This is a genomic window from Paenibacillus sp. FSL R7-0340 (assembly GCF_038002205.1).
GTDB classification, from domain to species: domain Bacteria; phylum Bacillota; class Bacilli; order Paenibacillales; family Paenibacillaceae; genus Paenibacillus; species Paenibacillus polymyxa_B.
This window is the reverse complement of the sequence record NZ_JBBOBY010000001.1, coordinates 1,366,371-1,424,041: the sequence shown is the minus strand read 5'-3', so window position 1 is coordinate 1,424,041 and position 57,671 is coordinate 1,366,371. Positions and strand designations below refer to the sequence as shown.

The 57,671-nt window shown below is 47.8% G+C and carries 59 protein-coding genes (2 of these 59 cut by a window edge); 18 read left to right on the top strand and 41 right to left on the bottom strand.

Features of this window, described 5'->3' with window-relative positions; all coding sequences use genetic code 11:
* Positions 1-250 carry the 5' portion of an Rrf2 family transcriptional regulator gene (locus tag MKX59_RS06385; RefSeq protein WP_075154691.1) on the bottom strand. The gene continues 149 nt to the left of window position 1, outside the view, so only the first 250 of its 399 coding nucleotides appear in the window; the start codon lies at positions 248-250; the stop codon falls past the left edge of the window.
* A 158-nt stretch (positions 251-408) separates the two neighbouring features.
* Here MKX59_RS06385 and MKX59_RS06380 point away from each other — a divergent pair, with 158 nt between their 5' ends.
* From MKX59_RS06380 to MKX59_RS06360, 5 genes are all read left to right on the top strand, one after another.
* On the top strand, positions 409-2,334 hold the full coding sequence (locus MKX59_RS06380) for a BglG family transcription antiterminator (RefSeq protein WP_340857815.1): 1,926 nt from the start codon (positions 409-411) through the stop codon (positions 2,332-2,334).
* A gap of 122 nt (positions 2,335-2,456) precedes the next feature.
* A complete protein-coding gene (locus MKX59_RS06375; RefSeq protein ID WP_049828407.1) occupies positions 2,457-2,825 on the top strand; it encodes a PTS lactose/cellobiose transporter subunit IIA in 369 nt (122 codons plus the stop codon).
* A gap of 18 nt (positions 2,826-2,843) precedes the next feature.
* Positions 2,844-4,139: a PTS sugar transporter subunit IIC gene (locus MKX59_RS06370; RefSeq protein WP_160789553.1), complete on the top strand. Its 1,296-nt coding sequence runs from the start codon at positions 2,844-2,846 to the stop codon at positions 4,137-4,139.
* A 70-nt stretch (positions 4,140-4,209) separates the two neighbouring features.
* Positions 4,210-5,646, top strand: coding sequence for a glycoside hydrolase family 1 protein (locus MKX59_RS06365; RefSeq protein ID WP_053326021.1), 1,437 nt, complete (start codon positions 4,210-4,212; stop codon positions 5,644-5,646).
* A gap of 29 nt (positions 5,647-5,675) precedes the next feature.
* Positions 5,676-6,002: a PTS sugar transporter subunit IIB gene (locus MKX59_RS06360; protein WP_023990091.1), complete on the top strand. Its 327-nt coding sequence runs from the start codon at positions 5,676-5,678 to the stop codon at positions 6,000-6,002.
* Between the two features lie 66 nt (positions 6,003-6,068).
* On the opposite strand, the gene MKX59_RS06355 is transcribed toward MKX59_RS06360, so the two are convergent.
* From MKX59_RS06355 to MKX59_RS06345, 3 genes are all read right to left on the bottom strand, one after another.
* Positions 6,069-7,001, bottom strand: a complete 933-nt coding sequence (locus tag MKX59_RS06355) for an NAD-dependent epimerase/dehydratase family protein (protein ID WP_023990092.1) — start codon at positions 6,999-7,001, stop codon at positions 6,069-6,071.
* A gap of 131 nt (positions 7,002-7,132) precedes the next feature.
* Positions 7,133-7,759 (bottom strand): DUF1796 family putative cysteine peptidase, encoded by a 627-nt coding sequence (locus tag MKX59_RS06350; protein WP_340857813.1) that lies wholly within the window; start codon positions 7,757-7,759, stop codon positions 7,133-7,135.
* A complete protein-coding gene (locus MKX59_RS06345; RefSeq protein ID WP_023990094.1) occupies positions 7,752-8,399 on the bottom strand; it encodes a DUF1796 family putative cysteine peptidase in 648 nt (215 codons plus the stop codon). Before MKX59_RS06345 ends, MKX59_RS06350 begins: the two co-directional genes overlap by 8 nt.
* 243 nt (positions 8,400-8,642) lie before the next feature.
* Between MKX59_RS06345 and MKX59_RS06340 the strand changes: the two genes are divergently transcribed.
* Entirely contained in the window at positions 8,643-8,990 is a 348-nt protein-coding gene (locus MKX59_RS06340; RefSeq protein WP_023990095.1) for a hypothetical protein, read from the top strand.
* A gap of 25 nt (positions 8,991-9,015) precedes the next feature.
* Positions 9,016-9,411, top strand: a complete 396-nt coding sequence (locus MKX59_RS06335) for a hypothetical protein (protein WP_023990096.1) — start codon at positions 9,016-9,018, stop codon at positions 9,409-9,411.
* Positions 9,412-9,499: 88 nt separating this feature from the next.
* On the opposite strand, the gene MKX59_RS06330 is transcribed toward MKX59_RS06335, so the two are convergent.
* From MKX59_RS06330 to MKX59_RS06315, 4 genes are read right to left on the bottom strand one after another with little or no spacing between them, the layout of a single operon-like run.
* Complete coding sequence (locus MKX59_RS06330; RefSeq protein ID WP_167348638.1) at positions 9,500-9,673, bottom strand: hypothetical protein; 174 nt, start codon at positions 9,671-9,673, stop codon at positions 9,500-9,502.
* A 31-nt stretch (positions 9,674-9,704) separates the two neighbouring features.
* Positions 9,705-10,925 carry a glycosyltransferase family 4 protein gene (locus MKX59_RS06325; RefSeq protein WP_053326023.1) on the bottom strand — a complete coding sequence of 407 codons (1,221 nt, stop codon included), beginning with the start codon at positions 10,923-10,925 and terminating at the stop codon, positions 9,705-9,707.
* A 33-nt stretch (positions 10,926-10,958) separates the two neighbouring features.
* Positions 10,959-12,185: a sialidase family protein gene (locus MKX59_RS06320; protein ID WP_340857812.1), complete on the bottom strand. Its 1,227-nt coding sequence runs from the start codon at positions 12,183-12,185 to the stop codon at positions 10,959-10,961.
* Positions 12,185-13,426: a sialidase family protein gene (locus MKX59_RS06315; protein WP_340857810.1), complete on the bottom strand. Its 1,242-nt coding sequence runs from the start codon at positions 13,424-13,426 to the stop codon at positions 12,185-12,187. Before MKX59_RS06315 ends, MKX59_RS06320 begins: the two co-directional genes overlap by 1 nt.
* A gap of 176 nt (positions 13,427-13,602) precedes the next feature.
* Between MKX59_RS06315 and MKX59_RS06310 the strand changes: the two genes are divergently transcribed.
* Positions 13,603-13,980: a hypothetical protein gene (locus MKX59_RS06310; protein ID WP_028541479.1), complete on the top strand. Its 378-nt coding sequence runs from the start codon at positions 13,603-13,605 to the stop codon at positions 13,978-13,980.
* On the opposite strand, the gene MKX59_RS06305 is transcribed toward MKX59_RS06310, so the two are convergent.
* From MKX59_RS06305 to MKX59_RS06220, 18 genes are all read right to left on the bottom strand, one after another.
* On the bottom strand, positions 13,973-15,175 hold the full coding sequence (locus tag MKX59_RS06305; protein WP_053326025.1) for a glycosyltransferase family A protein: 1,203 nt from the start codon (positions 15,173-15,175) through the stop codon (positions 13,973-13,975). The two genes, MKX59_RS06310 and MKX59_RS06305, sit on opposite strands and share 8 nt — an antisense overlap.
* A gap of 28 nt (positions 15,176-15,203) precedes the next feature.
* Positions 15,204-15,920 carry a glycosyltransferase gene (locus MKX59_RS06300; protein ID WP_028541477.1) on the bottom strand — a complete coding sequence of 239 codons (717 nt, stop codon included), beginning with the start codon at positions 15,918-15,920 and terminating at the stop codon, positions 15,204-15,206.
* Positions 15,917-16,915, bottom strand: coding sequence for an NAD-dependent epimerase/dehydratase family protein (locus MKX59_RS06295; protein WP_103744851.1), 999 nt, complete (start codon positions 16,913-16,915; stop codon positions 15,917-15,919). The genes MKX59_RS06300 and MKX59_RS06295 overlap by 4 nt, the downstream gene beginning before the upstream one ends.
* The gene (locus MKX59_RS06290; protein WP_340857808.1) at positions 16,876-17,730 is read right to left on the bottom strand and encodes a dTDP-4-dehydrorhamnose reductase family protein; all 855 of its coding nucleotides are present in this window, start codon (positions 17,728-17,730) and stop codon (positions 16,876-16,878) included. Before MKX59_RS06290 ends, MKX59_RS06295 begins: the two co-directional genes overlap by 40 nt.
* Complete coding sequence (locus MKX59_RS06285; RefSeq protein ID WP_025722608.1) at positions 17,727-18,713, bottom strand: polysaccharide biosynthesis protein; 987 nt, start codon at positions 18,711-18,713, stop codon at positions 17,727-17,729. The genes MKX59_RS06290 and MKX59_RS06285 overlap by 4 nt, the downstream gene beginning before the upstream one ends.
* Positions 18,706-19,797 carry a non-hydrolyzing UDP-N-acetylglucosamine 2-epimerase gene (wecB, locus tag MKX59_RS06280; RefSeq protein WP_023990106.1) on the bottom strand — a complete coding sequence of 364 codons (1,092 nt, stop codon included), beginning with the start codon at positions 19,795-19,797 and terminating at the stop codon, positions 18,706-18,708. The genes MKX59_RS06285 and wecB overlap by 8 nt, the downstream gene beginning before the upstream one ends.
* Positions 19,798-19,918: 121 nt before the next feature.
* On the bottom strand, positions 19,919-21,580 hold the full coding sequence (locus MKX59_RS06275; RefSeq protein ID WP_023990107.1) for a glycosyltransferase: 1,662 nt from the start codon (positions 21,578-21,580) through the stop codon (positions 19,919-19,921).
* A 60-nt stretch (positions 21,581-21,640) separates the two neighbouring features.
* Positions 21,641-22,774, bottom strand: coding sequence for a CgeB family protein (locus tag MKX59_RS06270; protein ID WP_023990108.1), 1,134 nt, complete (start codon positions 22,772-22,774; stop codon positions 21,641-21,643).
* Positions 22,775-22,807: 33 nt separating this feature from the next.
* The gene (locus MKX59_RS06265; protein ID WP_023990109.1) at positions 22,808-23,899 is read right to left on the bottom strand and encodes a CgeB family protein; all 1,092 of its coding nucleotides are present in this window, start codon (positions 23,897-23,899) and stop codon (positions 22,808-22,810) included.
* 180 nt (positions 23,900-24,079) lie between these two features.
* The gene (locus MKX59_RS06260) at positions 24,080-24,439 is read right to left on the bottom strand and encodes a hypothetical protein (protein ID WP_028541471.1); all 360 of its coding nucleotides are present in this window, start codon (positions 24,437-24,439) and stop codon (positions 24,080-24,082) included.
* Positions 24,387-24,737, bottom strand: a complete 351-nt coding sequence (locus MKX59_RS06255; protein ID WP_013311763.1) for a hypothetical protein — start codon at positions 24,735-24,737, stop codon at positions 24,387-24,389. The genes MKX59_RS06260 and MKX59_RS06255 overlap by 53 nt, the downstream gene beginning before the upstream one ends.
* The gene (locus tag MKX59_RS06250) at positions 24,737-25,069 is read right to left on the bottom strand and encodes a hypothetical protein (RefSeq protein ID WP_023990111.1); all 333 of its coding nucleotides are present in this window, start codon (positions 25,067-25,069) and stop codon (positions 24,737-24,739) included. The genes MKX59_RS06255 and MKX59_RS06250 overlap by 1 nt, the downstream gene beginning before the upstream one ends.
* A 29-nt stretch (positions 25,070-25,098) precedes the next feature.
* Positions 25,099-25,386, bottom strand: a complete 288-nt coding sequence (locus tag MKX59_RS06245) for a hypothetical protein (protein ID WP_013311765.1) — start codon at positions 25,384-25,386, stop codon at positions 25,099-25,101.
* A gap of 119 nt (positions 25,387-25,505) precedes the next feature.
* Complete coding sequence (locus MKX59_RS06240) at positions 25,506-26,966, bottom strand: glycosyltransferase family 2 protein (RefSeq protein ID WP_023990112.1); 1,461 nt, start codon at positions 26,964-26,966, stop codon at positions 25,506-25,508.
* 72 nt (positions 26,967-27,038) lie between these two features.
* The gene (locus tag MKX59_RS06235; RefSeq protein WP_068941805.1) at positions 27,039-27,770 is read right to left on the bottom strand and encodes a sugar phosphate nucleotidyltransferase; all 732 of its coding nucleotides are present in this window, start codon (positions 27,768-27,770) and stop codon (positions 27,039-27,041) included.
* A complete protein-coding gene (locus tag MKX59_RS06230; RefSeq protein ID WP_023990114.1) occupies positions 27,767-28,567 on the bottom strand; it encodes a glycosyltransferase family 2 protein in 801 nt (266 codons plus the stop codon). The genes MKX59_RS06235 and MKX59_RS06230 overlap by 4 nt, the downstream gene beginning before the upstream one ends.
* Entirely contained in the window at positions 28,564-29,499 is a 936-nt protein-coding gene (locus MKX59_RS06225) for a glycosyltransferase family 2 protein (RefSeq protein ID WP_023990115.1), read from the bottom strand. Before MKX59_RS06225 ends, MKX59_RS06230 begins: the two co-directional genes overlap by 4 nt.
* Positions 29,496-30,434 (bottom strand): glycosyltransferase family 2 protein, encoded by a 939-nt coding sequence (locus MKX59_RS06220; protein ID WP_023990116.1) that lies wholly within the window; start codon positions 30,432-30,434, stop codon positions 29,496-29,498. Before MKX59_RS06220 ends, MKX59_RS06225 begins: the two co-directional genes overlap by 4 nt.
* Positions 30,435-30,993: 559 nt before the next feature.
* On the opposite strand from MKX59_RS06220, the gene MKX59_RS06215 reads away from it, so the two are divergent.
* Together MKX59_RS06215 and MKX59_RS06210 are read left to right on the top strand one after the other, a co-directional pair.
* Positions 30,994-32,772, top strand: coding sequence for a M4 family metallopeptidase (locus MKX59_RS06215; protein WP_068941807.1), 1,779 nt, complete (start codon positions 30,994-30,996; stop codon positions 32,770-32,772).
* 467 nt (positions 32,773-33,239) lie between these two features.
* A complete protein-coding gene (locus MKX59_RS06210; RefSeq protein WP_068941809.1) occupies positions 33,240-35,039 on the top strand; it encodes a M4 family metallopeptidase in 1,800 nt (599 codons plus the stop codon).
* Positions 35,040-35,168: 129 nt separating this feature from the next.
* On the opposite strand, the gene MKX59_RS06205 is transcribed toward MKX59_RS06210, so the two are convergent.
* A complete protein-coding gene (locus MKX59_RS06205) occupies positions 35,169-35,954 on the bottom strand; it encodes a WIAG-tail domain (RefSeq protein ID WP_340857805.1) in 786 nt (261 codons plus the stop codon).
* A gap of 113 nt (positions 35,955-36,067) precedes the next feature.
* On the bottom strand, positions 36,068-37,231 hold the full coding sequence (locus MKX59_RS06200) for a glycosyltransferase family 4 protein (protein WP_076159693.1): 1,164 nt from the start codon (positions 37,229-37,231) through the stop codon (positions 36,068-36,070).
* A gap of 205 nt (positions 37,232-37,436) precedes the next feature.
* Here MKX59_RS06200 and MKX59_RS06195 point away from each other — a divergent pair, with 205 nt between their 5' ends.
* Positions 37,437-38,564 carry a YheC/YheD family endospore coat-associated protein gene (locus tag MKX59_RS06195; RefSeq protein ID WP_023990121.1) on the top strand — a complete coding sequence of 376 codons (1,128 nt, stop codon included), beginning with the start codon at positions 37,437-37,439 and terminating at the stop codon, positions 38,562-38,564.
* 88 nt (positions 38,565-38,652) lie between these two features.
* The gene (gene asd, locus MKX59_RS06190) at positions 38,653-39,450 is read left to right on the top strand and encodes an archaetidylserine decarboxylase (RefSeq protein WP_075154707.1); all 798 of its coding nucleotides are present in this window, start codon (positions 38,653-38,655) and stop codon (positions 39,448-39,450) included.
* 185 nt (positions 39,451-39,635) lie between these two features.
* On the opposite strand, the gene MKX59_RS06185 is transcribed toward asd, so the two are convergent.
* Positions 39,636-40,421: an AraC family transcriptional regulator gene (locus tag MKX59_RS06185; protein WP_340857803.1), complete on the bottom strand. Its 786-nt coding sequence runs from the start codon at positions 40,419-40,421 to the stop codon at positions 39,636-39,638.
* Between the two features lie 179 nt (positions 40,422-40,600).
* Between MKX59_RS06185 and MKX59_RS06180 the strand changes: the two genes are divergently transcribed.
* The gene (locus MKX59_RS06180; RefSeq protein ID WP_053326034.1) at positions 40,601-41,899 is read left to right on the top strand and encodes an aminotransferase class I/II-fold pyridoxal phosphate-dependent enzyme; all 1,299 of its coding nucleotides are present in this window, start codon (positions 40,601-40,603) and stop codon (positions 41,897-41,899) included.
* Positions 41,900-41,999: 100 nt separating this feature from the next.
* On the opposite strand, the gene MKX59_RS06175 is transcribed toward MKX59_RS06180, so the two are convergent.
* Positions 42,000-43,277, bottom strand: coding sequence for a sensor histidine kinase (locus tag MKX59_RS06175; RefSeq protein WP_075154708.1), 1,278 nt, complete (start codon positions 43,275-43,277; stop codon positions 42,000-42,002).
* Positions 43,278-43,483: 206 nt separating this feature from the next.
* Between MKX59_RS06175 and MKX59_RS06170 the strand changes: the two genes are divergently transcribed.
* Entirely contained in the window at positions 43,484-43,600 is a 117-nt protein-coding gene (locus MKX59_RS06170; protein ID WP_023990126.1) for a hypothetical protein, read from the top strand.
* A gap of 117 nt (positions 43,601-43,717) precedes the next feature.
* Here MKX59_RS06170 and MKX59_RS06165 read toward each other — a convergent pair whose 3' ends face one another.
* The 5 genes from MKX59_RS06165 to MKX59_RS06145 form a co-directional block, all read right to left on the bottom strand.
* A complete protein-coding gene (locus MKX59_RS06165; RefSeq protein ID WP_028541462.1) occupies positions 43,718-44,941 on the bottom strand; it encodes an ABC transporter permease in 1,224 nt (407 codons plus the stop codon).
* A gap of 2 nt (positions 44,942-44,943) precedes the next feature.
* Positions 44,944-45,690, bottom strand: coding sequence for an ABC transporter ATP-binding protein (locus MKX59_RS06160; RefSeq protein ID WP_013311782.1), 747 nt, complete (start codon positions 45,688-45,690; stop codon positions 44,944-44,946).
* Between the two features lie 18 nt (positions 45,691-45,708).
* Positions 45,709-47,100 carry a DEAD/DEAH box helicase gene (locus tag MKX59_RS06155; RefSeq protein ID WP_209940357.1) on the bottom strand — a complete coding sequence of 464 codons (1,392 nt, stop codon included), beginning with the start codon at positions 47,098-47,100 and terminating at the stop codon, positions 45,709-45,711.
* A gap of 122 nt (positions 47,101-47,222) precedes the next feature.
* Positions 47,223-48,002 (bottom strand): SDR family NAD(P)-dependent oxidoreductase, encoded by a 780-nt coding sequence (locus MKX59_RS06150; RefSeq protein WP_209940358.1) that lies wholly within the window; start codon positions 48,000-48,002, stop codon positions 47,223-47,225.
* Between the two features lie 39 nt (positions 48,003-48,041).
* Positions 48,042-48,500: a chemotaxis protein CheX gene (locus MKX59_RS06145; RefSeq protein ID WP_023990131.1), complete on the bottom strand. Its 459-nt coding sequence runs from the start codon at positions 48,498-48,500 to the stop codon at positions 48,042-48,044.
* A gap of 429 nt (positions 48,501-48,929) precedes the next feature.
* Here MKX59_RS06145 and MKX59_RS06140 point away from each other — a divergent pair, with 429 nt between their 5' ends.
* From MKX59_RS06140 to MKX59_RS06130, 3 genes are all read left to right on the top strand, one after another.
* Positions 48,930-49,832, top strand: a complete 903-nt coding sequence (locus tag MKX59_RS06140) for a LysR family transcriptional regulator (RefSeq protein WP_340857800.1) — start codon at positions 48,930-48,932, stop codon at positions 49,830-49,832.
* Between the two features lie 59 nt (positions 49,833-49,891).
* Positions 49,892-50,701: a histidinol-phosphatase gene (locus MKX59_RS06135; protein ID WP_340857799.1), complete on the top strand. Its 810-nt coding sequence runs from the start codon at positions 49,892-49,894 to the stop codon at positions 50,699-50,701.
* Positions 50,702-50,854: 153 nt separating this feature from the next.
* On the top strand, positions 50,855-51,595 hold the full coding sequence (locus MKX59_RS06130) for a GTP pyrophosphokinase (protein ID WP_023990134.1): 741 nt from the start codon (positions 50,855-50,857) through the stop codon (positions 51,593-51,595).
* Between the two features lie 45 nt (positions 51,596-51,640).
* Here MKX59_RS06130 and MKX59_RS06125 read toward each other — a convergent pair whose 3' ends face one another.
* Positions 51,641-52,039, bottom strand: coding sequence for an alpha/beta fold hydrolase (locus MKX59_RS06125; protein ID WP_235322323.1), 399 nt, complete (start codon positions 52,037-52,039; stop codon positions 51,641-51,643).
* Positions 52,040-52,303: 264 nt separating this feature from the next.
* Here MKX59_RS06125 and MKX59_RS06120 point away from each other — a divergent pair, with 264 nt between their 5' ends.
* Positions 52,304-53,182, top strand: a complete 879-nt coding sequence (locus MKX59_RS06120; protein ID WP_023990136.1) for an NAD-dependent epimerase/dehydratase family protein — start codon at positions 52,304-52,306, stop codon at positions 53,180-53,182.
* 105 nt (positions 53,183-53,287) lie between these two features.
* Here the strand turns inward: MKX59_RS06120 and MKX59_RS06115 are convergent, their stop codons facing one another.
* The 5 genes from MKX59_RS06115 to MKX59_RS06095 all read right to left on the bottom strand — a co-directional run.
* Complete coding sequence (locus MKX59_RS06115; RefSeq protein WP_023990137.1) at positions 53,288-54,739, bottom strand: MFS transporter; 1,452 nt, start codon at positions 54,737-54,739, stop codon at positions 53,288-53,290.
* A 180-nt stretch (positions 54,740-54,919) separates the two neighbouring features.
* Positions 54,920-55,924: an AraC family transcriptional regulator gene (locus MKX59_RS06110; RefSeq protein WP_068941825.1), complete on the bottom strand. Its 1,005-nt coding sequence runs from the start codon at positions 55,922-55,924 to the stop codon at positions 54,920-54,922.
* 181 nt (positions 55,925-56,105) lie between these two features.
* Positions 56,106-56,714 (bottom strand): GNAT family N-acetyltransferase, encoded by a 609-nt coding sequence (locus MKX59_RS06105; RefSeq protein ID WP_068941827.1) that lies wholly within the window; start codon positions 56,712-56,714, stop codon positions 56,106-56,108.
* A 51-nt stretch (positions 56,715-56,765) separates the two neighbouring features.
* Positions 56,766-57,506 (bottom strand): metallophosphoesterase family protein, encoded by a 741-nt coding sequence (locus MKX59_RS06100; protein ID WP_023990140.1) that lies wholly within the window; start codon positions 57,504-57,506, stop codon positions 56,766-56,768.
* Positions 57,507-57,611: 105 nt separating this feature from the next.
* On the bottom strand, positions 57,612-57,671 hold the end of the coding sequence (locus MKX59_RS06095) for a metallophosphoesterase (protein WP_023990141.1). It continues 885 nt past the right edge of the window; 60 of the gene's 945 nt are visible here — the last part of the coding sequence; the start codon falls outside the window, past its right edge; it ends in the stop codon at positions 57,612-57,614.

Below are 57,671 nucleotides of genomic sequence, written 5' to 3'. Positions count from 1 at the left end.
CAATGGCATGGATAATATCCAAAAAAGTAAGATCATCTTTATGACGGGATAGGCGATAGCCTCCATTGGCTCCAGAAACGGATTCGATCATTCCAGCCTTCACAAGCCTCGTCAAAATTTTTGAAAGATAAGTTGGTGAAACATTTTGGGATTCGGCCAATTGCTGAACACCTACCGGCTTAACCGACGAATCAGCAACGAGCATGAGCATGGTGTGCAGCGCATAATTTGTAGCTTTTGTAAATTTCATAACTACACCTCAATCAAAGACTTATTGTGTCTACTATATCTCTGAATCTGCTGGTGTGTCAAGGTCATCTAGGATTTACGCTGTTGTCAACCCTTCTTTTGGTTACGCTCTAACCGTTGTATACTGTTCATCAGAACAGCTAAGAAAGGGGGCTCGTTGTGCGTATTTTTGATATTCTTCGTATATTAGTTGCTGAACAGATGGTCAAAGGAGAACACTTGGCAAATGCATTAAAGGTATCTTCTCGAACGATACGAACGGATTTAAAGGAATTGGGTGCGCTGTTGTCAAAGCATGGAGCAGCAGTTAAACCCCTTAAAGGAACGGGCTACAAGTTAGAGGTTCGGGACGAACAAGCATTTCATCATCTGCTGAAGCAATTAAAGGATTATGAAAATAATGTACCCTATCCATTAGCGAATTCTTCTGAAGCCAGAAATCGTTTTTTAATGAAAAAGCTGTTGCTTACCAATGCATATGTTAAACTTGATGATTTAGCCGAGATCCTGTATGTTAGTCGATCTACTTTACAGAATGACCTCAAAGAACTACGCAAGTTATTGGCAACTTACGGACTTTCCCTGGAGAATAGACCCTATCATGGTATTCGAGTCAAAGGTAATGAGGCCAGGCTGCGTTATTGCATTTCCGACTATATATTTAATAGGATAGATGAAATAGGCAACCAGCAGATGTCCCCCCCTCCTCTGATCTCTAACGAAGAGATGGAATTCATAAGAGAAGTGATTCTGGATCGTATTGAGATCAATGATATTCAGCTGTCGGACATTGCCCTGAACAATCTGGTCATTCATATTGCTATAGCATGTAAGCGTATTCGCGAAGAAAGGTATGTTTCGTATTATCCTCAAGAGATGAAAAAAATCGAAGCGCAAAAAGAGTTTAGGGTGGCGACTGAGATCGTATCCGCCTTGGAACAAAACATGAAGTACTCCTTTCCACTTGTTGAAGTTGCGTACATTGCTGTTCACCTGTTGGGTATAAGGACCGTCGTTAGTGCCCGTATGGATGAAGTGGAGATTAAAAAGATCATTGATAAAGATATCTACGAACTGACTATTGAAATACTGGACCAAATTGATCAGCAGTTGAAAATGAACATTCAAAACGATCAAGAATTGCTGATTGCTTTTTGCCTTCACCTCAAACCGGTGATTAACCGCTATCAATACGGAATGAATTTGCGTAATCCTATGCTGGATGAAATCAAAGCCAATTATCCGCTTGCCTTTGAAGCAGGTATCATTGCTGCGGAGGTCATCAAGCAGCGGCTTCATATACACATCGAGGAAAATGAAATTGGGTATTTAGCCATTCATATCGGAGTCGCGATGGAAAGAAAGAAAATGGAGGACGCGCCCAAAAGATGTATGATCGTATGTGCTTCTGGACTCGGTAGCGCTAAGCTGCTGTATTACAAGCTTCAATCGGTCTTCGGTTCCAGGTTGGATATCGTGGGAACCACTGAATTTTATAAGCTGAAACAAATGCCGTTGGATACACTGGACTTTGTTATTAGCACGATCCCCATTTCAGAACCGCTTTCTATCCCCATGATCCATGTGAATACATTTTTAGGCGGTTCCGATATTACTAAAATTGAGCAAGCCATTTCTGAGACCAGACTTCCTGCTGTGCAGTATGTACGAAAAAAATTGGTCTTTCTTCAGCAGAAGTTTGAGAACAAACTCCAAGTGCTTGAATTTATAGCCGAAAAAATACACGAAGCAGATCTTGTAAAAGGCCCCCTGCTGCAATCTGTAATAGAGCGTGAAGCCGTTTCCCCCACTTCATTTGGCAACTTTGTCGCGATCCCGCATCCGATGGAACCTTTCGCAGATTCTACGTTTTGGGCCATCTGTACATTACAAAAAGCTATCGACTGGGACGGCAAGCCGGTACAATTTATTTGTATGCTCTGCATACAGCGTACTAAATCAGAAGATTTACAGACTATGTATCATATTTTGCTTGATATTTTAAATAATGAACAGCTCGTCCAGCAGCTTATTCGCTGCAAATCGTATACAGAATTCATAGAAGTGTTGCATAAAAATTGTTGAACATGAGGAGTATGAAGAACGATTTATTTCCGTTAAGAAGAGGAAATAATGTGCGTTATGTTGAAAGCGATTCCAAATTATAATAGCTATACGAAGGGAAGATTGAAAGGAGAGAAGATCACGTGAATAATGATGAATCTACAGAGCACGACGTGAACATGGAGGACATGGATGATACAGAGATTGTATTCCAAATTATATTATACGCAGGGAATGCACGCAGCTCGGCCATGGAGGCGATTGAGCTTGCAAAGGCGGGGAAATTCCGTGAAGCCAAAGAAGAATTAGCCTCAGCAAAAAAAGAACTGGTGTCCTCCCACAAAATTCAAACCAGAATCATCCGCAAGGAAGCAGCAGGTGAAAAAACAGAGATGTCCGTCATGATGGTGCATGCTCAAGATCATTTGATGAATGCCATCACCATACGTGATATGGCCTCAGAGTTTGTAGACCTGTATGAACGCATTGATCAATTCGTACCGAAATCGTAGAGGGAGGGACGCTATCCCATGGCATTCAAAGACAAACTGGTCGATGGCCTCACATCGGTAGCAAATGCAATCAATAATTTTAAATATATTATAGCGATCAAATCAGCTTTTATCACATTGATGCCCGTTATTATTGTCGGTGCCTTTGCTGTATTGATTTCTAATATGGTCATGGACCCGGTCAATGGCCTTGCGCATTTTAAGCCGTTCTCATTCCTGGCTGAGTACAAACCGATTTTCTCGGGCATTAACTATGCCAGCTTGAATATCCTTACCATTCTGGCTATTTTCATGATTGGTCTGGAGCTAGGAAAAATTAACGGTGAGAAAAATCTCTTCCCCGGTTTGCTTGCTTTAATCTGTTTTATCTCTGTAACACCAACCACGATAGAGTTGATGGTTAACGGTGACATGCAAAAAGTAACAGACGTCATAGCCCGTCAATTTACGGATACCAAGAGCTTGTTTTTAGGTATTTTCATAAGCATCCTATCCGTTGAGCTATACAGCAAACTGGGCAAGTCCGATAAACTAAAAATTAAAATGCCTGAGAGTGTTCCCAGCAATGTGGCCGTTTCTTTCTCGGCACTCATTCCTACCATTATTACGGTGACTGTCTTCTCAATGTTTGGATTCTTTTTTCATAAGTTTACAGGTCTCTACCTGTACGATGCCGTCTATAATGTGGTGCAAAAACCTCTGGAGACCGTAGTACAGGGACTGCCAGGTATACTGGTGCTGATGCTGGTTGCGCAAATCTTCTGGGTGATCGGTATTCACGGGAACCAAATGGTAAAGCCCATTCGTGAACCCCTGCTACTTGGCGCGATTACCGTCAACATGACTGCTTATGAGCAAGGACTGCCCATTCCGAACATTATTACGATGCCTTTCTGGGACGTATACATGAGTATCGGTGGTTCAGGAATTACGCTGGCCCTCTTGATTTGTATTATGATCGCTTCCAAGCGTGAAGATATGAAGGAAATAACAAAGCTTTCATTGGGTCCGGGTCTGTTTAATATTAATGAGCCTGTCATTTTTGGACTTCCGATTATGCTGAATCCATTGATGGCTATCCCTTTCATTATTACTCCGCTCATCACAGGAACGATTGGTTACTTCTCGACGTTGCTTGGATTTGCAGGTAAAGCCGTCGTCATGGTTCCATGGACTACTCCGCCTATTATTAATGCCTACCTGTCTACAGGTGGAAGCATTGGCGCCGTCGTAACTCAGATCATTTGTATTGTGGTAGCCATTATCATTTATTTCCCATTCGTCAAAATTGCCAACAAGCGAACGGCTGAATAATGCGTTACTATAGAAATACATCAATTAATTGAAAACGCATTCTTTATACAATGAAAAGGAGAAACATGTCATGGCTAAACATACGATACAAATTCCGTCGAATTTCATCATGGGTGCAGCGGCTTCCGCTTGGCAGACAGAGGGCTGGAGCGGTAAAAAAGAAGGTCAGGACTCATTCCTAGACCAATGGTACAAAAATGACCGCTATGTCTGGCACAATGGATATGGACCCGCGGTTGCAACCGACTTTTATAATCGCTATGCCGAAGATATTGCGCTGATGAAGCAGATTGGTTTAACCCATTATCGGACTTCTATTAATTGGTCCCGCTTCTTAACGGATTATGAGAACATAGTGGTGGATGAAACATATGCGGATTATATGGGCCGGGTCATTGATGAGCTGATTGCAAGCGGAGTCGAGCCGATGATTTGTCTAGAACACTATGAGGTACCCGCCTATTTGCTGGACAAATATGAGGGCTGGTCTTCCAAGCATGTGGTGGAGCTGTTTGTAAAATATGCGGAAAAAGTGTTTGAACGGTACGGCGATCGGGTCAAGCACTGGTTTACGTTTAATGAGCCCATAGTTGTACAGACTCGTGTCTATCTGGATGCCCTTCGCTACCCCTATGAACAAAATACGCGGAAGTGGATGCAATGGAACTATAATAAAACGCTGGCTACCGCGAAATGCGTACAGCTTTTCAAAGCAAAAAACTATAGTCAGCACGGGGCTAAAATAGGCGTTATTCTGAATCCCGAAGTCACTTATGCCCGATCAAGCGCCCCTCATGACCAGTATGCGGCACATGTGTATGATTTATTTTACAATCGAGTATTTCTGGACCCGCTTATTAAAGGCGAATACCCGCAAGAATTGTTCGATCTCATGGGCAAGCATGATATTACATTTGAAGCTACAACGGAAGAACTGGCAGTCATTAAGGAAAATACCGTTGACTACGTCGGGATCAATCTCTATTATCCCCATCGGGTAAAAGCACAGAGTAAAGCGTGGAACGAAAACACCCCCTTTCACCCCTCTTACTACTATGAGCATTTTGATCTTCCGGGTAAAAGAATGAACAAGTCACGGGGCTGGGAGATTTATCCGAAAATCATTTACGATATGGGAATGCGTATCAAGAACGAATATCACAATATCGAGTGGTTTGTCGCGGAAAATGGTATGGGCATTGAGAATGAAGCTGCTTTCAAAAATGAGGAACACATTATTCAGGACGACTATCGTATTGACTTTATAACTGAGCATTTATACTACACATTACAAGCTGTAGAAGCGGGCTCCAACTGTACAGGTTATATGCTGTGGGCCTTTACAGACAACGTTTCTCCCATGAATGCTTTTAAAAATCGCTATGGACTGGTGGAAATTAACCTTGACAATGATCGAAGTCGGCATTTGAAGAAATCCGGCTACTGGTATCAAGCCGCGATCAAGGAACGCTCATTTATTGCTGATCTGGATGAAGAGTATAAATAGTTAAAAATGAATTCTGGAGGCGCTCAAATATGAAAAAAATTATTTTGGCATGTGCTGCGGGTATGTCCACATCCATTTTGGTTTCTAAAATGAAAAAAGAAGCAACAGCAAGATCCATAGAGCTGAACATCGAAGCCATCCCCGAAAGCACCATCAAGGAAGAGCTAGAAGCCGTTACAGATTCTGTGATTGCTATTTTGCTCGGACCTCAAGTGCGGATGCGTAAAAAGGCAGTAACCGAAATTGCAGCTCCCTATGGTATCCCTGTAGATGTCATTGACACGTTGGCTTATGGTAGAGGAAACGGTGCAGCTGTCCTAGATCAAGCCTTGAAGCTGGCTGGCGAGAACATCTAATTGCTATTCAAATGAAAAAGAGGCTGAGAGTTACCTCAGTCTCTTTCTTGAGTTGCGCGCTCTTTATCAAGACATACCTTCTTTGCCTGAACCCATACTGCTCACATACGTTTCCTGTAAACCGGCAGAAATGCCGTATAGCGGTTCCCAACGAAGCCAATGTCTGGCGACTGCGTTACTAAGACAGCTATGGTGAATGTCTCCCGCTCGCGCTGGTGAATACACAGGGCGGACAGACGAACCGTGCAGCTTTAGTAAATCGTAGGCCAGTCGATTAATGGACGTCGTTCGTCCTGTACTTACATGTACTGTGCGTTGGTCCGCTGCATGGATAGCCGCCATATTCGCTCGAACTACATCCTTGACGTACACAAAGTCTCGGGTTTGTGTCCCATCGCCGTGAATGAGCAAGGGACTTCCTTTTTTCAGCCGCTCCATAAAGAGAGCGACTACACCACCCTCTCCCTTCGCGGCCTGACCGGGACCATACACATTTCCATAACGCAAAATCGTATAGTTCATACCGTACAGCCGATAAAAAAGTCGAATATACGATTCTGCGGTCAGCTTGGACAGTCCGTAGCCTGAAATGGGCTCCACGGGATCGTCTTCCTGTATACATTGCTTTTGCAACTCTCCATATACACCGGACGTGGATGCAAATATAAATTTCGACACACCCGCTTCATGACAAGCCTGCAACAAATGAATCGTCCCCAGCACATTCACATCCGCGTCCTCATCGGGTCGATGGATGGATTGCTGCACATCCGCCTGTGCGGCCAAGTGAAACACAATATCCGGGCTTTCCCGAATCAGCAGCGTCCTAGCTTCAGAGCTGCGAATATCCGCAATATGCATGACCGCGCGCGGGTCCACATTTGCCATATTCCCGGTCGTCAGATTATCCAGCACATGCACTCTGATGCCCGAATCAGCAAGCGCACGTACCAGCTGAGAACCAATAAATCCGGCTCCCCCGGTGACCAAAGCCTTCACTAGCTCACCCTCCTTTTGAACCGAAGCATATGATTTCCCTTCGCATCATGTTATGCGACTCCCTATAGCTTGGCGCAGGCACAAGCACAGTCCGAAGACAATCTATAATGTGTCTCTAGAATCTCAGCACCTCAGACATGCAGTCTCACGTTTTCCAGCATATAACGCCACATCTCATCCTGACCGTTCCATATATCCTCAGGTGGCAGCTCCACTGAAACCAGCCGCTCCAACCCCCAGTCCAGCTCCGTCACACCATCAGTCCCTGTATAATCCACGTATAACAAGCGAAAATCATGTGTAATCCTCTGTAATAACACATCATGTAGTTCCACCGCTTGCTCCCGACTGCCCCCGAGACGAACCAGTAGCAGACGGGACGCAAGCGTGAATTGGTCCAGTAGACGTGCAATGCGGCGATCAAGCGTCGTTTTGAATGCAGGGTAGGAAGTCAGCTGCTCCGATGTATTCTGGCTAACCGGAAAATGGTGTGCTGCTGTAATCCCATAGGATGCATCCTCAACCATGAAGTTATGCTCGCCGTAATCATGCCCCGTGACACGTAGACTATCAACATCCATAAAATCGGCAAAACGGGCGTCCAGCAAGCGACTGATCTGTGACAAGTTACCGGAAATCATCCAGTCCAGCGGACCCGCATAGGGACGCAGTCCGTTTTTATCCAGCTGAATGGAAGGCAAGCAATGTCCACCCAAACTGAATACAGCATCATAATCCCCCTGCAACCGCTCAAGCACGACGCCCTCCCCTTTCCGAAGACAAGGTCATCCCTTTAAAAAGAGTACGCCAGTGCGGATCACTCTTGTAATTCCATACATCGGCAAAAGGCATTTCCACCGAGCATACATGCGGAAGCTGCCAATCCACCTCCGTCAACTCCGTTACGCCGGAACAATTCACCACCAACAAACGAAATTCATTCGCTACCATGCCCGACAAAATACGTTCCAGTTCCTCTACTTCTTCATAGGTTCCCAGCATACGGACGAACAAGCTGCGCTTCGCCATCTGTGTTTTTGCAAAAAAACGTTCGATACGACGGTCTATCTTTTCCTTGAACTCGGGATAGGTCACCAGATCTGAGGACGTATTGCGTTCCTGCGGAAAATCATGTACCGAGATCACATTATAAGCGATATCTCTCACCATATAATTCAGTTGGCTCGTACCAACGACACTTAAATTAGGCAAATCCATAAATCCGGCAAACCGATTTTCAAGCAAGCGGTTCACATCGGACAGCGTGTCAGACATCATCCAATCCAGTACCCCGGCAAACGGCCGCAAACGGTTCTTTTCCAATTGAATGGCAGGTGTACAGTTTTGTCCCAGACTGAAGACCGCTTCATATTCCCCTGCCAGCTGTGCGAGTCTCATAGCCGCGCCTCCTTTTTTAATACGACCCTTCCCTCATATCCTGCTTGGCCCTCTTCTGTAGTCAAAAAGGGACTTCAGGCCGTAGTTTGTTCCACTCTACATTACATGCACAGCACGGCGAAAAGGGTTGGACACCGATGCGCTTTTTGTCAAAGAGGCGTACAACTATCCAGTCCAATCCCGGCTATTTTTCATATCATATTAAGGCTGGTAACCTAACGGAATTCAAGGAGGCATCATCATATGTCCGTGTTTCTTTTAACCGTCGATCACCATCTCGCTTACCACAGCGCCCACATACAAAGCTGCCATGTGACCCTTTTCAATCGTGAAAAGAGAGCCGTCGATGTGTTGCTGGAAATGGGAAATGACAGTGGCGTTTTCCGACGGCAGCTCCTTCGATTGAACCCTTCTCCCGAAGCTGGCTCCGTGCTAGAACTCAAGGATATGGAGACCGCCCAAAATCCTTTTTACCTGCGAGTGGTAACGAGTATTTACAATCCGGAAACGCTGTTTATCCTGGCTGAATTTTTGGAAAACGGGAACATTGTCGCTAAGCGTACAGCCAGTCATTTTACCGTGACACCCTAATGAACGGGCAGAGGAGGAAGAAGGTATGTTGAAATATTCAGTTCAAAACAAAGCTGAGCCAGACACATATGCACTGCCTTTTCAGGTCACCGAACAGGAGAGCGTGCTCTCTACATTAATCATTCCTGCAAGTGAATCTGAAGGACGTATTGTCATTGAAGTCTCTTTGGCATGGGAAAATCCGCTGCTCAACTGGGATATCGGGGAGTTGGACATTCGATTGCGTCGCAATGATGAGCAGGGACCTATGCTGGATTGGTTGCAGGATTCCTGTTATCAGGAGGGATTTGCAGAGTTAAGCTATGAGGAAACGGGAGAACAGGCAGAGCCTTATGTATACTGCTTGACCGTACAATCAGCTGACCGTCGTGCTGTTGTTACGGGGCCGCTCATAATTCGAGGCTCAGTTTATGAAGATTGACGAAAAACTGGATGGACAATGAGCAAAAATAAACTAAAGGCAGGTGGGAGTTTTTAGCCCGACCTGCCTTTTTATAGGGTCTGTGCCTTCATGGTGCGGATTGTTTCAGACGTTCCAAAATGTCAGCGTCTGGCAGCTTATAATCTTCCGGCAACGAGGTGTTAATTCGGTTCCATATTGCGTAATCGACCTTCAGATCCGGGTGCGACTGCTGGATTTCAAAAATACGGTTGTACAAGTCTCCAACGACAGGAAAAGTCATGCTCTGCCTCCTAACTGTTGAATCAACATACTCAACGTACTTGATTCAGCGCTTGCCCATAAATATTCACGAGTCGCTCAATCATAACATCCAGAGACCAATGCGCGGTCCCCCATGCTTTGGCATGTTTCCCCATAGCTATCCGCACTTCATCCTGAGCCAGCAAATGCTGCAAATGAGCTGCCAGTGCCTCCACATCGCCAACCGGGGAGACCAGTCCGGTGTGTTCATGCTTCACCATTTCCGGCAGTCCGCCCGCATCCGATACCACTGCCGGAAGCCCCATAATCTGCGCCTCCATGACCGAAAACGGCTGATTATCCTGTATGCTCGGATGGACAAAAAGGTCCGCCAATTGTAAAAGAGCAGGTACATCTTCACGATGCCCCAAAAAAAACACGTCTTCCTCCAACCCTAGCTCCTTCGCCTGTGTTTGAAGCTCTTCCCTTTTATCTCCCTCCCCGACAATCCAGCAAACCCAATCCGTACGACTTGCTTTCAGCAGGCCAAGAGCGCTCATTAAATAATGCAGCCCTTTGATATAGACCAGCCGTGAAGGACAAATCATAACTTTTTTCCCCTCAGGTCGTACTATGTCCGTTCCCCGGGCGTGGACTTCCCAGAAGTGCTCGGTATCCAATCCGTATTGGAAAGTAGCAATCTGCTGCTCAGGCACTTCGAACTCACGCACAAGCGTCTGTTTCATCCATTCTGTAGACGTAATGGTAATATCCGCGGATAGAGCGCCATAGTGCTCCAGCGCCCAATAATATTTCCACATCAACGTCTCACGGTAACCCTCCTCATGATCCCTCTCCAGAGCCATCATGACTTCACGAGCCAGCGAGCCATGAATATTCGCTACCAACGCACTGTCCTTACGTTTGACCCGACTTAGAGCACGCGTCGCAATGACATCTTGCGTGTGAATAACATCATACTGCTCAACCCCGAAATACGCCGCTGCCAGCTCCATACAGTATCGATCCTTTTCCACCGTCTGCACCCATGAATCCAAATGTAATACAGGGACAGCCGATTCATTCAGCTTCGTATGCAACAGGGGCAGCAGTTGATCCTTCAGCAGCTCCCTATCTTCAAAAACAATATGGTATTTAGGTGTATCCGGTCCGTTCCCCATCAAGTCTACTGTGTGACCCAGTAGCTCCAGCCTCCGTTTAATTTGCAGCATAAAGGGCCATACGCCACCCAAATGAGGAATCGGCCAGTACGTAGCCAACAAAATTTTCAAAACAGCCTCACCTCCTCTGTCTCGTACGCTGAGCTACATTCCGTTGCTTCCGTAAATTTGCTGGAAACCCGATAACGCATCTGTCCAGACCGCAAAAAATCCATTATTCGGCACGATCGTTACATCAATAAAATTACCGATCGTAACGACTGGAACGGGACTAATCCCGTTAGGATTAAAGGAGCTGTCTGTTATTCTGAGGTTCGTAAATGTATTTCCTCCGTTCGTTGATTCGGCCACAAATACGTCTAATAAAGAGGTCGTTATTTGATTGGTATAATATACGATCTTAATCACACCGGTCACAGGCGAAACATCAATAGCCGGGAAAAAATGCTGTGCCCCTGCACTAGCCCCTGTCACAGATTCCGGCGCAGTCCAGCTTAATCCGCCATCCACCGAACGGGCGAGCAGCACATCCGCATACCCTGCCCGATTATCCTGCCAGACCGCATAAAGTGTTCCCTGATTCGGGCTAGTAGAGCGATCCACCGCAATGTTGGCCATCGGCAGCACATTGAAGCCAAACCCGGCCACGGGCAACGGACTCGGAACCGGGACAACAGAAGATACAGGCAGCGAAGAACTGAATGCTGTCCCCCCATTGAAGGACACAATGACCTGATATTGGTTAACCGGATTAGTTACAATGTACCCGACATAAATCACCCCAGTAATGCTCACGGTGATTTCCCCCCGCGTGATCTGATTGGAGCCAGCGGTGAGCACCACGGGTGTATCCCACGTGATCCCTCCATCCTGCGAACGCTGGAAAAACATGACTGATCCGCCAAAAAAGTCAGGATTGTACTGATGCGTATAACATAAATAGATGTTTCCGGTATAGGAGCTGACCTGAGAAGTATCAAATTTCACGCCGACCTCAACATTATTGACAAATGTCCCATACCCCCGCTGGGCAATCACGGGCGGATCAAATGTATTACCGTTGTCTCTGGATACATAGGTAGCGATAGTACCGCTCAAGCCGTCTGCGGTAAATACGTGACAGGCTATGACAAACAAGTTGGGAAAACCGTAGCTGACGCTATGGGATTCCGCCCCTACATAGCCGGCTGGCAGCGGTAAAATCTGCTGTGTGAAGGAGACACCGCCGTTACCTGAACGGTATACTGCTGTCAACGGCGGCCCAGTCGTAAAATCGATAGCCGCAGACACAATGGTACCGTCAAGCAGGTTGAAAGCTACACTCGGCTCCTGCGCCAGCCTTCCATTAGGCGTGAGCTGTACGTTCGGCATCAGGCTTCACCTCCCGGTACACCAGCAAAAATCGTCAGGCTGCCTGTACGCGTATCCGTCCAGACGGAAATGTAACTATTCGGCGGTACGATGGCGACATCAATATAGTCGCCGATCAGCTCTGATTCGCCTCCACCGACATTCGGATTAAAGGAGGTCGTTGTGAGACGACTGTTCGTAAAGGTGTTGCCTCCATCTGACGATTGGGCGGTGAACACATCCAGATTAAAGCCGTCCAGGCGATTGGTATAGTACACGACAACGACCAATCCCGTCTTAGGCGACACCGAAATCGCAGGAAAGAAATTTTGCGAGCCGGGCGGGCTGTCCGTCACGATGATCGGAGCACTCCAGGTACCGCCAAAATCGCTTGATTTGGACAATAAAATATTGCTGTATCCCTGACCAAAATCCTGCCAAACGGCATATAGCGTATTTGTTGTGGAAGGCACACCCGAGCAGTCCGCGGCCAAGCTAGGGAAATTCAATATCCGAAAGTCATAACCAGGAACGGGCAAAGGATTGGGCACCAGCGTTATATTGGACACAAGAATATCCCCGCTGAAAGTTGCCCCTCCATCAAAGGAGCGCCGGATAAAGAAAGCCGGTGTCTGCGGCCCTGTACGAATCCAACTGACATATACACTGCCATATTTGTCGACCGCAGGCTCAGGCCGCTCCGTGGAGGATTGGATATTGGAAAGCAATAACGGTCGATCCCAGGTCAATCCTCCATCCGTAGAACGCTGGTAAAAGGCCGCAGACCGGGCATTAAACTCTACGTTGTATTGGCGGTTATACGTAACGTAGACGTGCCCTAAATAGGGACTTGCTCCTGCATTATCCGTCGTAATATTGGTCCAGTCATTATTAATGTAATCTCCATAGCCCGGGTTAATGACCACTGGAGGATCAAAGGTGGCACCATCGTCCGTAGAGCGATAGACCACAACAGCACCGTTCTCATTTCCTGGAAACACATGTGCGGATATGATGAAAATATTCGGGAACAGATAGGCTACCATTCCTGCCTCGGCTCCTGTATATCCCGGTGGAATTGGCAGTAAAGTATCAGTCCAGTTCGCCCCGGCGTCCAAGGAACGATACAGTCCAATGAGTGGGGGCCCACTACTAAAGTCAACAGCGACAGCTACAACGATATTCGGATTCAACAAATTAACGGCGACACTGGGCTCAAATTTGGGCAAACCGCTGGGTGTTACCTGAAAATTAAAGGGCATCGTGAGCATTCCCTTCATTATATAAATGGACATGCCTGAAGTGTTTCTATCAAAATGTACTTTTTTCAGCTCAGTCTACAGACAACCATACAAGCTTTCTTTTCAATAGATTCATAGTATAGAAGCATCCCTTCAGGGGTTTTCCAATATTCTGTTTTTTTGAGAGGATGATTCGATTGGCTTTTACAACCGGATATATGACCAACACTAGAGATTTCGGTACTGCCTGCTCCAATGTCGTTGTAAATTTGGTCAACGAGGATACAGTGAACGCGGCAACCGTGACCATCCAAATTTTTTTCTCGCTTGTACCGGATACCAAGATCCCCTTATACGTGACATCGGTTAACTTACCTGTAAACTCCGTTGCCCGACGTACCTTCTTTGTGCAAGGGGTCCTTGCCTACGAGGTACAATACAACGTAGTCTCCGCTGCACCTTCCAATGTTGTGCTCTCCAACTTTGGACTGGATCAGTTTGGTAATGTTGTACAGGAGCATCGTGTTCTTCAGTCGGAACTGACCACAATCCCGGCGCTGTCTCCTGTTATTTAAAGTTGCCCTGCTCCAGTGCTTGATGCAATCTGTGGGTGTAATACACGTAATTCCATTCCGGCGGTACGGACTGAACCCCTCGGCCGCTACCGATGGTTGAGTGGTCATCTGTATAGTAGGAAAAGGCATGTGTATCCTGTAATGGGCGCAACAAATCCGTCAGATACAGCAAATCCGTCACGGCAATATATGGTTTGACACCGAAGCATACAACAAAGCGTGTCGTTGTTTCACCAATAGCCTGAACCAGTGCTTCCTGGACCGAATAATGCTGACGTGGCGTTACGATTAGCCGAGGATCGAGCATCATCGACAGGAAAGCGGCGGCTCCCTGTTCTGGCGTTAAATCCAGCAACCGTACCACGCAATTGCTGTAGTGCTGCTCCAGCAGATTATCCAGCAATGGTTCAGCTTGAGCCATAGCCGTGACAGGCATTAAAATCGTCATTTCAAGTGGGATGCCCCGACGTGCTCTCGCCTCATGCTTGGCGATTTGGAATGCGTGCCGCCAGCGTCGGTGCTCCTTCTGGCTGTGCAGGCCGGCCGATACACTAAATGTGGAATTCACCCGGTAATCCATCAGGATCTCCGGGATGAATTTCATGCTGCACGTCTCGGTCAACCGCAGCCAGTAATCATAATCCTCAACTGGTTGCAGCCGATAGCCGCCAATCTGGCGGGCATATTTGCTTTTGTACATAAATGAAACCCCGACAATGCTGGCATTCAGCAATTCATGATGCGGCTGGCCTTGGTACCGGATCAAAGCTTGCTGATGCTGCTCGTCATACAACGGGTTCCCACATGCGTCAACCTGGCGGAAAGTAGAGAACACAAGGCCGAGTGAGTCCGGTCCCTGCTCCAGCTCCTGCCGCAATCGTTCAATAAAGGAAAAATTATAAACATTGTCGCTGGATACCCAGGTCACATACTTGATCGCAGGATCTTTAAACAACTCATCGAATCCTCGATTAAGGGCGTGGGATACTCCTTTGTTCTGAGGGAGTGTAACCAACTGAACGCGCGGGTCTCCCATTGCTGCGTGGAGCGCTGGTCCCACCATTTCCGGCGCTCCGTCAATAACAATGATGAAGCGAAATGCCCTGTAGCTCTGGGCTAGTACGGATGAGATCGCAGCTTGCAGATAGCCGATATCCTGTTTGTACAGTGGCATAACAATCCCCGTATCTACCATATCAATCCCCCCTGACAGACTTTCGGCTTCATGAGGATAAACCGCTCAATACCTGACTGAAGCGATCTCGATAACGCGCTTGGGTTATGTTGTACTCCCGCTCCACAGCGGGCCAATGTTTTTTGGTTCCCATTTCATCATGCCAGCGGTAGTTAACCAAGGACTCGTTCAGAAAAGGAAATGGATATCCCGCTATCATTACTCGGTACCACATATCCAGATCATGTGTGTACGGCAGCAGTTCATCAAACAAACCGATATGTGCAAACAGTTCCTTTTTAAACATAACCGTGCATCCATTAACCGGATTTCCTTGCTGAAAAAAACGGTAAAACTCCGTCATAGACGGAAACACGGCGGCTGCCTGATAACTTGTGACTTGGCTGTATTGATTGATGAAATTGAAATTGGTGTGGGAGATGTACGCACCGTTTTCCACCATAAAAGAAACCTGATTATTAATTTTGTCCCTATGATAGGTATCGTCGGAGCTGAGCCAGGCAATATATTCCCCGCTGGCATGTCGGATACCATGATTCAGGGCGCTGGCTGTTCCACCGTTGGATTTGCCCAAATAATGTATATACGGAAGATAGGCCTGAAGCATATCAACATGTTCCGTGGACCCGTCATCGACGACAATAATCTCGAGGGGCCCATAAGTTTGCTCTAGTGCACTTTGCAAAGCCTGATCCACATAGGCACAGTTATAAAAGGGAATGACGATCGTTACTTTCGGTCTCATATCGTTCCTTCCTTTCCAGCTCGGCGGTATTGAATCATATCCTCCAGAGATTGCCCCAGCTGTATGGTCGGCTTCCAGCCCATGTCCTCCAGCTCTTTCGCACGGTATGCCTCAGTGGATGCTGACTCTTCCACATCCCCCCATTGTATGGGAATAGATGTTTTGGCCAGCGCAATCATACGTTCCACGATATTGCCCAGTTCCACAATGCGGCCTGTGCAGACCGAGTAAACTCGGCCTGGCACCCCCTGTTCCAATAGCACACCGTATGCGCGAACGGCATCACGAACGTCGAGGAAATCACGTTGCGCATGTCGGGAAGATACCCGGAACGGGGCAGTTTCAGTTACGGACTGCCCCTGCAGACGTTCCGTCTGAACGATATACCCCGCGAGTAATGCACAAAATCCGGTAGATGGACCCGGACCGATCAAGTTGCAAGGCTCTGCCAGCATGACGGATTGTTCGAACAGCGCGCCCCACGAGAGCGCGACTGCCTCTTGAAGGCTTTTGCTAAGGCTGTATGGATGAGTTGGATGATACGGAGCCTGCAAAGCCGTCTTTAGCCGAGAGCCCGCCACGACAATTCTGGCTTTGGGGAAAGGTCGCAGTACATCGAGCAGATACAGGGTGGACAGTACATTGGATTCCATGTATAGCAAGGGACTCTGCCAAGATTCAGGGACGGAATTTTTACCACCCAGGTGAAGCACATAATCCGGTGCAATCTGTCTAATGACTTCGCCCAGACGTTTCTTGTCGAGCAAGTCACACACGTAAGGCGTAATACAGTTACGGGTCTCCGCCTCTGGACTGTTATTTTCATCATCGCGAGCCAATAAGATCAGTTCTGAGACTGAAGCGACAGTGCGAGTCAGCGCCGCTACCTCCCAGCCGAGCTTTGCAAAATGGCGGCAGGCATGCATCCCGGTATAGCCCGCCGCTCCGGTAATGACTATGACAGGCCGACGTTGTTCCGCTGTGCTTCCGTCCATTCCAGCAGCTCCTTCAGCATGATGCTGTAGTGAGGAACATCGTAGAGCAGATCGGCCCGGGTAGAACGAAGCGTCCGGTCCTGCACCGGCTCATCTTTCGGCACGATCCGAATATCCTCCCTATTCCAGATGTCTTTGAACAGCAGCAGCAAACCATGCTTGCTGATCGGTTCAGGGTGAACCAGATGAATGAGTCCGTCCAGCGGCTCATTCATCTGCACCTGTATCGCCTTCGCTAATTCCAGCGTCGTAACCCCGTTCCAAAAGACCCGGCGATACCCGTTAACGTCTCCGCTCTGCTGCAAGAACCAGTGCAGCAGACCAATGCCTCCCGGCCGAATTTCCGGCCCGATAATGGAGGTACGGATAGTCAGATGCCCTACGGCCTTTACTTCTCCGAGTATTTTCGTCAAAGCATAGGCACTTGTCCCATCGGGTTGATCCGTCTCTTTATATAAACCTGGTACCCGATTTCCCTCGAATACGCAATCCGTGCTGATATGAATCAGTCGGGCACCGATACTGTCCGCTGTTCGCCGGAGAAGATGTGGCAGCAATCCATTGATTTGGTATGCTGCGATCTGATTCTCCCCAGCATGCTGATTCAGTACGCCTACCGCGTTAATAATAACGTCTGGCCGTACACTCCGTACCAGCTGCTCCACCATAAAGCTGTCCTTTACATCCAGCAGCAGACCGCCTTTATTTTCGGGATCACGGGTGGTGTAGAACACGTTATACCCGCTCTGGTTTTGGAAATACCTAACCAGAACATGGCCCGCCATGCCGTTACCACCCAAAATAAGCAGCTTCATTTGATGAACCCCCCGCTTTGGAGAATGCTGCGAATCTCCTCTTTGGACATCAAATTGAACTCCGAGCTAAAGCTGCTGAACGACACCGGAGGGCACTGAGTATAGCGGTCCTTTAATTGAGGAATATTCAGCGTTGGGAGAATAACCAAATATTGCTCGTCATAGACTACCGTCGTCAGGCTTTCAAAGTCACTCATCAGAATTTCATGAATTTTCTCGCCGGGACGCACACCTTTTTCTACAATTTCTACGTTTTCCACACCTGAATCCTCAATGAGCACCTCAGCCAAGTCCACAATACGGCAGGTTGGCATGGTCATAATAAAAATTTCCCCGCCGACACTTTCCACCGAGGCTTTGAACAGGAGACTGATCGCATCACGCAAGGTCAGGAAGAAGCGGGTCATGTTCATATCTGTGATCGAAACCTTACCCTTTTGGCGAATCTGGCTTTGGAACAGATGCACCACGCTTCCGTTTGTGCCCAAAACATTACCGCCGCGCACCGTCACGAAACGTGTATCGCTATTCAGCAGATTGGCGTAAACAATCAGTTTTTCTCCAATCGCCTTCGTCATGCCGTAAAAATTAGACGGATTTGCGGCCTTGTCAGTCGATATATAAATGACTTTCTTTACCTGATTGGCAACAGCGGCCTCGATCACGTTTTGGGTGCCTACTACATTGGTTTTGAGTGCCTCATAGGGCTGATCCTCACAGACGGGAACGTGCTTGAGCGCTGCTAAATGAAATACATAGTCCACTCCTTGACAAGCGGTAGTCAGCGCATCCTTATCCCGAATATCTCCAATACAGAAGCTGAGTCGTTCATCCTCAAACTGCCTGTTCATGGCAACCTGACTGGATTCTCCACGTGAAAAGATAATGACCTCTTTGGGGTTACGCGGCAGTAACTGGGCAACCAGCTCATGCCCCCAGGAGCCGGTACCGCCGGTAACCAAGATACGTTGGTTTTCAAACATGCCGTTTCCCTCCAAGCAGAAATTTAACTACCTTATCCGACACATCTTCCGCCAGATAGCCCGCAGGACATTGCCACTTATGGGTCATCCCGGTCATTATGGCTACCGCGTTTGCTATAACCTCGCCATCAAGACCAGACACGATATTGCTGCCGCAATCTACCGTTTCCGGCCGTTCGGTCGTCCGGCGCATCGTAACCGTCGGTACCCCCATGACACAGCATTCTTCCTGTACGGTACCACTGTCCGTCAAAGCGCAGCGGGCATGCCGCTCCAGCAGAACGAAGTCAAAAAAACCGAACGGTTCGTGAAATTCCACTAGCGGGTCAAGCTGGATCGGCGGATGGCTTGCGATTCGGGCGGCAGTGCGGGGATGAATACTGCAAATGACCCGCTGCCCGAACTGCTGGGCTACCCGGTTAAGACCATCTAAAATAGCCAGCAAATGCGGTGGATGGTCGACATTTTCAGCTCTGTGGGCAGTGACCAGGAAATATTCTCCCGGCGACAGTCCCAACTTTTTCAAAATTCCACTGCCCGATACCTCTTTCTTATAGTGCTGCATCACTTCGTAGATCGGATTTCCAGTCAGTATAATTCGTTGACTTGGAAAGCCTTCGCGTAGTAGGTGCTGCTTGCTTTGCTCCGTATAAGGCATATTAATGCTAGATATTGCATCAATGACACGCCGATTCTTCTCCTCCGGCACATCCAGATCATAACAGCGGTTCCCCGCCTCCATATGCACGACCGGGTAACCCATACGTTCCGCAAGCAAAGCACATAAGGCGCTGTTCGTATCACCGAGCAATAACACATGATCAGGGCGTTCCTTGTTTAAAATATCCTCCATCTGCGAGTACATGACGGACAACTGTTTGCCCAGTGTCCCCGCTTTCTCCTGAAGTACATAATCCGGGGCACGCAGTCCCAGCTCGCGAAAGAACTGCCCGCTCAGGCTTTCGGTGTAATTTTGGCCCGTATGCACAAGCACATGTTCATCTGCATGGCGGTCCAGCTTCGGAATGATCAGGCTGAGCCGTATAATTTCCGGTCTTGTGCCGAGCACGGTCAATATTTTCATGGTTTTGGAACCCACCTTTGCTGTCGTTGTTTCATTGAATTGTGGCGTTCAATGAATGATAGCCATCCAGCAGACTGGCTGTGCTCCAGCTTAACGTTCATCTCAACGGTCCGGCGTAGATTCACCCGGACCGTTGTTTTATATGCTGTCCAGCCTTGAGTGTGACTCGCTTCTGCTTGTGCGCGTTGTGCCGTCGTGACCGGTGCTTGAATTTCCGCTTGAGCTTCTGTCTGGACTTGGTTTTCGGATAAAGTCCCTTCGACAACGGGGACCCGTGAATTTTCTTGAGGCGACTCTTGCCGCCGCTTCTCTTATACCTGCGATTCCGCAATCTGGTACGCTTGCGGCCCTTTGGCCATCTCGCCCGAACACTACGCTTGCCGCGGAGCAATTCGGGCGGCGACTCAGGTAAAGGGGATGGTGGTTGTGGCAAGCCCTGAATGGCTGCATATTCGATTGGCGGCAGACCCAGCACAGGCAGTTGACACACCACCGATTCGGGAAATTCTCGAATCGTGCTGGTATATCCCTCCGGTATAGCAGTGACCTGACGCAGTCCTTCGCCTTCCCTCGTCCATACTGGTCCACCTGGCTGCTGAATCAACGGGAACCAATGCGGATGATGACATACCCATTGACTGACCATGAGGTGTAGACTGCTTCGGTAGGAATCAGGTCCGTATACACGTGTAGCCGCACTGTTGTTACGCACACCAATCCGTTCCACTTCCTCGGGATGATCGAGCAGATAGCTCACTTTTTGCGCCAGCATGTCGCTGTTGCCCGGCTCTACCAAAAAATCTGTATTTCCCGTCGCCTCCATCAATTCCACAAGTCCACCCTGCGCAAAGGCTACCACGGGCTTACCGTAAACTAGCCCTTCCAGGGCGGTCAGGCCAAAGCCTTCCTCCACCATACTTGGGATCACAACAATATCCATTGCGCTATAGGCCGTTGACACGGATTCCTCGAATGAATTGAACTGGAAGCGGCGGCTATAACGAGATTGGCGGATTAAAGAGACACATTTTACGTAATATTCCGAGTCCACCGAGCTGCCGATGATCCAGAAACGACACCGCGAATTGGTTTCGCACAGCTTTAGAGCCATTTGGACAAAAGGTAACAGCCCTTTGGCTTCGTAGATAAAGGAAGAAATATAACCAATGCAAATATGAAAATCCCGCAGCCCCAGTTTTTCACGTTTCCTTCTCCGTTCCAGCACATGCTCTTTGGGAGACGGCATATCCATATCCCGGCAGGGAGACAACACCGTATGCGGACGTGTCAGTCCCCCACCATGCAAAGGACGCATTACAGCTTGCGAAATGCCGATGACCCATTGGCTATAGCGCTCAATGATAGAAACAGAAACGGGCGTATGCGCATTCTGGTTAATGACCTCGGTTATTTTCCAGATCACTGGAATATTAAGCTCTTGGGCTGCCATTGCAGGCATGACGTTCACACAGGTATTGACCAGCACCACATCAGGTCGAGCATGCCGAAGCATCTGGAACAACGGTGCATACGCCACATGGGTCCGCAAATTCTCCGCATCCTGCGCCAATCCCTCATATGGGGTATACATGCCATGCAGCATGAACAGGTTCTGTGTCAGAACGGTGATTCCGCGCTTGCGGGCCATTGAGGTCAGCCGCCCTTCACCAGGCGTTACGAGAATACAATCGAAGTACGTACGCATGTCTAGACAAAATTGCAATAACAGTTTCTCTGCCCCCGTAATACTTCGGACGTTGCTAACATGGCTGAATAGCATCATTTTCGGCTTGATCGGAGTTCACCTCCTTTAAAATAGCAACCATCGGACGTGTGAATCACCTTATGGAAATATGACCGATAACAGTTGGTCAATCCGGTGACCATAGGTGTGCTCCCGCAGGGTTCGTTCCAGAGCACGCAGGGCAATCTCATGGCGCTCTTTTTCATGCGTTAAATAAAACTCAACCTTCTCCAGCAGTTCCTGCTGAGAGCTGTAGGTCTCTATCTCTTCCCCCGGCTTGTAAAAACGAGCCAGATCATCTCTTGTATCTGTCAGTTGCAACGTGCCACTGGCAGAAATTTCAAACGTGCGCGGGTTGGGCGAAGCCCCCGGAATTTTCAGTGAGTTGTTGTTCACCGAATCATCCTGATGGGAACGATGAAGATTAATTACGATTTTGCTGCCGTTATACGAATCATTGGTCTCGACCGGAGACATCCAGCGACCCAGCTCAATTTTGTCACCATACGACTGATAATCCGGGAGACGATCCCACCAGATTCCGTTGATTTTAATGTTACGGGCCATGAGCTGAGGCATAATCGGATTGAAGAAATAGATGCGGTTCCAGTAGGCTGAGCCTGTAAACCCAATCTCACGTCGTACCGAAGCGGGCGAGCTGAGTGGGAAATAGTGAGTCAGAAATGCCCCAAAGGGCAAATAGTGCACAGACGTGCAACCCAACTGACGGTACAGCTCCAGGCAGTTCATTTCTAACGTGAACACATAATCATAATTCGTAACGATTTTGGTCGTCGTGTCGGTGTAATACGGATCGTCCGTTAGCCAGATGGCGGTGGGGATGCCCAACTGGCGTACCGCAGTAACCTGCTCCAACGGAAGATCCATTCCATCCAGTGCCAGCATCAGATTCGGACGGAGCTGAGCGGCAATATCTCCTACCGGCTGACGTGGGTCTGTTACGGTAACCTGAGCCGTCATGCTTTGCAACGTGGTAATGACCGCCTCATCCAGCGGAGAATACGGAAGGCCTTTGCCGGAGACGACATACAGTACATGGATTTGTCGAAAAGGGAAAACTGCTTTCATCCGCCCAACAATTGCGTTAGCACGTCCGCGCAGATATCCTTCGTCGTATCCGTCATGCACTCCCGCAATTCTCCCCCTTTCCCAGGAGGCTGCCGCCGTCTGGTGAACAGCCGGGTCATACGGTCCTGTCGTAGATATCGTCATCACTTTCACTCCTCACTGTTTATGGTGTTTACTTTAGGCCATCGCCTTGTCCAGCAGTTCTTCCATGCGATTGGAGTACATATGCTTTTGCATAGTCGTGTACAATGCGCGCCAGGCCATGCGTTCGCGTTCCCAGTCATGCTTGAGATAGTAGTCCAGCTTCACTTTCAGCTCCTCTGCTCCAGAGAAGGTTTCAATGTCATAGCCTGGTCGGTAATAACGGCTCAAATCCTTCCGAATATCCGTCATTTGAAGCGTGCCGCAAGCAGAAATTTCGTATGTCCGAGGATTGATGGACTCCGCTGAAAGCTGGTGTGTATTCCGATTATCCAGTCCAGGGTCTGTCGGGCGGTGCATATTGATGACAATTTTGGAGCCGTTATAATATTGAGCGGTCTCTTCCGGCTCCATAAAACCTGGACGGATAAAGCGTTCCAGCACATCCCGCCGGGTCAGCCGATCCCAGTGCCCACCTACGATCAGCACTCTTTTGTCCGCCAAGAAGGGAGCAAGGTAGTCGAACAGCTTCACACGGTTCCAGAAGGCATTTCCAATGAAGCAAATATCATGCTGATGTTCCCGCTCTACCCGCCGGGGATAAAAGATACGAGTTGACGCAGCCAGCGGCAAATAGTGAACCCTCGTTACTCCCTGATCGCGATAAAACGGCAGGCAAGAAATTTCGTGCGTAAATACGACATCGTAGGATTGACAGATCAACGCCGTATCCTCCGTAAAGTAAGGATCATCTACAAACCATATGGCCGTCCGAATGCCTAGGGCTCGTATTTGCTGTACCTGCTCCAGATGATCCGCCGGAAAAACATGCAGCCCGTTCATGACCAGCACGAGGTCTGGACGTTGAGCCTCGGCGTCAGCTAGCATCGTAGCAGGCGTACCGATGGCGCATGAGCTGCATATTTGGCCTAATGCCTCTTGCACACCTGTGTCTATAGCTGCGAAACCTTGCGGAATATATAACACTTTCAAATGACGAACAGCAGGCTGTATTGCCACGACCTGTGACAGAGCAGCCGTGCAACCGCCCATTCTGCGTCCTTCCCGATAGCCGCATCGGTACGCTTCGCGTTCATTTCCGCTTTGTTGATCGTTCACATCCTTCACCCTGTCCTGTTGTGGGATAAACTTCTGTCACTCCTAAACTATATGCGGAGGGGTCAAACGCATCATGGACGACTGCCACTGCCCGGACAAAATTGGCGTTTGCCCGTCCAACTGCCGAACCGCAAATAACCCCAAAGCTGTTAGCTTCGGGGGAGAACAGTAATAGATGATTTGCACAGTTTACTGAGCTTTGTAAGCGAGCTGGTGTCCATCTTCATAACCTTTGGCAAAGCCTGAATTGAAACCCTCGTTGTAAGCTGCATCATATCCCTGCTGAAATGCCTGCGGATCATGCTCCAATACAACAGTCCCGGGCTGTGGATTGTCCGCAGAAGGGGCTGCCGCCGGGTTAGCTTGAGGTTTTTTCCGCCGCCGCAAAAGAGGATGTCTTCTACGTGCAGAATGAAGTCCTCTTTTACGGCGTCTTAGAGCAAGGAGACGTCTTCTTCTCCGTTTTAATCTCCGCATGCTGGAACGCCGGGCATCTTTACGTCTTTTGCGGGCTTTGTCCCGAGTGGCGCGTTCCCACCTTGTACTCATTTTCATTCCTCCTTTGCTTTCTCGTGGTGGTTTCATTTTTCTGAACAGGCACATGGAGCCACGGCTTAGTCGGTTTCCCATATACCTGTCGTCTTAATGGAATACCCGCCAACATTTGCGTGATTTCTCCCTGGTAGTTGCTGAGTATACGAATGGTTTCTTCCAGACGGGTAGCCGACATATCCGCATGGGGCGTCAAGTCCGCAAGACTGGTCAGCATCCGAGCAACGGCGTGCTGGCTGGCAGCAATAGACTCCATCATATCCAGCTTGATCTCACGTTCACGCCTCATGCTCATTAGTTCATATCCCCCGAGCCCATTCCTCCCATCATCCCTTCCATGCCGCCACCCTGCTGCTCATCCTGATCCAGCAATGCTTTGAGATTGCTGCAAAGTCCAGTCTGAAGCCGCGTTAATCCCTCCAGCATTTCCACCATTTGCTCGTGAATCTCCAAAGGTCGTCCCAGCTGTTCTTCATCGGTTTCAAAGGCGTGGGGCGCCAGATGGTTCAGCGCCCAATTACGCACTTTTTCTGCTTCGACCGCCTTGGCCTCCAGAATCATAGACACATTCCGCTGCATTTTGGAGGCTGCGTCCAGCATGTGAATCATTGCTTGTTCCCTACTCATGTGTTCACTCCCTGCCCTCGGTTGTTACGTTACTCCTCTTCCGGGTATGCCGTTTCCTTCACGACACGAACGAGCATTTCAGCCATTGCTTCCTGAAGATCGGCAATACCGTTCAGATAGGCCACAATGCTTTTGTTTACTTGTCCCGAGCTGTCGAGAATGCCCGGAATTCCATCAAAACGCGGCTCCTCATCTGGCAGTTCATGTATGATCTGCGCCATGCGCACAACCACCTGACGTTCCGCATCCAACAACCTTGACATCTGCTGCTGCGAGTGCGAAATGTGGATCAGCAAATCATCTAACTCGTTATGCATAAGCCCCTCCTTTATGTGCTCCGCCGTGCGGAACGCACGAATTACCTACGGGCTTTCCGCTACTACAGCGTATGCCGCAGCGAGTAGTCGGTTCCGCCTAAAAGCGCCTATTCAGATCATTACAGATGCCCGTGCAGCACTGGTGGAGCAATAATAGGCTGCTTCTCCACCAAAGCCGACAAATCTCCGGGAGACAAAAACTGAATTCGGTAGTCCTCTGCCCGCCAGCTCATCGCAGCGTACAGGGTAAGGAACGGCCTTTTCCAGCCGTTACCGATTTGATACAGTTGCCCGCCCTCAGCATACAATACCTCGATCCATCGCTTGCGTTGAGCCGGTATATTCAGTGTGGGCAGCATGGACATGTTCTCCAGATCGGGAGCCGCCAGTACAGGAATGGGTTCCTCTGGCGGCTCAGCTACAGGTGCATCAATGCTGCCGGAAACTGTGGCCTCCGGCTTCCCTACCAAGGGAAGCACCAACAAATCCAGCTGAGACACTCTAACAGGGCGCACATTTTCACCTCCCGCAGCACTGACTCCATGCAGATACCGCCTTCTTCCCGGCTCTAACCGAAATACTGCTCCAGACGGTCCCTGAACAACCGCTCCGATGGGATAAAAGCTTGCCGCTGATACGTGTGTTTCCTTACCTGTTGATATCTGGCCGTCCGTCTCCGCTGTACTGAATTTCAGGTTGTGGAACAGCTTATCCGCGTCCCCCCACTTTTGTACAAAAAAGGATCGGTTCCGGCTGCTTTCCTCCATTGAACCGCTTTTTTCGGTCGTTTGAGGAAAAGCATACACCGTATCCCGATCTCTTTCCTCATAATGGATAAAAGCATCGCCGGCAATTGCCATACGTATCCCCAACAAACGCACACGCAGTAGCCAATCTGCATGGGCTTCCTGAGTACTGTGGCAGCCTTCGTCCCAGTAGCCCGTTTTTTCCAGTGTCTCTCTGCGCAGCAATAAACAAAATCCGGCTAAGCTTTCGGTCTCTCGCCATGCATCCGGGTTAGGCATATTGTAGGTCATGGCAAATTGACGTGCTCCATTTTCGTTCATATAAGGAACCTCAATCTGCTGTTCTTTGAATGGACCATTCGTTACAGGCCCAACAACACCGATACGCGGATCGCTGTATAAACACGCTAACAACCGATCCAACCAGCCGGGGGTCACCATGGAGTTTTGATCCAGTACCACAATAGTTGTGCCTTTTGCCATCATCAGCCCCTGATTCAGGCTACCTATCATTTGAACATCCTTTTTTAACAGCGCATAACGCACAGCGATGCTTTTACGGAGCAAATAGGTGGATGTCCCGTCCGTCGAGCCGCAGTCCACCACAATAATTTCGTGAGGATGGCTCGTATTCTCCTCAATACGGTGAATGCATGCACGGAGCTGTTGAAGCTGATTGCAGGACGGAATGATAATACTGACGCCTTCAAAAACCTTGCCGAACGAAGCCTGGCCCAACCTGTTGCCTTGCTCCTGGCCCCTTTTATATCCTGACCAATAGCCTTTCTTTCCGAGCCGCTTGCTGTGTTTCCTTTGCATATTCAGGCGTTTCATGCCGTTCACTCCTCCGGGTGGCATTATGCCTATACTATATGCCTGGCCCGGCCGGATGGTGTTTCATTGAGATCAGGGTAGAAGTCCTTTCATTTTCACTCCAGCTTCCTGGAGGGAATCGAAGGTTCCTGCGTCGCTCCAATAGCGCCGTAAAATATCATATTCCAGCTTGCCTTCAGCGGCATAACAGTTGTTAACATCCGTGATCTCAAGCTCACCGCGTGCCGAAGGTATAATTTGCCCGATCTTATCGAACACGGCAGTATCGTACATATAGATACCCGTAACGCAATATTTGGATTGGGGATGCTGTGGCTTTTCTTCAATCCGCATAATGCTCTCCGGGCGCTCAGGATCAAATACGGGTACCCCGTAACGACGAGCATCTGCCACCTTTTTCAACAACACTCTGGCGCTCCCCGGGGGCTGTTGCTTGAACCGTTCGATCACAGGTCCCAAGTCTTCCTTGAACAAATTATCACCTAACAAAACAGTGAATTTCTCTTCTGCCTGCATATAGCTTCTTGCCAGTTCGAGTGCTTCCGCAATGCCGCCCGCCTTTTCTTGAATCCGGTATGTCAGTTGGACACCATAATCGCTGCCACTGCCCAAAAAATCGGTATACAGTCCGGCCGATTGTTTACCAATAATAATAAGCATATCGGTGATCCCCGCCTGTCGCAGCCTCTCGATACCATATACGATCATGGGATACTTGCCGACCGGAAGCAGATGCTTGTTGAGTAATGTAGTCAACGGATGAAGGCGCGATCCGGTTCCTCCTGCGAGAATAACCCCTTTCATATCTTCCTTCCTCCTTCGACAGCATGTTCAGTGCATACAACCCCAGCGTTTCCAGTTTCGATGAACATTCTGGGATCTATACTCCATTTCTCTATAAACAAACGATAGTTCCGCTCGATCAGCTCTTCCATCCAGGAAGTTTCCGAGCGTGAGAAGCTCGCATTCCCCTCGTGATAGACAAAACAGTCGTTGCACATGAGCAGCTTGTAGCCATGCACGCGTGCGCGTAGACAATAATCGTCATCCTCATAATGTCCGGGGCTGAACCGTTCATCCAGCAATCCGATCCGTTCCATCAGATCGCGCCGGAACAGCAAACAAAATCCGACCAACCGCTTGACCTCCTGCCATCTGGAGGGATTACTTGCATTATTCTGCTCCGCATATCTCAGACAACTGGCCAAATCTCCTTCTAATCCGTGTATCTGCTGAATACCGCTGACGTAATTCGTCACCGGTCCCACCAATCCCACTATGCTTTCGCTCTGCAATGCAGCCAACATATTCGATAGCCATCCCCGCGTAACCGTCACATCATTGTTTAAAATAACGAACTGGTCACCGGAAGCCAGCCGGAGCCCCGTATTACATGCTGCTGGAAAGCCTCTGTTTTCAGGAAGACGTATGCTGATCAGCCGCTCGGATGCGCAAAAATCATCCGTTCCGTCATTCGAAGCGTTGTCCACAACAATGATTTCATACGGTACATCTATCGTATGTGTCCGAATCGCCTCAATGCACGGCTTTAACAGATGCAGGCCGTTATAAGTCGGAATAATGATGCTCGTCAGACTCATTGTGCATTCCTCCCTTTGGCAACGTCTACCCGTGTTGGAACAGGCCCGAGCGGGGAATACCCGGCTACCTGAAACACCGCCGTCAGTGCCTCTGCATGATCACCGACGATCAACTGTTCCATAGCGTTCCCTTTGCCAACATTGAAGGTCCGCTTACGGTTTGTTTTAATGACATCGACAGCATGTACTGCCGCCACGATCATGCCATGCAGAATTGCCATGGCGTGGGCTTTTGGCGGTACGGCAAGCACGGCTGAGCCAAGCTGATCCAGTAAACGCCGAGATAAGGCATGCGGTACGGCAGTCAATGAGCTTGCTCCCAGATCCGGCCTGCGTAGTACGCGATTCAGGAATGCTTTGCACCGTGTCACGCTGTCCTGCTGGGCATAGGGCGGCAAATGTCTGCCCAGATCATTAAGCGCAACATCCGTTCCCTGATCCACCGCGTGGAGAAAAGGTAACAAATCAGATGCTGGAATCGGCAAATCTCCGTCCACGAACAGCACAATATCAGCCTGCGTCATACGCGCGCCTACTGCACGGCCAACATCATGCCCCAGTCGATCCGGCACGTTGACGAGAGTCACACTGGGATGATGTTTGGCTACGGTGGAGCGCGTGCCGTCCGTGCAGCCGTTCAATACGACAATGATATCCGTAAACGGAAGTTTTTCCAGCTCGCCCAGTACCCGGTCAATCGTTGACTCTTCATTACAGGCGCTGACCACGGCCGCTGCCGTTCCCTGTAACACAATATCTCCCGGAACTTCGCGTTCCACAGGCGGAGTCACTTCGGTCATTCCTTTCGCCCGAGGTGTGGGCTTTCTCACCCTACGGCTATGCATTGAAGTCGTCGTTCCTCGTTTTCGCTGAACACGTCTGATCCCCCAGCTCGGTTCTTCACGCTTCCCTCTGCGATACTGTCTACTCACAGTTTCACCTCGTCTCTGATCCGTTTGCGCCCCAAATCCGTATATCCCGCACGCGTTCCCAGACGCGATGTAAGCCAGGCAATGGCATCCAGATGATCCTGAACAATTACATCTGCCAGCGGGTCCTTGCCGTTCTGTTTTTTACGTGTCGCATTTATTTTACCGACAGCTATTCCATATACAGTCACCACTCGTAACCCGGAGGCGATGGACATAGCTTGAAATAAAGGAGGTTTCTCCAAGGGCTTTAGACCTATTTCCTTTAGAGCCTTTTGACTTATGGCGTGTGGAATGCCAGTCATAGATGCTCCCCCTAAATCAGCACGATTCGACAAGATATTCAATACATGCTTTGCCTCCACTACAGGATGTACGGGCGTACGATTCACAGGTCCATGGTAATCATTCAGCACCACATCCGCCCCTGCACATATGGCGTGTATAAACGGCCGGAGTCTAACGCAGGGAATGACGATATCCCCATCCAGGAAAAGCAGGATCTGTCCGGATGCTGCCTCCGCTCCAATACGACGGCCAACATCATGTCCGAGCGGTTCCGGGAAAGAAAGTACACGAGCTCCCGCCGCTGCTGCCACCTTCGCCGTTCTATCGTGTGATCCGTTCTCAACGACGATAACCTCTGTATGTGGATGGACACGGCGCGCTTCGCGAATCACAGCTCCGATTTTTTTTTGCTCATTCATGGCCGGGATAATGACAGATACGAAAAACTTTCCCACTGATGACAGTTCAGATGGTCGCTCTTCTCCGCTCTGTGCCCCTCTCTCCGTGTCGAGTACCTCCCTCATGGCAGGGGTTACCGGATTCTTATGCATGTTCGGCATTCGTAACGGCAGCCACATCTTGGAATGATAGTAAGCGCCGGAATGCCGCCTCCGTTTGATCTTGTATCCAGCTCTTCCCTGCTTCTTCATGCTCCCGTCTCACCTCCCTTCCTGCTGTATAGATGGACAGCATGATTAGGACAGTTCAACATAACCTATGCGGTCCAAAAGCCGTGTGTAACGGCAATCGTGGAGTCTTTTCGACACAGCAATTTTCGACTTTATTTTACAAAACTTATTAATCCTATTAAATAAATGAGTTATTAGGGTCTAAAGAATCATTTTGGATAAATTTGTGACATAGATCTTCTCGTCCGTCATTCTCTGTGCTAATATCAGAGCCAGATGATGGGAGTTCAAAAAATCAACATTTGTTTTTTTTGCATAAGACAACTTTTTCCATTATCCACCATTATTCTATTTTCTTTATATACGACAGGAAAGGAGGAGTTTGTCACCTTTTTAGGCTACATGCTTCATATTGCAGTACCCTCTTTTCACGTACGCTTCATGAAAAACACTTCGGTATTTCTCTTCATGTTCCATTTTCTTCTATTCCAGACGACAACACGACCTACATAAATGGCGCAATGCCTTATTCAAGACAGGATGATTCATCCTGACATTAATCGAGGAGAGTGAATTTTTAATGAAAAAAGTATGGGTTTCGCTTCTTGGAGGAGCTATGTTATTAGGGTCTGTCGCGTCTGGTGCATCAGCGGAGAGTTCCGTTTCGGGGCCAACTCAGCTTACACCGACCTTTCACGCCGAGCAATGGAAAGCCCCTTCCTCGGTATCGGGGGACGACATTGTATGGAGCTATTTGAATCGGCAAAAGAAATCGTTACTGGGTGCGAACGACTCTAGTGTACGTGAACAATTCCGAATCGTTGATCGCACAAGCGACAAGTCCGGTGTGAGCCATTATCGGCTGAAACAGTATGTAAACGGGATTCCCGTATATGGAGCTGAACAGACTATTCATGTGGGCAAATCTGGTGAGGTCACCTCTTACTTAGGAGCGGTGGTTACTGAGGATCAGCAAGCTGAAGCTACGCAAGGTACAACTCCAAAAATCAGCGCTTCTGAAGCGGTCTACACTGCATATAAAGAAGCAGCTGCACGGATTGAAGCCCTCCCTACCTCCGACGATACGATTTCTAAAGATGTTGAGGAACAAAGCAGTGTAAGCAAAGACACTTACGCCGAAGCATCTAACAACGAAAAAACGCTATCTACTGATAAGGACGAGCTGAGTCTTGATAAAGCATCTGCCCTGAAAGATAGCAAAATTGAAGCGGTGGAAGCAGAAAAAAGTTCCATTGCCAAAATCGCTAATCTGCAGCCAGAAGTAGATCCTAAAGCCGATCTGTACTTCTATCCTAAAGGGGATGACCTGCAGCTGGTTTATGTAACAGAAGTCAATGTTTTAGAACCTGCCCCACTGCGTACTCGCTACATTATTGATGCCAATGATGGCAGCATCGTATTCCAGTATGACATCATTAATGAAGCGACAGGCACAGGTAAAGGTGTGCTTGGTGATACCAAATCATTCACCACAACTGCTTCCGGAAGTAGCTACCAGTTAAAAGATACAACACGCGGTAACGGGGTTGTGACCTACACGGCCTCCAACCGTCAAAGCATCCCAGGTACCATTCTGACCGATGCCGATAATGTATGGAATGATCCAGCCGGCGTGGATGCCCATACGTATGCTGCCAAAACATATGATTACTATAAGGCCAAATTTGGACGCAACAGCATTGACGGACGCGGGCTGCAACTCCGTTCGACAGTCCATTACGGTAGCCGTTACAACAACGCCTTCTGGAATGGCTCCCAAATGACTTATGGAGACGGGGACGGTAGCACATTTATCGCATTCAGCGGGGACCCCGATGTGGTAGGTCATGAACTTACGCACGGTGTCACAGAGTATACTTCGAATTTGGAGTATTACGGAGAGTCCGGTGCATTGAATGAGGCTTTCTCGGACGTCATCGGTAATGACATTCAGCGTAAAAATTGGCTTGTAGGCGATGATATTTATACGCCAAACATTGCAGGCGATGCTCTGCGCTCTATGTCCAATCCTACCCTGTACGATCAACCAGATCACTATTCCAACTTGTATACAGGCAGCTCCGATAACGGCGGCGTTCATACGAACAGCGGTATTATCAATAAAGCCTACTATCTGTTAGCACAAGGTGGTACTTTCCATGGCGTAACTGTAAATGGAATTGGCCGCGATGCAGCGGTTCAAATTTACTATAGTGCCTTTACGAACTACCTGACTTCTTCTTCCGACTTCTCCAACGCACGCGCTGCTGTGATCCAAGCAGCAAAAGATCAGTACGGTGCGAACTCAGCAGAAGCAACTGCAGCTGCCAAATCTTTTGACGCTGTAGGCGTAAACTAAATCATATACGCTATAATCCTCATATCCCGTCCATAGACCTTTGCCGTTGTGCAACTGTCACTTGGCCCTGACTCATACAATGGACGAAAAAATAGGGGTGCAGTGTACAAGTCTGCGCCCCTTCCCCCCTTATTTATGGCGTCCCCTCAAAGGGGCGCCCTTTTCTTGTTCATCGGGTCCCTTCGATCATTTTCGACTAAATAAGACAAATAAACAGTAAATCAGGGACTAAAGATTCATTTTGGGGTATTTTGTAAAATTAACCTTCTCGTTCGACAACCTCTGTGCTAATATCAGAGCCAAGACGATGAGATTGCAAAAAAATAAACCTTAATATTTTACATAAGGTAATTTTTTTCAATCCTCTTCACGTTTCAAAGGAGCAACAAGACTTACATATATGACGAATAGCTTCTGCAAACAGGGTGTTTTTCACCCCAATATTAATTAGGGAGAGTGAGTATGAATTGAAAAAAGTATGGGTTTCACTTCTTGGAGGGGCTATGTTATTAGGATCTATAGCGCCGGGGGCCTCCGCAGCTGAAAATTCTGTTCCCGATCCGACTCAGTTTACGCCAACATTCCAAACGGTGAACTGGAAGTCCCCTTCAACGGTAACAGGCGACAATCTGGTCTGGAGCTTTTTAAATCGACAACAAAAAACATTATTGAGTCTGGACAATACCCACATCGGTTCCCATGTGCGCGAGCAATTTCGTATCGTGGATCGTACCAGTGACAAATTTGGTACAAAGCATTATCGGTTAAAACAATACGTAGACGGAATTCCCGTATTTGGAGCCGAACAGACCATCCATGTAAACAAGTCTGGTCAAATCACCTCTTATTTGGGAGCGGTCATTTCAGAAGATCAACAAGCCGATGCTAAAGAAAATACAACTCCAAAAATCAGTGCTACTGAGGCTGTATATACCGCATATGAAGATGCAGCTATACGGGTTCAATCTCTCTCTTCCTCCGTCCAAATCGTTCCTGAACCTTACGAGGATACAAGTAGTGTAAGTAAAGACACTTACGAAAAAGCATCTAACAATGAATTATCAATCTCTCTTGAAAAGGACTCCTTGGATTTGGATAAAGCAGCTGAACTGGAGAACAGTAAATTGGAAGCGGTAGCGCCTGCATCCTCTATCCCCAAAATTGCCAATCTGGAACCAAGCGTGGACCCTAAAGCAGAACTGTACATCTATCCCGATGGAGACTCAACACGTCTAGTCTATGTAACCGAAGTTAATACTTTACAACCCACTCTGCTGCGCACACGTTACTTTATTGACGCTAATAATGGAAAAATTGTATTCAAGTATGACATCCTTAACGAAGTGATCGGCACAGGGCGCGGTGTATTCGGTGACACCAAAACATTTGAAACAACAGCTTCGGGCAAGAAGTATCAACTAAAGGATACGACTCGTGGTAAAGGAATCCTAACTTATAACGTCCACAACACCGAGACGCTCCCCGGCACCCTGTATACAGATTCAGATAACGTATGGGAAGATCCGGCTGCGGTGGATGCCCACGCTTACGCTATCCGCACTTACGATTATTACAAGGATAGATTTGGACGCGACAGCATTGACGGGCATGGCATGGCCATCGCTTCGGCAGTCCATTACGGCGCAAAGAACTACAATAATGCCCACTGGGGCGGCACTCATATGCTTTACGGAGACGGAGACGGCACGTTATTTGCTCCTTTCAGCAGCGACCTTGAAATTGTTGCCCATGAGCTGACACACGGTGTGACCGAGCATTCATCAGGGCTCGTGTATTTCGCTGAATCTGGTGCATTAAGTGAAGCCATCTCAGATATTATAGGCAACGACATTGAGCGTACCAATTGGGACTTCGGCAAAGTCGCTTATACCCCTAATATTAAGGGCGACGCCATTCGCTCCCTTTCCGATCCTGTCAAATACGGTCAAGTCGATCACTACAGCAATCTCTATCCTGATCCTAACAACGAGGATTATGGTGGAGCCCATATTAATAGTGGCATTATTAATAAAGCCTACTATCTACTGGCACAAGGAGGCACCTTCCATGGTGTCAAGGTAGATGGAATCGGACGTGATGCAGCCGTATATATTTATTATAATGCCTTCACCAATTATCTGACTTCCACGTCTAACTTCTCCACCGCGCGTGCCGCTGTTATCCAAGCGGCCAAAGATAGTTATGGTGAAAATTCAATAGCCGTAACCTCTGCTATTAAGTCTTTTGACGCTGTAGGTGTGAGATAAGTAATAAATACAAACTTCCCCGATATTACAAGTTTTCCCCCTTCCCTCTTATGTATACGGCGTCCCACTGTGGGACGCCTTTTTCTAGTATGAAGTTGATTATTGGCAACTTATATTCCTGGCTTCTTATTATTGCCCCATCGCGATCCAAAGGACCAACCCTTCACATATCGGACCTGAGTGTATGCGTTCCACAGTAAGTACTGCTGAATACCTCTGACGTTGTGTGACGGATACCAGCACTCCCGGTATACTCGCACTGGCAGTGATTACATATAGTGTATCTATAAAAGGCTTCTCAAATATAACGCTCACTTCGCCCCTATCCGCTCGTGCGGGGAGGTGAAAAGAAATGCTCCCATATTGAGATGAAGCTATATGATCGTCAGAAGCCTCGTCACTGGTCGCTGATTCGTCGTGAATGGCATTCAAGTCTAATTCTTTCTCCGTATCGAAAGCTGGATCGATATCTTGCTCAGGCAAGACCACGCGTTGCTTTGGGCGGTGTCTTCCTTCCGCAATGTGAATACTGGTTATGGAACAATCCAGTAGCGAATCTTGCTCTGCCTGATCTTCCGTCGTAATAGACGGTATGTCGTTATCCGTCCTGTATTCCGTATCTGACTCAGGCACAGACAACAGCAGTACAGATGCTCGATTCATCTGCATCGCTTCCTCTAGCGTTTTGGGAAGCTTATGCTTCTTCCATGCCGCTTCCTCTATAGCTTGAACCGAGGTATCCTTCTCTACGGGGGCAGGGGCAGGGACCGTTTCCATCCCACGTTGGCTCGGTCTATGACTGCCGGAAGTCGAAGCCGCTTTCTCCTTGTTAACACGGGGTGAGGGAACCGCATTGGGAAGGTTACGCCGCGCTGTTCTTTTATCCTTAGGGCTATGGTTCGTACGATGGTTCATGGTGATCGCTCCTTTGGCACAGGAGTGAACCAGCGGTCGCCCCGCTTCATTCACCCGGCTGGAAATCATGGCTAATGCCTATAAGATAGCCTATGCGCGTAACAGCGCCTACGTCACTCCGTTGCGCAGTCCGTTATGATTTGTGTCCAGCGTTGTGCTGAGTGCTGCCATAAAAATCGTCTTCGTACCTCGCCAAGTCCGGCTTCTCCCATCCGTCGTCGCAAGCCAGGTTGCTGGAGTAGCCTGATGATGACATCGGCCATTTCCTGCTCACCGTGAGACGGATACACAAGCCAGCCTGTCTCGCCGTGTTGTACAACCTCCGGAATACCGCCGATTCGTGAAGCGACCACAGGCACTCCTGCCGCCATGGCTTCCAGATTGACCAGCCCGAAGGCCTCATCCTTCACTGAAGGAACAACGGTCACATCAGCTAGCTGATATAGCGAGGCCAATGCTGGATGTGGAACATAGTCGAGGAATTGCACATGCTTCCCCAACCTTAGTTTACGCATCTGCCGATGCAACGACGCCGTGTACGGCGTGAGGCGGTCATGCCCGTAATAGGCACTACCTGCAATGAGCAGCAGTATGTCCGGGCAGGCGCGGACGACATGCCGCAGGGCCTTGAGCAGTCGGTGAACGCCCTTTCCTGGCATCAGTCTGCCCGCGAATAACACGATTTGACGGCCTGACCAGCCGAAATCGTCCAATCGCGCCGATCTGGCCGCTTCTGCTGCAGGAGTCCACCTTGGTAGGAAATCACCGGGATGGATACCCAGCTTGTTTATGACGATGCGTTCCCTGACCGCGTCGGGACAGTCAGAAGCTACGATTGCCCCCAAATACGCACTGTTCACGATAATGCGATCCATCGATGCCAGCAGCCTACCCATCTCCTCCCGTTTGAGGTGGGGCTCCCGGATGAACGTGGTCGAATGCAAAGTCAGCACAACCCGACTATCGGGTAAAGCCTCGCGAATTGCATACGCAACTGCCGGACGGTTGTGTACATCTACTACCGCTGGTAACCATCTCTTTAAATCAGCAATCACCTCAGAAATATAACCTGCTCCCCGCTTATAACGCATGCAGGGAATTCCGTCGACATCGCCATGATCAGGTGCCTCTGCTCCCTTTATGCCATAGATCTGCGCTTGGAGCTCATGACTAGCCAGCGGTACCATGTGGGCAATTACCCGCTCCACAGAACTGCTGCGGGGCGAAGGTATAACAAAGGAGCCCGGTGTAACGACTGCTACCTTCGGCCTCTGCATCACCTCACCTACTTTCTGACCCTATTCCAACACTCTTCAACAATCATCTTGTATCATATCGTCCGCCTCCCTGAAAGGTGCCTCGCTTCTAACTTTGGGCTTACCGCAAGGCTAGCGTCCATGCCTGGCCGATCTTTGATACATATGATGGACTAGAATCACAGTATGATCAGTTGGAGTGACTACAAGGAGGGCGGACATACTCATGTTGCATGTCGGCGTCATGCTCAACCCGGCAACCTACCGGGGCATTCCCGCCATGAGGACGCGATATGAATCTATCGCCAATTACGAGGACGCCGGGTTAAGCTACGAGCTCATCCCCTGCTTTCTTCGTCTGGAGGATATTCATATAGCAACCGGAACATGCCGGGCTTTTGTTAAACACGGCAACGAGTATCGGCAGATGACTCTTCCGTTGCCGCCGGTCATCCACAATCGGACTCTCTATCGGCAAAATGAAAATGCTAGCGATATCAACAAGCTTGTACAAAAGGGATTCTATATTTTTAATGAACAAAACCGTTTCCACAAAGACCATATACATGCAATTCTGCAAGAAGACCCTTTGCTACGCATCCACCTCCCCAAAACATTGCAAGGCAACCTTTCCTCCATCCATACCTTGATGGAGGAAACCGGAGATGTTGTAATTAAACCCAGTAGCGGTAGCGTAGGTAGAGGAATTATGCGTCTGCGGCATTCCCGCGGAGGCTGGACTTTGCAATGTGCTCATCCGGCTATACCTGAGCGTTGGTCCACACTACGTTTGAATGTTGGGGAACTCCCATTATTTCTACACAAACGACTGCTGCATGTGCCTCATATCGTACAGGAAACCATACCGCTTGCTTTGAACAATAATCGTCCGTTTGATGTCCGTGTGTCAGTTCAGCGCGGATATGGCGGTATCTGGGGTGTGACAGGCATGTATGCTAAAATTGCTCCTTCCCACACCTTCGTTTCCAATGTTGCACAGGGCGGTACGGCCCGTTCTTTACTGGAGGTATTATCACAAACCGAGACGGTTCAGACTTCGAACGCAGTCCGGCTGATGAATGAATTGGAGCGACTCTCGTTACAAATCGTGCACCGACTGGCACAAACCCTTCCCCGTCTCGCCGACGTCGGTCTGGATCTGGGAATTACCCATGAGGGCAAGATTGTTTTTATCGAATGCAACGGTCGTGATCAGCGCTATGGCTTCAGCCAGGCGGGCATGCACAATGTCTGGAAAGAAACATACACTCAGCCGATGGCTTACGCTCGTTGGCTTCTCGAACGGATGCCTTCGTCAGACACCGAACGTTCACCAGGCCGTCCACTGTATTGATTTACGTCACATTCTGTGTCAATATAGTTCAGAGCGGCCGGACAGGTTCCGGCCAAGACGGCTCGGAAATGAACAAGGGGGATCTGTAATGGCAAAACAGTGGCTGCGGCTCATGACGGAGCTATCATCGCGCAAATGGGTGTGCCGGATTGTAGGCTCCTTCGCGCAAAGCGGTGCAAGCCGACTTTTTATCCCCACCTTTATACGTACGTACCAGATCCAGACGCATGAGGCGGAACAGGAATGGAAGGAATACCGTTCCCTAAACGCCTATTTTACACGCAAATTAAAAGCGGGCATGCGCCCGATTGATACGAACGCCGAGGTGATGACCAGTCCGGTGGATGCACGGATTACTTTCACTGGCCCAATTACGTCCGGCACTCTTTTGGATGTCAAAGGGCAGGACTATACGCTGGAAGAGCTTCTTAACCGCTCTCCGCGTCTTGAAAAATACACACACGGCTATGCTTTTGTACTCTATCTCAGCCCGACGGATTATCATCGCATTCATGCACCAGTATCCGGTACGCTGGTAGAAAAAGAACATCTGCGCGGCAAGGTATACCCAGTGAATGACTTCGGCTTGCAACATATGCGAGCAGTTCTTAGCCGCAATGAACGACAGATTACGTACATTGCCCATGAATATGGTGAGGTGGCGGTCGTCAAGGTTGGCGCAATGAATGTGAGTAGCATCAAATATACGGATGATAAAGCCGTCTCATGGATAAAAGGAGACGATCTCGCCTATTTCGAATTTGGATCAACTGTCGTTTTGCTAACTGAAAACGGCACGTTTGATCCAGACCCCGCATTGAAGCCGGGGGATGCGGTGAAAATGGGACAACGTCTGGGTTGCTTTCGACATGATCCCAAAGCATAAGTGAATTTACCGTAACCGTATTATAGCTACACATATGAGCATCGGGATCGGATGATGCTAAATTGCTCATAAAAAAAGGACCCGGCGTAACTGCTCGGGTCCTTTTTGGAATTTATCCTTTATATTCGTTATTCGTTAATCCCATTACGCCTAAATCCGAAACAGCTTGTCCACCGTCCATAGCATTACCGGATCTCAGACGGACTTTTCCCCGTATACTGCTTGAATTGGCGGCTGAAAAAAAAGATGTCACGATACCCCAGAGCCTCTGCCACCTCGGTCACATTCATTCCGGCATGTAGTAATAGATGCTGTGCACGCTCAATCCGCATACTGATAATATGAGATTGCGCGGACACACCCAGCAGCTCCTTGAATTTAATCGAAAAATAACGCGGTGACAGCCCCGCCCGTGCAGCCAAATCCTCGACGCGATGAGGAAGTCCCGGATGCTGACGCACATAGTTGGCCGTTTCCCGAATGACCTCGGTGAGCTGGTTACTGGCTTGTTGCTCCTGAGGCTCCTTGCGGTCCGCACGCAGCAGATGAATCATCAGTTGTTTCAGGATCAGCTTGCCTTCCTCGTCAGCTCCGTAAGCACGCTCCAGACGTAGTCGAACGTATCTGGCAAGCATATGCTCTACCTCGAACGTTTCCTCCAGCATACGGTAGCTTGCAGGGATAAGCTTTGGCTGTTCGATAAGATCAAAATGAATATAGGTAAGTATGAGCGGCTTTTGCGGGTTATGCGTGGCACGGGTATCATCCCCCGGCTTGAACAGGAAGCAACTCCCCTTGCTTACCGGATACAACGTCCCGTTTAAGATCACTGTTCCTTCTCCGCTCCATACATAAAATAAATCATAGTTTGGCATCGGCTTCTCGCGTACCTGCCACTTCCAGCCCGGCTCACACACAATTTTGGCGAAGGCCGACAACAGGATAAACGATGACGCAGATGTATCCAGCAAAATCTGCACCTCCTTTTGTTCATCTTTGGTTGTCCTTTATCCCGTTAATTTATAATATAAGCTCAGCGCCGTCATTAAGCAAAAAAATGCGCTTTTATGTTCCAGAGGCTTTTGCGTGACGCTTACCGTGTGTAATGCTATAATATGTAATCAAAATGACTTGGAAGGATGAAACGGGAATGAATCCACTGGCAGCGCAGTTAAACCAAAACATTCAGACAGGCAACGAGCATGTATATCAAATGCTTTCTCTTTTAGGGAAAGAAATTTATTTCCCAAAAGAAGGGATTTTGAGTCAATCCGCAGAAGCAGGGAAGCTTGCTAAAAAGTACAACGCCACGATTGGCATTGCTACAGAAGGCAATGGTCCTATGCATTTGGAGGTCATTCAGGAGAAGTTGTCCGCTTACAATCCCAAGGATTTATACCCTTACGCTCCCCCTGCGGGCAAACCTGAGCTTCGTAGTGTATGGCGTGACAAAATGCTGAAGGAAAACCCTTCGTTGGCTGGAAAAAGTTACGGCCTTCCCGTAGTTACGAACGCGCTGACCCACGGTTTGAGCATCGTTGCCGACCTGTTCACGGATGAAGGGGATGCTGTCATTTACCCAGACAAAAACTGGGAAAACTATGAGCTGACTTTCGGTATTCGCCGTCATGGACGTTTGGTGAATTTCCCGTTGTTCACAGAGGATCAACGTTTTAATAGTGAAGGATTACGCGACGCGCTACTGGCACAGAAAGAATACGGCAAAGCGATCGTTGTGCTGAACTTCCCGAATAACCCGACAGGCTACACACCGGGAGTGGAAGAGGGTAAAGCGATTGTTGCTGCCATCCAGGAAGCCGCGGAAGCAGGCATCAATGTCGTAGTTGTGACGGATGACGCTTATTTTGGTCTGTTCTTCGAGGACTCCCTGCATGAATCACTATTCGGTCAGTTAGCTGGACTTCATCCGAGAATTCTACCAGTCAAAATTGACGGAGCTACCAAGGAAGAATTCGTTTGGGGCTTCCGTGTCGGATTTATTACCTTTGCTTCGGAACATCAGGATGTACTGAGCGCACTGGAACAAAAAACATTAGGGATTATTCGGGCAACGATTTCGAGCGGTCCTCACCCATCTCAAACCTTCGTCCTGGATGCCCTCAAGTCAACTGACTTTGAACAACAGAAGAAAGAAAAGTTCCAGATTATGAAGGGACGGGCTAACAAAGTCAAAGCGTTGCTCGATAGTGGAAAATACGGAGATGTATGGAGCTACTATCCTTTCAATTCGGGTTATTTTATGTGCCTCAAGCTGAACGGCTTGTCCGCTGAACGACTGCGCACACATTTGCTGGAACAATATGGGGTAGGAACAATTGCGCTGGGTGAATATGATCTCCGAATCGCATTCTCATGTATCGAGGAAGAGTATCTGGAAGACCTGTATGACATTGTTTACCGTGGCGCACAAGATTTGTTGAACACCTAATATGTAACAGATTAAATATAGCATCATTAGCGGTATGCCAGATGTTGCGCATACCGCTTTTTAATGGGCTGAACCATTGTGAATCACACTTCGAAACAAACTATCCTTCAGCAGCGAGCAAAGATTTCTGTGCGAGTGGCAGCAGGATGACTACCTCAGTTCCGACTCCGGGCTCACTCTCATAGTGTATACTTCCGTTCATGGCTTCAATGATTCGAAAGGAGACGACCGTTCCCAGTCCTGTTCCTACCTCTTTGGTTGAAAAAAACAAAGTACCCACTCGCTCCAGGTGCTCCTGACTCATGCCTTTTCCCGTATCCCTAATATGCAGACATGCCTTCTCTTCCTGAATCGCCAGCTTTATGTATACCCTGCCTCCATCATCCGCAGCTTCGATCGCATTTTTCGTCACATGTATTAACGCCTGTAACAGCTGATTACGATCCATATGTACGTATATTTCATTCCTTAGCTCAGTATACAGTCTTACGCCTTGCTTGGTCGCCATCGGTTTCAAAAGCAAAACAATTTGTTGAACCATGCCAGACAGATCCATCAGCTCTGTGTTCCCAATCTGCGGTCTGGATAAGTTCAGATAGTCGCTAATAATTCTTTCAGCCCTATCGACCTCTGCTAGTGCCAAAGCAATATATCTGCGATTTTTCCCTTCTAGCCCTGACTGAACCATTTGCAGGAACCCTTTAACAACAGTCAACGGATTCCGTACTTCATGAGCCATAGAGGCAGCCAGTTCACCTAACGTATTCAGATGCTCAGCATATTTAACCTTCCTTCTCATTTCTTCCCGTTCCAAACTAAACTCCATCCAGAAAGAGGAGGCTCCAATGCTTAGGAATTGAATCATACCGAACCAGAGTATTGCCCGGATCAGCTCGATCTCATCCTTATCCAGCCTGCCATTGGCCCAGGAATGTATTAACAGAATTATAAGCATGGCAATATTGGTCCATATACTCATTAGCATATTCATGCCCACCCGAAGCAACATACTATTGAGCTGCATAAACTTCTTTCTCACCAAGAGAGGGCCCAAATAACACAACATCATACTGGGAAATCCTACCACAATAGACTCAGGACCTATATACATACGAGCCATCACCATCAGCGTTATATTTAGAAGTCCTGCCTTAGGACCAAAATATAAAACAGAAAGGATCAGAGGAACATATCGAAGATCCCAATATAATCCATACCAGATGTACGAAAACATAAGGCAAAGCACAGAAGACACACCCAGCACCCCTCCCATAAGCAACGGGGTATGTTTCATATGCCGATGATCTGACAAAGAGCTATATACTAATAATGGTACAAACACAAGAAATATGTTCACGAGCAGCTTATCTACCAGCATCTCGTCTTTCCCACTTTCCAAGTGATAATGACTACGTACTTCTTCTATTCTCGATAATACGTGCCTTTTCCTCTCTCCTCCCCTACATCTGATGAAAAATATAAGGCGATTCGGCAACACAACTGAGCATTGGCCCACGCAATCTGAAAATCCACTTCATAAGATACGATGTATCCTTTATCACAATGACCGAGAGGAGAATGAGCATGGGAGCAGAAGAAACAAGAGGCGGTTACGGTGGTTACGGCGCATTTACAAGCACAGGAACAATTCTGGTACTGTTCATTTTATTAGTTATCATCAGCAAAACGATCTTCATATAAGCAGACGATTATCTGCACCCACAGCTACGATAGCAGTGAGCATACAAAAAAAGGCTAATTCGCAGACAGCTCTTGCTGCTTGCGAATTAGCCTTTACTTTATTCACATAGATACACATTACACTTCTTCTTCATCCTGACCGTCCAAACGCCATTTTTTGGCTTGAGCGCCTCGTAACAGGAACACTACTGCAACTCCCCCAAGCAGCGTGAGCAGTGTAGACAGTAGATCTTCCTTTCCTTTTGCCAGAAAAGGAAGCCACAGAACCACAGCAGCCGGCAACGTCAACCGAACAACAAAGTCGAGAAAAGACGCACGACGACTATGCGCAGGAATCGGATATAACTGAAGCCATAACGAATCCTTGTGATACTGCCTTAGTGAAGTGACCTGTACACCAATGAGGAATATGAAAAATAAATATACTGCAATCCCAATCCAGCTAGCATGGGTGATATATATAATTAACAACCCCAGAATTCCAAGCCGAATGACAATACCTGCTGGCTCTGTACGCAGGAATGTCTTAAACAGCAGGTAACGATACGCTCCCCTTCTGTTCCAAGGTATGTTACCTCCCAACCAGGACAGCCAACGACGTGGCGTCACTCTCTGCGTAAGGGCGGGCACATCGACAAACCAGCCCAAAGTGCGCATCACCCGAGCAGCCTGCATACCCTCTGTGCGAATCAGCTTTTCCCAAGCCACTAGCAGCTTGACCGGAAAACGCAGAACAAGCACGTACACCACACCGACCAATATGATAAATGGCACGCTGTGTAGTGGAGGCTGCCATAGCCATGCGGCTACCATCAGCACAGCCAACACCCACCGAAGCAGACGATAGCCTACACTCCCGCCAATCGATACCATGCGAAGCTCTTGCCAGCCGCCGTAGCTGAATAGCAGCTTTAACAGCACGAACAGTAGCAGGGTCAGTAGCAGCGGCTTAGGCGCGGTATCACTGCGAATATACAGCGGCCACACGATAATAGACAGCAATAGCAAACCGAATATTTTATACACCACACCCCGAATCCGGCTGGCCTTAAAATAATCGTGCATCGCGTGCTCCTGTGGACGGAGGAAAACAATATCCGCCGCGTTTAAATACGTACGAAAGCTCGCATGAGCAATCGGAATAGCCACAATAAGCATGATCCAGCGGATGGGCAAATCCGGTGGAGTATGCATCAGCAGCGACGTGTACCATGCGGCAAAGGCAATCAGTGCAAAGCCGAAGACCACCGCCAGACCGCTCTGAATGACATAGCCCAGATAGGGCAGCACCTGTCCCCAGAACGCTACACGTCTTTCTTTATGCAAACGTTGCAAATCCATGCTCATTCCCTGCCCTGTACCAGCTCATAAAATGCATCTTCCAGCGGCATGCCCGGCTTACCCGCCTGTGCTGTCACTTCGTCCAGCGTACCCTGTGCAATGATGGCACCCTGATGAAGTACAATGAAACGATCGCAATAATTTTCAATCGTGGACAAAATATGAGAACTGAGCAGAATGGACGAACCCGAACGCTTCATCTCTAACATAAAGTCAAGCAGGGAACGAATACCAAGCGGGTCCAAACCCAAAAAAGGCTCATCTATGACATACAACGGCGGTCCCGCTAAAAATGCGCACATAATCATCACTTTCTGGCGCATCCCTTTAGACAGGTGCATCGACATACTTCCACTTTTATCCCGCATACGGAACAAGTCCAGCATTTGATCACTGCGTGTGCGGAAATCTGCTTCGCTAACTCCGTACGCTCTGGCCGTGAATTCCATATGCTCCATCACCGTCATTTCAGGATACAGCTCTGGAGATTCAGGTACAAAAGCAATGGCTCCCTGATACTCCTCGGGATTTTCATCCTGCTTATGACCCTGCACACGAATTTCTCCGGCCTGCGGTGTCATCAGGCCCAAAATATGCTTCATGGTCGTACTTTTCCCGGCCCCGTTCAGACCGATCAATCCTACCATTTCGCCCGGTTTCACATCCAGCGAAATCTGATGCAGCACCGGGCGCTTGGCGCTATATCCGCCGGTCAGTCCGTTAATTTGCAACACAGGCTGTTGTTCCATGGCTCCCCCTCTTCTCCCTTACTCGTTCGGTTTTGATCCTTTTTCCTTCAGCCATCTTGGTGCACCCTTGTTTTTGCGATCACGCTCACGCTGTGCTTTTCCTGCTTTGGACAAGGCTGCTCCTTTGCTCTTGCCTGGAGCTGAACCGTTCGCGGAATTCCTGCCAAGACGTCCGTTTTCGGTACGAACAGGTGCCTTACGGTTTTCCGTCTGTGCTCCGTCAGACATGGATCTGGCCTCGGATGGTCTTACAGGTGCACGCTTGGCATCCGCCGGACGCGGCACAACTACTCGACCTCCGTGCAACGCACGCTCTGCGATCTCAATGCCCAGTTCACGGGAGAACTTACGCATGATGAACGTTTCACGGTCGGTGACAACCGACGCCACCAATCCTTTGCGTCCCATCCGTCCTGTCCGTCCTGCACGGTGAACATAAGCTTGACTATCCGTAGCCGGGTCAAAATGAATGACCATTTCAAGGCCCTCAATATCCAGACCACGGGCTGCCACATCCGAAGCGACCAGCACTTTGAGCTTGTCCTCGCGGAATCGGGCCAACACGTTGCTACGCGTGACTTTATCCGCATCTCCATACAAGGATGCCGTAGTCAGCCCCATATGCTTGAGCTTGGCTTCAATCTCCCCGATGGCATTGGTTGTATTCACGAACACCAGCGCTTTTCTTGGATTAAAATGACGCACCAGACGGCGCAGCATATCCACCTTATCCCGTTCTTCAGATACAAAGTAATAGTGTTCCAGTCCACTGGCCGTCTTCTGGTCGGGATCAATCCCAATTTCTACATATTCACGCATCTCTCGTTTCGCCAGCGACTGAATCTCATCGTTCAGCGTTGCGGACAGGAATACCAATTGACGATCACGTTGGGCGGTGCCCAATATGTTTGTTACATCGCCTGCTCCGCCGAGCTGGAACATCTGATCCACCTCATCAATAACAATGGCTGTAATATTGTGCATTTTCAACTTTTTCGAAGCGATGAGTTCCCGTACACGTCCTGGTGTGCCCACGACAAGCTGTGGATGATCCTTGAGCTTTTCGATTTGACGTTTGATAGCCGCCCCACCAATCAGACCGAGTACACGGATTCCACGATGCTCTCCGTAGCGCTGACCCTCACGTACAATTTGCATGGCCAGTTCCTGGCTTGGAGCTAGTATCAGCTTTTGCGTAGCCTTTTTCTGTGGATCAATCGCTTGCAACAGCGGCAACAAATAAGCCAGTGTCTTGCCTGTGCCAGTTTGTGAACGCGCCAAAACATGCTTTCCCTTCATTATTTCCGGTATAGCCTCTGCCTGAACTGGCGAAGGCTGTGTAATTTCATGCTCAGTCAGTTTGTCCAACAGATCTTGTTCAACGCCGAGCGATTCAAAATTCAATGTCATGAAAAGGTCCAACCCCTATACGTAAATTCGTTACTCTCCATTATATGCGAAAATAGCCCTGTTACCAAATCACAAAAATAAAAGATGTCCCTCACCATAGCTAATGGCTTACGGGACATCTTTTATTTCTTATTCATCACACCATGACCCAGCCTATCGGTTAGTCTGGGAGCTAACTGATACAGCTTGAGAAAAGGAGATACCCACCGTGGCAGATTAACCTCCTCTTTGCCAAGCTCCATCGCTCTCACGATATGCCGTGCTACCTTATCAGGTTGTAGCATAAACCAGCTTACATTTCGAACATATCCTCCTGAAGGATCTGCCAGCTCAAAAAACGGTGTGTCGATCGGCCCCGGGTTAATCGTCGTTACAGTCACTCCACTCCCGCGCAGCTCTTGCCTGAGCGCATTGCTGAAACCAAGCAACGCATGCTTCGTCGCCGTGTAAGAGGACGATTTGGCTGTCCCGATTTTCCCGGCCATCGATGCTACATTGACAATCTGTCCATGGCCCCGCTCTGTCATTTGCGGCAGAAACGCCTTGATGCAGCGAACAACACCCATGTAGTTCACGTCCATCATTTGTTCAAACTCCGTCAGGTCGGTTTCATTAAAATACTCAAACTTTCCGTAGCCCGCATTGTTAAGCAATATATCGACCCGTCCGTACTGTTCCAATACTCGTGCAGCAACAGCCTCTACCTGCTCCTGGCGGGTGACGTCCAGTTGGATAAGCTCATGCCTGCCGCTGATTCCCGCAGATACTTGCTTCAGTCGCTCTTGGGAGCGTGCTGTTAAAATAGGAATCGCGCCCTTTTCGCTTAACAACTGAGCACAAAGGGCGCCAATTCCACTAGATGCACCTGTAATCACAACTATCTTGTCCCGTAGTATACTCACGGTCATCCCTCCACATTAAAGAAACTTGCTCCTTTAATATTAAGAGATCATCACCTGAATATCCAGCTCACCGATTCCTTCCACTGTGAGCGGAATATAAAGGGCACGCTGAGGCACAAAAGTGGTCAAGTTTTCTGATTTCATGACCTGCGGAGGCGTAATATCCACGACAATTCCCTGATTGGACAAAATCGTACTGGCATTACCACTAATCATATTGCCCAATTCTGAAATTGCGCTTTTTCCCATCTCATCAATTTCAGTCAACACAAATCCGCCCATCATCGCTGATACCATACGTAGCGCCACCTGTTCATTCAGGCCGAACACAATATTTCCGCTAAGCTGTCCGGTCATCCCGATCATAATCCAGATGTGGTCGTCCACCAGCTCGACATTTTTCACACCAAGATTTCCGGGTGAAGGAGATACTTGGATCAATTGTTCAATGACCCGTCGCGCCGACTCCAAAAAAGGATTTATCACTTCTGCCTTCACGATCAAAGCGCCCCTTTACGATGGGCTTTTAGACATACAACAAAAGTCCCATTTAAATTAGAATTTTTTAATTAAATATTACTGTAAAACGCATCGATCCTCAACAAAATGCTCTCTCTATCACTTATCGACAGCTGCCCGGTAATTTTTTATAGCTAAACCACAAAAAATGTGAATAATGTCCTATATCTTTGCTTCTTACCGGTTTTAGACTGATTATTTTTGAAGGATATCAGGACTTTAGTCTTTATTTCCCAATATACCACACTTTAAGGTGCTCTGCTTCGATTCATTGCCCTTCCTGCTCGAATAACCTATAATTTAATGAAATAAAGCATAACGACGGTTTTACATATGAACCTATGGATTGGCTAAAAATATTCATTCTATACAGCTGCGACAAGATTAAGAAAAGAGAGGAGGAACTTCATGAACATCAGTCAACTTGAAACACTTATCATGATTTCCAAAACAATGAGCTTCCGCAAAGCCGGAGAACTTCTCAATTTGACGCAGCCGGCGGTGTCCGCCCAAATTAAAAGTCTAGAGGATGAGTTCAAAACCATTCTGATTGACCGCAATCAGCCCGTCACCCTGACCGACCGGGGAGCTGTTTTTTTGGAACACGCCGAGCGCATATTGGAGGTTGTTGAGGAATTAAGACAAAAATTGTACGATCTAAACGAAACACCGCAGGGTCACATTGCGCTGGGTACCACAACATCCATCGCTATTCAAATTTTACCGCGCGTGCTTTCCTACTTTCAGGATCAGTTCCCTCTCATCAAAACCTCCATTCAATCCATGGCTTCCTCAATGATTTATCAGCAGGTGGAGAACGGACTTATTGATGTTGGCATCGGCTATCTGATCGAACGTAATCCCAATTTAAGCACTTCGGTTCTGTATTACGATTCCTTCGAACTAGTCGTGTCTCCTACTCATCCGCTGGCCTCACAACCACATGCTACCATTGAAGCCCTTCGGGAAATTCCGCTTATTCTGCTCTCTCCCGATACGGTGGGACGAAAATTCGTGGACGATGTATTTAAAAAGCACCAAATCGTACCTCATGTCGTGATCGAGTTGTCCAGCAGTGAGGAAGTCAAACGGATGGTCGAAATTAATCTCGGTGCTGCCATTATTTCCAGACTGTCGGTCACTTCGGAACTGCGTGCTGGCACATTAAAAATGATTCACATTACCGAATTGGAAGTTAGCCACCCGGTAGGGGTGATTTATAAATCCGGCCGGTATTTAAACTCAGCCATGCAGCAATTTTTAAGCGATCTGAAGGGGATGCCGGAGACGAATTTTACCAGTTCTGAATAACGTAATTCACTATGAACAACATACGCAATATAAACTTGGTTACGAAAGGAAGACAGGCTATGAAATTTGATCTGCACACCCATCATTTCCGCTGCGGTCATGCAGACGGCAACATTCGGGATTATATTGAAGCAGGTATTCAATCTGGCTTACAAGCTATTGGCATTTCGGATCATTCCCCCTTTCTATGTAGCGAACAGGATCAGGCTTTTCCTAAAATTTATATGGCTAAGTCACAGCTTGCTGAATACGTAGAAGAGGTACAACAGCTCAAAAAGGAATACGAAGGCCGTATTGACGTGCTCCTCGGATTGGAAACGGATTATTTTCCTGATTTCGCTGAATTATATCGTTCCACTCTGGCTCCTTATCCATTTGATTACCTCATTGGGTCGATTCACAATGTCGAAGGGGACAGCATTTTTAACCGTAACCGTTGGAACAAATTAAGCGACGCTCGTAAAATTGAGGTCAAACAAGCCTACTATGCGCTCATTCAGGAATCTGCGCGAAGTGGCATGTTTCAGATTTTGGGTCATATTGACGCAATGAAGGGGAATTTCCCTGCCTTTTCAGACATTCCTGCCGATACAGCCATTGATGAAACCTTGCGGGTAATTGCGGAATCCAATGTGGCGATTGAAATTAACACTTCGGGTAAAACCAAGCTAAGTGGCGGATGGTACCCGTCTGCTTCTATTTTAGAAAGAGCGCACCATTTTGGTGTGGAGGTTACTTTTGGTTCGGATGCCCATAAGCCTTCGCGGGTAGGCGATGACTGGGAAGAAGTAAAGGCACTGCTGAAGGATATCGGCTTCCGGGAATGGGTCTATTTTAAAGAAAAACGTAAAATTCCTGTGGCGCTTTAAAATTTAAGGTGGGAATTACCGCTCAAAATCATTTAAGCTTACGATCGCTACTGCAATGGGATTGTTGGGGATTGTAATTTATAAGGTGATAATTCCATTGCAAAGGCGAACGCTTAGCAAGATTATGACATCTATGTGTGAGGAGAATTACATATGCACTTGGAAGATCCTATGGACAAGATCAAAAAGCTAAAGCATGACATCACGCGATTTATGCTAATCTATAAATTTGCGCTGGACGAAATGGAAACCAAGATTGAAATATTAAAACAGGAATTTCAAGCATTGCACGATTACAGCCCTATTGAGCATACCAAATCACGCCTTAAATCTCCTGAGAGCATCATGAACAAAATGCTTCGTAAAAATAGCGAGTTATCCCTGGATGCTGTCAAAAATCATATTAAGGATATCGCCGGCTTACGTATTACTTGCTCTTTTATTTCTGACATTTATGATGTCAGTAACATGCTTCAGAGACAAAGTGACTTGAAGGTGCTGGAAATTAAGGATTACATCAAGAACCCCAAGCCGAACGGTTACCAGAGCCTGCATTTGCTGGTTCAAGTTCCTGTATTCATGTCGGATTGTGAAGAGCTAGTCTGCGTAGAGGTGCAAATTCGAACCATTGCGATGGATTTCTGGGCCAGCCTGGAGCATAAAATCTTTTATAAGTACAACCAGTCTGTGCCCGAAAGTCTGACACGTGAATTAAAGAACGCAGCAGATTCCGCTAATGCGCTAGATCTCCAAATGGAGCGTCTACATCGTGAGATCAAGGAAATTAAAGACGCTAGAGGTGAAGAGGACTCCATAGAGGAGCTTCGGAAGATTATGATTAATAATCAGCAAATTACGGTGCCAGCCAATTTCTTGAAGCTTCTAGGAGAGTAAGATTAGGCGGTGCTCCACCGCTATGCGAATGATTTGATCTTATGATCAACGGATTGCATGCTTGTTCAAAAATGAAAGAATAGAATCATTGATTAAGATCGGCTTCTCTCTAAGCATGTGCGGTCGATGACTACAACCCAGAGCAATTAGATAACGTGAGTCTTGGACCCATAAGCATAATTCCAGAAGCTGCTCTTCGGTGGCAAAATCATCATGTTCACCCGCGATAAATAATGCAGGGCACGTAATGCTGCTTAGCTCGTTACGTGCCAATTGCGGATATTGGCGCCAATCCTGTGCGCTCTGTCGCATAAACTCTTGCCAATTCCCCTGATGTGCCTCCTCATGCCGTTCCATCATTTGATGGATCATTTCATAACGTTCGTTTTTTGATGAGCCACTCCGGTTCAAATTCATCTGCCCCCACAGGACATGCGACTCCACTACAGCCTATGATCCTCCTCTTTTTACTTAATTGTTAGATGAACTATGTAAATAAACTAAGTATATGATAGATTGCAAAATGGCTCCGCACTAAGAGCACTTCATCAAAGTATGTTAAGCTCTTTTCATTCGCTCTGTACCCTTTACAGTCATTATTTCGTCTACCTTAATATCTGAGGATTTTGCAAAAAAAACAATAAGCGACTGGAATCGAATTTTGCAAAATCCTGATCTATGAAAACCATTCCGAAGGAGTGATAAAGTATGAGAAAGGTACTTGTATTGGGAGGAACGCGCTTTTTTGGCAAGAGACTGGTGGAACGTCTGCTGGAGAGTTCCGAGAACTCCGTTACCATCCTCACACGAGGCCAAACAAGCGATTCGTTCGGTGACCGCGTTCAGCGGATCTGTGCAGACCGTACCGACCGGCAAGCGCTCGCAGAGGCGGTAGGTGAGCAAGTGTGGGATGTTGTTTATGATAATATTTGCTTTTCTCCAGATGAAGCCAGCGAAGCCTGCCGCATTTTTGATGCTAAAGCCAAGAGGTATATTGTGACCTCCAGCCTATCCGTCTATGATTCGAGCCCGGAAGTGCTGACAGAGAGCATCTTTGATCCTCAAACTTACCCGGTTCGCAAGGGCGGGAAAGACGATTTTACATATCAGGAGGCTAAACGGCAGGCAGAAGCAGTTTTTATGCAACAAGCTACATTCCCTGTAGTCGCTGTTCGTTTTCCGATTGTATTGGGAACAGATGATTATACGAAAAGGCTTCATTTTCATATCGAACATGTTCGTGAAGGAAGAGAAATCGGAGTACCTAATTCCGCAGCACAAATCTCATTTATTCGTTCCGATGAAGCCGCAGATTTTCTGCTTTGGCTCGGTCACACTTATTTAACAGGTCCTGTAAATGCTTGTTCCGACGGTACAGTGAGAATTGGAGAGATCATTTCGATCATTGAGCAGGCAACGGGAAAACAAGCTGTGGTGAAAGAAAAAACAGCAGACGAGCACATGTCTCCATTTGGTATTACACAATCGTGGTACATGGATACGTCCAAAGCCCAGTCAGAGGGGTACTCATTTCTCTCCCTAAATGAATGGCTTCCAGAGCTGATAACCAGCCTGAACCGTTCCTAAAATCATAAAAAAAGAGGACCCGAAGCTTCGGGTCCCAGCAATATATATAATTCAAAGGGGGTCATATCTATGTTGTACCCACTCTATGTTAAAGTAACTTTGCAGTTATGTTTCATCTTTGTAACAAAATGAAATGCAATTGAGTCCAGCCAAGGCAAGAACTCCACTCACTGCCACAGAAATAGAGAATGCTCTGATATAATCTGACAGATTAGCTTCTGAAAGCGTGTGATGGAGCAAGGAAGAGAACAAGATACCGATCAGAGCGACTCCCAACGAATTAGCCAAGTACATAAAGGTCGTAAACAAGCCTGAACCCGTTCCTGCCTCTTCAGCCGATACAGCACCAAGGACGACATGGGCCAGTGGCGTTGTGGCCATCCCGAGACCCAGACCATATACACCTAGTATCATGATATTTTGAATATGACATAAATGGATTGCATCTAGATGTAACGATCCAATGAGCAGAAAGCTACAAATCCCCATGATTAGCATACCTGATTTCAACACCTTGCTCCCCCACTTCTTTACTAGCCTGGACGACCATAATGAGGTGAGAAAAAAGCCAACACCAAGCGGCAAAAAGACCATACTTGTGGATCGAACATTGTATTTCAAACCGGATTGTACATAATAATTTAAAATAAAGAAGAACGAAAACATACTAAGATAGATGACAATTACCGTCAATATCCCTGCGCCGAATGAACTCTTTCTAAATATAGATAGACGAATAAAAGGCGAGCCTTCCCTCTTTTCTTTTCCCATCTGCGTAACTATAAAAGCAACCAAAACCAGAATGGACAACAGCAGACACCCCCATGTCCATAAAGCCCAGCCCTGCTTTTGCCCGGTTGTCAACGGATAGACAAACAGCAATAAACCAAGAAGCAACAGAAAAGCCCCACTCCAATCCATATTCGGCACGGATCTGCCATAGGATTCCGTAATAATAGGACAAAAGAGTAACACTAACAGCCCAAAGGGGACATTAAAAAAGAAAATGATGCGCCAGCCCAGGCCGAAAAGGTTCCAGTCTACCAAAAATCCACCCAGAATTAAACCAAGTGTAAATCCAACCCCAATGATAGCTCCGTAAATTGCAAATACCAGTCCCTTCTCTTTGGGAAGAAAGCTGCTTTGCATGATAGATAGAACCTGGGGTTGAATCATGGCAGCTGATATCCCTTGAAGCACACGAATCATAATGATTAACGTAGGCTGCGATACGATCCCCCCTAACAGAGCCATCAATGTAAACCCCAACACCCCGATACATAACATGCGTCTTCTACCATACATATCTCCAAGTTTGCCGCCCAATATCAAGGCCACAGCCAATCCCAGAGAATATCCCGTAAATATGAGCTGTGCCTCGGAAAAACTGGCATGCAGGTCCGCCTGCATCATCGGAAGGGCAACCTGCATCATATAGTTGTTCAGTGAAATTAATAAAGTAGGAAGTAAAATAAGAGCTAATGCGTACCAGCGACGCGAATCTACCTGCTGTACTGCTTGAGGATTAGTCATGGCTATGGCAAATTGATCTTTCATTGTAGTTCCTCCAACCTATAATGGGCATCTTTAATCTTTTCATTTCTTATCTCAACTGATAACCATTATCATCTATAAAGCAAGGAGGTCTCTACCTGCAAAGGTATTTTCTATCCCTATAGAAGGAGCACCAATAAAAAACCCTCCAAACATGATGGACATGCTTGAAGGATTGTTTCATTAAAATTTATTCGTAAATGTATCTGGATTACGTATTTTTTTGATATATTCGCTAGGATTACAACCATAATACTTTCGAAAGGTTGTCGTAAAATTACTGGCGTTGCTGTACCCGATTGAAAATGCCGTCTCTCCAATGTTTAATTGTTCAACTTCCAAGTACCAGAGAGCTTTTTCCATTCTTTGCTTACGCACCATTTCAAAAATAGTCATTCCGAATAAATGGGGGAATCCTTTCTTTAGCTTGAATTCATTAAGCCCAACCTTTCGGGCCAACGCTTGAATCGACAGGGGGTGCTCAAAATGAAGAATGACGAATTCACGAGCCTTATGGAGCTTTGAAATATCTTCACGACTTATAAAATGGCTTGTCCCCCTTGTTACATGTCCATCCATCTCCCCAAACAATGCAATAAACTCCATTGCCTTACTTTCCATGTATAACCGTTTCATCGTCCCATTGTAGTTACAATGTATCATGTCATAAACACACCTGTGCATGGCGGGCGTATCCGCGTAGGCGTCAATATTCCCTTTGTAACGTTGTAACCATGTTTCTATGCTATGCTTTTCTGCAATATCTCCGGCGTAAGAAAATAGCTCTTGGGGAGAACACCTTATTTCCACCATTTGGTGGTGAACGCCTGCCTTCTTTTCCTCATAAACCAGTTCATCCTCTAAATATAAAACATTCCCGGTCAACCGATTGGTATGACTTTCTTTGCCGTTCCATTCACAGTATATTTCACCATTTAAGCAATAGCTGAGTTCAAAGAGCGGACAAGCCTCCTGAATATGAAGCTTCATATTCTGTTCAAAGGTGAGATCCGTGACCACGATTTCCATACCTGGACGAATCCGTGTGCGAGTCATACTTCCCTTACCTATATGCGGGGGAATCGTGAGTTGTTGCTCCGATTTTTTATGATGAATATGACCATCCACAAGCTCAGTGAATTGGTCAAATAAATGATGAATGTCTGCACTCCATATATTCAAAGCCAATGCCAGCCCTTCTTTCCTGTTCGGTTCTAACTATAGGATAACAAAAAAAGAGGACCCGAATCATCGGGCCCAGCAACATATATTATTCAAAAGGGGGTCATGTCTGTATTGTACCCGTCCTGTGTTAGAGTTGTTTTGCAGTTATATTTCATCTTTGTAACAAAATATTCCACTGCCATTTCTACGCATAATCCCCTTGGGTCATCGAAAATACCAATACACTCGGTACCTCGCCTGAGGGATCATAAGCACCAATTGTACGCAGCAGGCGCATCTTATTTTTAATAAGCACGCGCATGGAAGCCTGATTATCCTCTTGGCAACGACTTTCGATCCGCTTGAGCTTCAAAGATCCGAAACCAAAATTCAGCATTTCTCCTACCATTTCTGTAGCCAGCCCCTGTCCCCAAAAAGGACGATCCAAAATATAGCCCAATTGCGCCTCACCCGTTCTTTCATTCCATTGCTGAAAAGAGACGATACCGAGCAACGGTGAGGAGGTAGGCTCATTGGACTCACCAAGTAAATTGCTTTCTCCTGTATTTCTCTGATGCCATTCCACCGCAAAATGCAGGGAATCTAGTGAATCAGCAGATACTTTAATTTGCGCAACCAGACGCCGCATTCGTGTATAGACTGGCTTGCGAATTCGATTCACATATTGGATCACCAATGGATCGGATAGGATCCGTTCCAGCGCGGGATAATCCTCTGCTCTTAGCTGGCGCAATCGGACTCGACGGGCGTAAAGCTCCGGTAGCCCAAGACGAAGCATTTCTCTGGTCAGCACAATGTCCCCTCCTGCGGATGGATTGGCTTTTAGAAATGAATGTTTCCATACTTAATCCAGGTCCTGAATCCCCCGGTAAATTCCTGTGCGCAGCTCTCGAATATAATACGGCAAAGAAGGTACAGCAGCTTCCTCCGCTTGTTTTACCGCCAGTTCTATATCATAAGGTACACGTACAAAATGAATGGAGAAGGACGTAGGCTGCTCCTCTCCCATCTCCCCCTCTAAAATGCAGTAGGAAGCCTGCGTAACATCCAACGGATTCCCGACACTACCGACGTTAAAAAGTGTTTTTCCCTGAAAATGCTGGATAAAAGCATTGTGCACATCACCATATCCCACGACATCCGGAGCAAAAACAACTTTTCCATTTTCTTCTGCTAACGGATCGAACATGGCAAGCCGTTTTTCCGGCTCATCCCATGGCTGCACACGGTGATATACACTTTGCGGCGAGGCATGCACCAGACGGATACGGCGTCCGCTCATTCTGAAATCATAATGAAACGGTAACTGTGCCAAATACTGCACTCGTTCTGCCCCCAAGCGTTCGGCTTGCCAGCTAAAATTGAGATCATCCGTAATACTAACCAGCTCATCCCAATTCCCCCGCACGACCACTTCACAACGTTGACGGACAGCATCCAGAACCTCGCACGGGCTAGGCCCTTTGCCGATCAGATCCCCCAAACAAAACACACGGCTAATGCCTCGGGAAGCAATATCCTCCAGCACCGCCTCACAGGCAGGCCAATTGCCATGAATATCTGAAATGACAGCAATACGATCCATCTGAACCTCACTCCTTTGTCCGAAACGACTACATCTCTACACTACATTCGAGCCATCTTTATGTAGTTCCAACATATATGATAAAGATGAAAAAAAGATCATGGCCTATTGGCCGGATTTTAACGTAATGACACTAAGCTCCGGTCTGCACAGCACGCGAATCGG

What these genes read in the sequence shown, in the direction of transcription:
- MKX59_RS06370 (WP_160789553.1), top strand. Translation starts at nt 2,844, where the DNA reads ATGGCATTCAAAGACAAACTGGTCGATGGCCTCACATCGGTAGCAAAT.
- MKX59_RS06365 (WP_053326021.1), top strand. Translation starts at nt 4,210, where the DNA reads ATGGCTAAACATACGATACAAATTCCGTCGAATTTCATCATGGGTGCA.
- MKX59_RS06360 (WP_023990091.1), top strand. Translation starts at nt 5,676, where the DNA reads ATGAAAAAAATTATTTTGGCATGTGCTGCGGGTATGTCCACATCCATT.
- MKX59_RS06345 (WP_023990094.1), bottom strand. Translation starts at nt 8,399, where the DNA reads ATGAGACTCGCACAGCTGGCAGGGGAATATGAAGCGGTCTTCAGTCTG.
- MKX59_RS06340 (WP_023990095.1), top strand. Translation starts at nt 8,643, where the DNA reads ATGTCCGTGTTTCTTTTAACCGTCGATCACCATCTCGCTTACCACAGC.
- MKX59_RS06335 (WP_023990096.1), top strand. Translation starts at nt 9,016, where the DNA reads ATGTTGAAATATTCAGTTCAAAACAAAGCTGAGCCAGACACATATGCA.
- MKX59_RS06330 (WP_167348638.1), bottom strand. Translation starts at nt 9,673, where the DNA reads ATGACTTTTCCTGTCGTTGGAGACTTGTACAACCGTATTTTTGAAATC.
- MKX59_RS06320 (WP_340857812.1), bottom strand. Translation starts at nt 12,185, where the DNA reads ATGCCGAACGTACAGCTCACGCCTAATGGAAGGCTGGCGCAGGAGCCG.
- MKX59_RS06315 (WP_340857810.1), bottom strand. Translation starts at nt 13,426, where the DNA reads ATGCCCTTTAATTTTCAGGTAACACCCAGCGGTTTGCCCAAATTTGAG.
- MKX59_RS06305 (WP_053326025.1), bottom strand. Translation starts at nt 15,175, where the DNA reads ATGGTAGATACGGGGATTGTTATGCCACTGTACAAACAGGATATCGGC.
- MKX59_RS06300 (WP_028541477.1), bottom strand. Translation starts at nt 15,920, where the DNA reads ATGAGACCGAAAGTAACGATCGTCATTCCCTTTTATAACTGTGCCTAT.
- MKX59_RS06295 (WP_103744851.1), bottom strand. Translation starts at nt 16,915, where the DNA reads ATGGACGGAAGCACAGCGGAACAACGTCGGCCTGTCATAGTCATTACC.
- MKX59_RS06290 (WP_340857808.1), bottom strand. Translation starts at nt 17,730, where the DNA reads ATGAAGCTGCTTATTTTGGGTGGTAACGGCATGGCGGGCCATGTTCTG.
- MKX59_RS06285 (WP_025722608.1), bottom strand. Translation starts at nt 18,713, where the DNA reads ATGTTTGAAAACCAACGTATCTTGGTTACCGGCGGTACCGGCTCCTGG.
- wecB (WP_023990106.1), bottom strand. Translation starts at nt 19,797, where the DNA reads ATGAAAATATTGACCGTGCTCGGCACAAGACCGGAAATTATACGGCTC.
- MKX59_RS06275 (WP_023990107.1), bottom strand. Translation starts at nt 21,580, where the DNA reads ATGATGCTATTCAGCCATGTTAGCAACGTCCGAAGTATTACGGGGGCA.
- MKX59_RS06270 (WP_023990108.1), bottom strand. Translation starts at nt 22,774, where the DNA reads ATGACGATATCTACGACAGGACCGTATGACCCGGCTGTTCACCAGACG.
- MKX59_RS06260 (WP_028541471.1), bottom strand. Translation starts at nt 24,439, where the DNA reads ATGAGTACAAGGTGGGAACGCGCCACTCGGGACAAAGCCCGCAAAAGA.
- MKX59_RS06255 (WP_013311763.1), bottom strand. Translation starts at nt 24,737, where the DNA reads ATGAGCATGAGGCGTGAACGTGAGATCAAGCTGGATATGATGGAGTCT.
- MKX59_RS06250 (WP_023990111.1), bottom strand. Translation starts at nt 25,069, where the DNA reads ATGAGTAGGGAACAAGCAATGATTCACATGCTGGACGCAGCCTCCAAA.
- MKX59_RS06245 (WP_013311765.1), bottom strand. Translation starts at nt 25,386, where the DNA reads ATGCATAACGAGTTAGATGATTTGCTGATCCACATTTCGCACTCGCAG.
- MKX59_RS06240 (WP_023990112.1), bottom strand. Translation starts at nt 26,966, where the DNA reads ATGAAACGCCTGAATATGCAAAGGAAACACAGCAAGCGGCTCGGAAAG.
- MKX59_RS06235 (WP_068941805.1), bottom strand. Translation starts at nt 27,770, where the DNA reads ATGAAAGGGGTTATTCTCGCAGGAGGAACCGGATCGCGCCTTCATCCG.
- MKX59_RS06230 (WP_023990114.1), bottom strand. Translation starts at nt 28,567, where the DNA reads ATGAGTCTGACGAGCATCATTATTCCGACTTATAACGGCCTGCATCTG.
- MKX59_RS06220 (WP_023990116.1), bottom strand. Translation starts at nt 30,434, where the DNA reads ATGAAGAAGCAGGGAAGAGCTGGATACAAGATCAAACGGAGGCGGCAT.
- MKX59_RS06215 (WP_068941807.1), top strand. Translation starts at nt 30,994, where the DNA reads ATGAAAAAAGTATGGGTTTCGCTTCTTGGAGGAGCTATGTTATTAGGG.
- MKX59_RS06205 (WP_340857805.1), bottom strand. Translation starts at nt 35,954, where the DNA reads ATGAACCATCGTACGAACCATAGCCCTAAGGATAAAAGAACAGCGCGG.
- MKX59_RS06200 (WP_076159693.1), bottom strand. Translation starts at nt 37,231, where the DNA reads ATGCAGAGGCCGAAGGTAGCAGTCGTTACACCGGGCTCCTTTGTTATA.
- MKX59_RS06195 (WP_023990121.1), top strand. Translation starts at nt 37,437, where the DNA reads ATGTTGCATGTCGGCGTCATGCTCAACCCGGCAACCTACCGGGGCATT.
- asd (WP_075154707.1), top strand. Translation starts at nt 38,653, where the DNA reads ATGGCAAAACAGTGGCTGCGGCTCATGACGGAGCTATCATCGCGCAAA.
- MKX59_RS06180 (WP_053326034.1), top strand. Translation starts at nt 40,601, where the DNA reads ATGAATCCACTGGCAGCGCAGTTAAACCAAAACATTCAGACAGGCAAC.
- MKX59_RS06175 (WP_075154708.1), bottom strand. Translation starts at nt 43,277, where the DNA reads ATGCTGGTAGATAAGCTGCTCGTGAACATATTTCTTGTGTTTGTACCA.
- MKX59_RS06170 (WP_023990126.1), top strand. Translation starts at nt 43,484, where the DNA reads ATGGGAGCAGAAGAAACAAGAGGCGGTTACGGTGGTTACGGCGCATTT.
- MKX59_RS06165 (WP_028541462.1), bottom strand. Translation starts at nt 44,941, where the DNA reads ATGGATTTGCAACGTTTGCATAAAGAAAGACGTGTAGCGTTCTGGGGA.
- MKX59_RS06160 (WP_013311782.1), bottom strand. Translation starts at nt 45,690, where the DNA reads ATGGAACAACAGCCTGTGTTGCAAATTAACGGACTGACCGGCGGATAT.
- MKX59_RS06155 (WP_209940357.1), bottom strand. Translation starts at nt 47,100, where the DNA reads ATGACATTGAATTTTGAATCGCTCGGCGTTGAACAAGATCTGTTGGAC.
- MKX59_RS06140 (WP_340857800.1), top strand. Translation starts at nt 48,930, where the DNA reads ATGAACATCAGTCAACTTGAAACACTTATCATGATTTCCAAAACAATG.
- MKX59_RS06135 (WP_340857799.1), top strand. Translation starts at nt 49,892, where the DNA reads ATGAAATTTGATCTGCACACCCATCATTTCCGCTGCGGTCATGCAGAC.
- MKX59_RS06130 (WP_023990134.1), top strand. Translation starts at nt 50,855, where the DNA reads ATGCACTTGGAAGATCCTATGGACAAGATCAAAAAGCTAAAGCATGAC.
- MKX59_RS06120 (WP_023990136.1), top strand. Translation starts at nt 52,304, where the DNA reads ATGAGAAAGGTACTTGTATTGGGAGGAACGCGCTTTTTTGGCAAGAGA.
- MKX59_RS06115 (WP_023990137.1), bottom strand. Translation starts at nt 54,739, where the DNA reads ATGAAAGATCAATTTGCCATAGCCATGACTAATCCTCAAGCAGTACAG.
- MKX59_RS06100 (WP_023990140.1), bottom strand. Translation starts at nt 57,506, where the DNA reads ATGGATCGTATTGCTGTCATTTCAGATATTCATGGCAATTGGCCTGCC.